This window comes from Alloalcanivorax marinus (assembly GCF_016906305.1).
In the GTDB taxonomy this organism is placed as follows: domain Bacteria; phylum Pseudomonadota; class Gammaproteobacteria; order Pseudomonadales; family Alcanivoracaceae; genus Alloalcanivorax; species Alloalcanivorax marinus.
Window position 1 is genome coordinate 279,501 of the sequence record NZ_JADDOL010000001.1, and the last position, 47,243, is coordinate 326,743.

Here is a 47,243-nt window from a genome sequence, read left to right on the forward strand (position 1 = left end):
CGCCTCCAGGGTGCGCTGGCCGGTCTCGGTGGCACCGTCGATCACCGACCACTTGTCAGCGGCGTCCGCCCAGGGGTCGGCGATGTTCTGAATCTTGAGTTGGGACAGGTCCTGCATGGCACGGGCTCCGCTTATAGCCAGAAAAAGGGGGGTAAAAACCGCCGCTAAGGCGCGATTCAGGCGCTTTTTGCCGCCAGATTGCGCGGCGGGCCCGGGTATCCCGTGGTCCGACCCCCGTCGGGGGTGACGTACCAGGCCATCATCAGCGGCTGGGTCAGGCCCTTGAAGGCGAGGCGGGCGAAGCCGCCGTCGTTGTCGGTCCAGCTCTGAAGCGTGTCGCGCAGCTGCGCCGGTTCCTGGTCGGCGAAGTGCGCCCAGGTGCCGGTGAGCCACCAGCGGGCGGCGCCCAGTTGCAGCAGATCGAGGAGTTGGAAGAGCTGACCGCGGGCGCCGTCGGAGCCGCCGGCCAGCAGCCGGTCGAAGGCCGCCAGGGCCTGGTCCGGCCCGGCGTCGGGCACCGCTTCCAGGCCGCCGGCCAGCAGCGGTGCCATCAGCGGCCGCAGCAGCTCCACGTCTTTCTGGCGCAGGTAGTCGAAGCCGGCGGCCGGGCCCGGGTCGCCGCTGCAGCCGGTGAGCAGGCCGGCGCCGCCGGCGCCCAGGGTCAGGGCGGTGACGCCCCAGAACCCGAGTTTCAGGAAGCCGCGACGGCTGACGCCGTCGTCGGAGGAGAGCTTGGAGGAGAGAGTGCCCTGGTTCATGGCATCACCCTTGGTTTTTGTTTGTTGTTGTGGCGCGGCCGCGGGCGGCCGCTTACTTGAGCATGAATTTATAGATCAGCTTGTGCATGCCACGGCCGTAGGGCGGCAGGATGTGCTTGGTGGCGTTCATCTTGCCCTTCTTGTACACGCCCTTGGCCTTGGAGAAGGTCAGGAACCCTTCCGGCCCGTGGTAGTGGCCCATGCCCGAGGGACCGATGCCGCCGAACGGAATGTCGTCCACCCCCACCTGGGTGATGGTGTCGTTCAGGCAGACGCCGCCGGCATGGGTGTGGCGCAGCACGTGCTCGCCGTTGTCGCTGTTCCAGTCGAAGTAGTACAGCGCCAGCGGTCGCGGCCGGTCGTTCACGTAGTCCAGGGCGTCGTCCAGGGTCTTGTAGGGCACCACCAGCATCAGCGGGCCGAAGATCTCGTCGGCGGCGATCTTCATGTCGTCGTTGACGTCCAGCACCAGGGTGTGGGGAATCTTGCGGCTGCCGGTCAGATCCTCGTTGGCCGGGTTGATCTCGACGATGCGCGCGCCCTTGTCGCGGGCGTCGTCCAGGTAACCGCGCAGGCGCTGGTACTGACGCTCGTTGATGATGCTGGTGTAGTCCGGATTGTCGCGCAGGGTCGGATAGAGCTGGCTGATCTGCGCGGTCCAGGCGGTGACGAATTCGTCCACCCGGTTTTCCGGGCAGAGAATGTAGTCCGGCGCCACGCAGGTCTGGCCGCTGTTGAGGCATTTGCCGAAGGCGATGCGCTCGGCGGCGTCCTTCATCGGAAAGTCCTGACCGATGATGCAGGGGCTCTTGCCGCCCAGTTCCAGGGTCACCGGCGTCAGGTTCTCGGCGGCGGCGCGCATGATGTGCCGGCCCACCGAGGTGGAGCCGGTGAACAGCAGATGGTCGAAGGCCAGGGACGAGAAAGCCGCGCCCACTTCCACCTCGCCATTGATCACCGCCACCTGGTCCTCGTCGAAGGTCTGGCCGATCAGCTCTTCCAGCAGGGCGCCGGTGCGCGGCGTCGATTCGCTCATCTTGATCATGACCCGGTTGCCGGCGGCCAGTGCCGACAGCAGCGGGCCGATGGCCAGATACAGCGGGTAGTTCCAGGGCACAATGATGCCCACCACGCCCAGGGGCTGGTATTCCACCCACACCTTGCCGGGCCACTGGGCGGCGCCCACCTTGCGCTTGGACGGCTTCATCCACTTGCGCAGGTGCTTGGCGTGGTACTTGATGCCTTCCACGCTGGTGAGCAGCTCCGCCAGCTTGGTTTCGTCGGCGGCGCGGTTGCCGAAGTCGGCGTTGAGCGCGGCGATCCAGGCATCCATGTTGTCCAGCAACATGGGCTTGAGCCGCTGGATATGCTCGATGCGCTGCTCGGCGGAGGGGAAGGGGTGATGGCGAAAGGCGGTCTTCTGAACGTCGAAAATCCGCTTCATGCGTTCGATGTGTGCCTGGCCGGTTTGGAATTCTTTGATTTCGGCGACCATAATGCGCCTCCCTGGACGGTGATGAACCTGCTCCGATCTTTAGAGCAATTACTCTAGAGGTCAAGATACGATGCGTTAAAGCGGTTGTCTCCGCCCCGTTTATCCGCCAGATTGGCCTGTTATGACCGACACCAAGACGCGCATCCTGGACACCGCCCTGCGCCTGTTCAACCGGCACGGCGAGCGCAACGTCACCACCAACCACATCGCCGGGGAGCTCGGCATCAGCCCGGGCAATCTGTACTACCACTATTGCAACAAGACGGCCATCGTGGCCGCCCTGTTCGACCGCTATCAGGCGCATCTGCGCACCCTGCTCACGGTGCCGGCCGGGCCGCTCACCTGGGAAGACAAGATGCGCTATTTCGAGGGCATCCTGGAATCCATGTGGGAAGGGCGTTTCCTGCACCGGGATCTGGCCCACTTCCTTCATCAGGACCCGGCCCTGCGCGAGCACTACAAGGCGTTCGTGGAAGACAGCCTGGCCCGCGGCCTGGAAATCTACCGCCGGCTGCGCGACAGCGGTCTGATCGAGGCCGACGACGAAGAGCTGCGCGCGCTGCTGGTCAACACCTGGGTGCTGGCGGCGTCCTGGTCCGGCTTTACCCATGGGCTGAACCCGGACATCGCCGACGACGAAACCCTGGACCGGCGCCTGCTGCGCCAGGGCATTTATCAGATCATCTGCCTGGAAGCGCCGTTCCTGCGCGGCGAGGCCCTGCGGCACCTGGACGCCATGAAGCGCGAATACCGTCTTGATGAAACCGCCCTGGACCGGCTGTTCGGCGCCGCCGGTCGGGTGCGCCCGGAGTGAGTGCCGCCGCCGATAAAAGCCCGGTCTGGGTGCTGCGGTCGCTGTTCGCCTGGGTGGCGCTGGTGGCCGGCGTGCTGCTGCCGTTGCCCGGCGCCGACGCGGTGGCGGCGGTGGCGGTGACCCTCGCCATGCTGCTGGGCTGGCGGGATCTGCGTCCGGTGGCGCGCATGCTGCTGCTGTTGATGCTGGCGGCGGCGCTGGCCGCCGCGCTGCTGGAACCCCAGGCGCTGGCCCGCGGCGTGCGCAATATGGCGATCCTGATCGGCCTGATTATTTCGGTGATTCTGCTGTCGGCGGTGCTGAGCCGGTCCCGGGATCTGGCGCGGTTGTCCGCCAGCCTGTTCGGCGGCCGTTCGCTGACCCGCTACTACAGCCTGACCTTCGGCACCGCCTTTCTGTCGATCCCGCTCAATTTCGGCGCCGTGGGCGTGGTCGCCGCCCTGGTCGCCGACCGCATCAACGGCCGGGGCCACTCGGCGGGCACCCGCAACGCCGCCCGCGCCACCCTGCGCGGCTTCGCCGCCGCGCCGCTGTGCTCGCCTTTATCGATCTCGGTGGCGGTGGTGCTGACCTTTCTGCCCGGCCTGCAGGGCTGGCAGCTGATCGGCATGGGCCTGCCGGTGGCGGTGCTGTTTCTGCTCGCCGGCGCCCTGTTCCGGGAGCCGGAAAACGACGACGCGGCGTCGGTGGAAGCGCGCGACGCCGGGGCCGGACCCTGGCTGCGGTTCACCGCGCTGATCGGCGTGATCTGCGCCGGCACCCTGGCGCTCAGCGCCGGGGCCGGCCTCAGTTACCCCCGGGCGGTGACCCTGAGCTGTCTGACGGTGGTGGTGCTGGGGCTGGCCTGGGGGGCCTGGCGCGGTGAGCGCCCCACCCCGCCGTCCCTGGCGCCGGCCTCCAACGAACTGGTCATCGTAGGCGCCTCCGCCTTTCTCGGCGCCCTGGTCAGCGCCCTGGCGGAGCACCACCTGAGCGCCAGCCTGGCGCTGCCGGGCTGGGGCTACCCGCTGGCGGCGCTGCTGGTGCCCTGGGTGTTCTATGCCGCCGGCATGATGGGCTTCAATCCGATCCTCACCGGCACCCTGGTGGGCGCCCTGCTCGGCCCGATCTGGCCGCCCCAGGCGATCCAGGCCCTGGGCCTGTCGATGGTGTGCGGCTGGGCGATGACCGGGGTAGGCACGCCCTATGCCGCCAATGTGCTGCTGCTGGAACGCTTCACCGGCTACCCGGCCTGGCGCAGCGCGGTACTCTGGAACCGGGCGCTGACCCTGACGGTGATGCTGTCCGGCGGGGTGCTGGCGGCCCTGCTGACACTGTGGCTGGCTTAGCCCGGCGATGGGCCGGCGGCGGAGGCCAGGCCGGCGGCGAAGGTGGTCAGCCGTTTCTCCAGCCAGTACTCCGGATGCCGCGGGCTGCCGGCCACGAACCCCACGTGCCCGCCCCGCCGGCTCAGTTCCAGGGTGACACCTGGGCCCAGATCGTCGCGGCCGGGCAGTACCGCCGGGGTCATGAAGGGATCGTCCCGGGCCTGGATCATCAGCGTGGGCGTGCGAATCGCCTTCAACCGGGGGCCGGCGGAACATTCGGCGTAGTAGTGGGCGGCGTCCCGGAAGCCATACAGGGGCGCGATCACCCGGGCGTCGAACTGCCAGAACGAGCGGATACCGGCCAGGTCCAGGGCCGCCAGCCGGCGGGCCTGATCCGGCGCCACCCGTTCCAGATGGCGCCGCTGGCGGTGCAGGTTGCCGAGCAGCGTGCCGATCAGGTGGCGCCGGTACAGCCGGGACAGGCCCCGGTCCATGCGGTCGGCGCAGATCGCCAGGTCCAGCGGCGTGCACACCGCCACGGCGGCGCTCAGGGTGCCGTCGTCGCGGCGCGCCAGCCAGTTGAGCAGGCGGCTGCCGCCCAGGGACACGCCGATGGCCAGCAACGGCCCCCCGGCGTCCTCGGCACGCAGGTGGCGGAACACCGCGTCCAGGTCGTCGGTCTCGCCGGCATGGTAGGTGAGAGCGGTGTCGTTGACGGCGGCGGCGCCCCGGGAATTGATCGCCACCGAGGCGATGCCCGCCGCCGCCAGCCGCGCCTGGGTGCCGCGGATATAGTGGGAATCGCTGCAGCCGGACAGGCCGTGCAGCAGCACCACGCGCGGATCGCCGGCCTCGGGTTCCGGGCCGGCCCGGTCCAGCAGCAGATGGTCGCCGTCGGCCAGCCTCAGGGTTTCGCGGCGCCGTGGCAGGTCCTCGGCACGCCGCCACAGCGGCCCCCACAGGGTCTGCAGGTGCGGCGAGCGCAGCCATGACGGCGCGCGAAACGGCGCCTCGACGATTTCGGCCATCGACAGGTTTCCTTCCCGGGCAGGATCAGCGAGCGGTTATGGTAGCCTTTAGCGCCGACCGCGTCCGCCTGTCCCGTATAGGGAAGGTCCTGTTTACGGAAGAGACTCCATGAGCCGCCGCTTTTTTGATGATCAGCCGTTCGCCGCCCAGCAGCCCGTGGCGCTGGGTGCGGGCCCCAGCCACCACATCGCCAAGGTCCTGCGCATGGGCGTGGGCGAATCGCTGACCCTGTTCAACGGTCAAGGCGGCGAGTGGTCGGCGGTGCTCGAGGAGGTGGGCAAGAAAGCGGTGATCGCCCGCCCCCTGGCGTTTACCGATGTGGACCGGACCGCGCCGCTGCCGGTGACCCTGGGGCTGCCGCTGATCAAGGGCGACCGCATGGACTTCGCGATCCAGAAAGCGGTGGAAATGGGCGCCGCCGCCATCCGCGTGCTGAACACCGAGCGCACCGAGGTGCGCCTCAAGGGCGACCGCGAGGACAAGAAATTCGACCACTGGCGGCAGGTGATCATCAGCGCCTGTGAACAGTGTGGCCTGAACCGGCCGCCGACCCTGGAAGGGCCGCTGCCGCTGAACGACTTTCTGGCCGGCGCCGGCGGACTGAAGTTGATCGCCCACCCGGGCCGGGAACCGCTGCGCCCGGAGGCGCTGGCCGGCGCCGAGGCGATCACCCTGCTCACCGGCCCGGAAGGCGGCTTTTCCGACCCGGAGCTGGCGGCGGCCGGCGACGCCGGCTTTCTGCCGTTCGCGCTCGGGGAGCGGGTTTTGCGCGCGGAGACCGCGCCGGTGGCGCTGCTCGGCGCGCTCTGGGCGTTGCGCTAGGCGTCGGCCGTCAGGCGGACGCGGCGGCTTGGCTCTGCCGCTCCATCATGTCCGCCTGCAGAATCTCGATCCAGTAACCGTCCGGGTCCTTGATAAAGGCCAGGCCCTTCATGCGGCCGTCGTCCGGTTTCTTCACGAAGGTCACGTCCAGCGATTCGAAGCGCTCGGCGGCGGCGTACACGTCCGGCACGGTGATGCCGATGTGGCCGAAGCCCTGGGGCTCATCGTTGCCGTTGTGATACTGAAAATCCGCGTCGTCCTCGGTGCCCCAGTTATGGGTCAGTTCCAGCATCGCCTGGCGGCCGAAGGTGTAGGTCAGCCGTTTGGCGTCGTCCTCCGGCACCTCGGTGGCCTCGGTGTCGTTCAGGTAGGTCAGGAAGTAGAGAGTGAACTTCGCTTCCGGAAAATCCAGCTTGCGGATCAGCCGCATGCCCAGCACCCGGGTATAGAAATCCAGGCTCACCGCCGGGTCCTTGATGCGCAGCATGGTCTGGTTGAACAGGTAGGACTGGGTATCGCGGTCCGGCTTGTCGCACAGGCCGGGGGCGGACTCGAAATGACGGGGCATTGGGGGCTTCCTTCTTTGGTGGTGCAACGCTTTACATAGGAAAGCCAGCGGCTGGCGATGGGTCTTGCTAACCTTACCTTATACGATGGCCAGAGTGCGCTTGTGAGCACTTGCTCACATTGTGAAAAATGTTTAGATATCTTCGAAAACTAAGCTTTAGACATTCGCCAAACCTTACCTTCGACCTTTATAAGTCCTTGATATTTAAGGCTTTGAAGGAGGTTTCGGACCTTGTTGGCTTTTTGTTGTTCGTCTAAGACATCTGGCAGTTTGTCTAGCAAAAGTCGATCAATATCTGCTCGTTTTGCTTGGCCGAACTTTTCAATATATTCGCAAATCAACCGTCGATAGTGGTTGTCGTCAAAACCGCGGTTACGGATATAGTCCGCCTTGTCCCCGCTTTGTCTGGCGACTCTTGCGGAAATATGAAGATTTGGCCTTCTGCCTTCAATGAGACCGTGCTGTTTCAGATGCTTGATTTGCTCTGCGCTCAACGTCTTACGCTTTTGTACACGATCCAGAAGAATAATATCGTTCAGTGGGAGCTCTGGCAGTTCCGCCAGTTTCCGAGCGTAGCTCAGATCAAGCACACGTCCCGTAATGGTTACTTGTACCGTGCCTGCCTCAAGTTGGTACTCGGGTAGCGGAAAGAACCGGTTTTTCTGGGTGACGAACATTTTTCTAATACCACTACCAATGGTATCGATCATATTCAGATTAACCATGGCCTCGGCAAGAAATCGGTTTCTGTATCGGCTTTCCGGCGCGTCGGATTGTATTACCTTTTCCACAGATCCGGGTATAAAGCTGCCGGGGTTACTGAAGCACAACCGGCTATCTTCGAATTCGATAACGGTCACTTTACCGCCAAGCGGATAGTCTTGATGGGCAATGGCGTTATTGAGAGGTTCTCGGATCACAAAAGGATCGTACTGGTCTACCTCTTCAGGGAAAAGGCTACCTTCTGCAATGTACCTGTACTTCAGGTTACGGATTTTCCGGAACACCCGATCGGCATTCACTAGCAGAGGGCAGGAAAAATGCTAGTAGTCTTTTTCAATGCCGTCTCGATCTTTCAAGATCCATGTGATGGTGGGAGTGGCCGGATTTAAATAATGAGAGGCTTCTTGTTTTCCGAGTAAAAGAATGGCTGTTCGCGTTATCTTTCCTTGAATCGTGATCTTGGCCTTATTGAGAAATGTAGGGTCGTCCCAAGCATTGATCTGATCTGCCAGCTTGGGGTTCTTGGTAGCGAATTCTCTGCGTGCCAGCAAGATCGCTTCGGGGTCCAAGTCATCCATCATCGCGCCTTCACAGATCTCGGCGCTCCAGTCATGAATTCTGTCCTGGTTTCTGATTCGCTCTATCTCGTCCAGGGAGAGAGGCCCCAATGAGGCGCCGTCACGGCCAAAGTAATGGCCTTCCCAGCTGATCGGTATGCCCCGTGGTGCGGCAGGAATCTCCATAAGTAGGACCCTGCCAGAAGGATGGTCAACACAATAAATTTCGGAAAAGGTGTGACGATTGATAGTCTTGTCCGCGACTTCCTTCTTCAGCGATTGCAAGTCTCTGGGGTTGTATCTGAAGCGAGTGCCCACCACTTGATGATCATCCCGTACGCCAAAAATCAGCCAGGCGGAATTCTTGCCTTTCAGGTTTGCTTCATTGCTTAGAGCGGAAAAATATCTCCCGAGTTTCTTGAAATCAAACGTCTGCCGCGCTTCTTTGAACTCGACAATTTCACTCTCACCATCGCCATCGAGTAGAGCATGGAGTCGTTGCTCGGGGGACATCAATGGACCTCCTTAATCCGTTTAGTGACGGTGTTCGATCAGGGCTCCGTGACGTCGATCTTCTTGAGTACTTTTTGCAGGCCGGCCACGGTGCCGCCCACGTCGCTGAGGTTGGAGGGCAGCAGCAGGGTGGTGGATTCCTTGGCCAGCTTCTCGAACGCCGCCACGTACTGTTCGGCGATGCGCAGGCTCACCGCCTCGTCGCCGCCGTCCTGGCGAATCGCGGCGGCCACTTCGCCGAGGCCGGTGGCGGTGGCCTGGGCCAGCAGCTCGATCTGGCGGGCGCGGCCTTCGGCCTCGTTGATCTGCTTGAGCTTTTCACCCTCGGAGATGTTGATCATCTCCTGCTTCTCGCCCTCGGAGCGGTTGATGGCCGCCTGCCGGTCCCCTTCGGAACGATTGATGGCGGCCTGGCGGTCGCCCTCGGATTCGGCCACCACGGCGCGCCGTTCCCGCTCGGCCCGGACCTGCTTCTCCATGGCGTCCTTGATCGAGGCCGGCAGGGTGATGTCGGCCACTTCGTAGCGCAGCACCTTGACGCCCCAGGGCTGGGCCGCTTCGTCCACGGCGCGCACCACTTCCATGTTGATCTCCGAGCGTTCCTCGAAGGTCTTGTCCAGGTCGATCTTGCCGATCACCGAACGCAGGGTGGTCTGGGCCAGCTGCTGGGAGGCCTGCACGTAGTCGTCAACGCCGTAGCTGGCGGCCTTGGCGTCCACCACCTGCAGATACATGACGCCGTCGATGGAGACCTCGATGTTGTCCTTGGTGATGCAGCTCTGGCGCGGCACGTCGCGGACGATTTCCTTGAGCGAATGCTTGTAGGCGACCCGGTCGATGAACGGCACCAGCACATGCAGGCCGGCTTCCAGGGAGGTGCGGTACTTGCCCAGCCGTTCCACCACGAAGACCTGTCGCTGCGGTACGATGCGCACCGTCATGAACAGCAGAATGATCACGCCCAGGGCGAGCAGCGCCGGAATAATGAGTCCCATCATGGATTGGTTCCTTGTTGCGGTTACGGGTTCTGATCGTCGGTGGCGGCGCGCGGGTCGGACCAGGGCGCCACGGTGAGCCAAAGGCCGTCGTGGCGGATGATGCGGACCATCTGGCCGTCGCTCAGCGGCTGGCTGGACTGCGCCTGCCAGCGGGCGCCGCGATAGCGCACCGTGCCGATGCCGTTCTCGAAGACGCCTTCCACGGTGGCGCGGGCGCCCACCAGGCCGGCGCTGTCGTCGCTGTTGACGCCCTGGGTCTCGCGGCCGAACAGGCGGTCGCGCAGGTAACGGCGGGCGAACACCAGCAGCAGCAGGCTGAGGCCGGCGAACAGGGTGATTTCCCAGACCGGGTTATCGAGCACCCCCAGGAACACCAGGGCGCCCACCAGCAGCGCCGCCAGGCCCAGGAAAATGGTCACCAGCCCGGACAGGGCGAATTCGGCGATCACCAGGATCAGACCGAAGATGATCCAATAGCTGTATTCCGGCACGTCTTTGCTCCCCGCTGGTGAACCGTCACCTTACCACCTTCCCGGTGACGGGTCCGTGCACCGTTCAAGGTCAGTGCTGGTGGCCACCGGGCCCGTGCACATGGCCGTGGGCCTTTTCCTCGTCGCTGGCGTCGCGTACTCCCATCACCCGCATCTCGAAGCGCAGGTCGAGGCCGGCCAGGGGATGGTTGGCGTCCACGTCCACGGTTTTCAGGCCCACCTTGAGCACGGTGACCCGGCGCGGGCCCTGCTCGGTGCTCACTTCCACCACCTTACCCGGTTTGAGCTTGCCGGCGTGTTTGAGGTACTTGGCGGAGAGCCGCTGGCGCAGGCTTTCGTCGCGGCGGCCGTAGGCGTCTTCCGGGGCCAGGGTCACGGTCACCGCGTCGCCCTCGTCCTTGCCGGCCAGGGCCTGTTCCAGGCCGCGCAGAATGTTGCCGTGGCCGTGCAGGTAGGCGAGCGGTTGATCGGTGGGGCTGTGCTCCAGTTCCAGGTCGTGTTCGGCGTCGAACAGGGTGTAATGCAGCGTGACCACCTTGTCTTTTTCAATGGGCATGGCTCGATATCCTAAAAACGGCGAAGCCGGGATTCTGCGGCGCCGACGCCGCGCTGGCAAGACGGACGCTTGCACGGCATGCTGCCCGGATATCAACGGTCTGGAGGGACCCATGTCCGGCTCGAAAAAAGTCGTTATCGCCGCCATGTGCGGCAACATTCTGATCGCCATCACCAAGTTCGTGGCGGCGACCATCACCGGCAGTTCGGCGATGCTGTCCGAAGGGATTCATTCGCTGGTGGACACCGGCAACGGCGTACTGCTGCTGCATGGCATGAAGCGGGCAAAAGCACCGCCGAACGAGCGCTTTCCGTTCGGCCACGGCAAGGAGGTGTATTTCTGGGCGTTCGCCGTGGCGATTCTGATTTTCGCCCTGGGCGCGGGCATTTCCCTGTACGAAGGGGTCATGCATCTGCGCCACCCGGAGCCGATCAGCAATCCGCTGATCAACTACATCGTGCTGGGGCTGGCCATGGTGTTCGAAGGCGTGGCCTGGACCATCGCCCTGAAGGAATTCCGCCGCACCAAGGGTGGGCGCGGCTATGTGGAAGCGATCAGCCGGGGCAAGGACCCGACCACTTTCGTGGTGCTGTTCGAGGATTCCGCCGCCATGCTGGGGTTGCTGGTGGCGCTGCTCGGCGTGCTGCTCACCCAGGTCACCGGGCTGCTCTGGTTCGACGGTCTGGCGTCGATTCTGATCGGGCTGATCCTGGCCGGCACCGCCTGCTGGCTGGCCTACGAGACCAAGGGGCTGCTGATCGGCGAGGCCGCCAATCCGAAGGTGGTGGCGGGCATCCGCCGGGCCGCCCTGTCGATGCCCAGCATCGAGGCGGTGAACGAGGTACTGACCATGCACATGGGCCCGGACTTCATTCTGGTGAACATCAGCGTGACCTTTTCGCCGTCCTTGGGCACCCACCGGCTGGAGAGCGTGATCGCCGAACTGGATCGCACTCTCAAGGCCCAGGACCCGCGCATCAAGCGAGTGTTCGTGGAGGCGGAGGCGCCGGCGGCGACGGATTGAGCGGTGGCGGCGCCAGTCCCAGGGCGGCGCGGTCCTCGCCCCGCTCCAGGCGGCGCAGCAGACTCAGCGACTGGCGGTACCAGAGCCGGCGACCGCCGGGCCGCCATTTGAAGCGCTTGTAGGTCCACTGATACTGCGACAGGTTACGGCGGATGCAGTCTTCCAGGCCACGGTTGAGCAGGGTCAGCACACAGGCCTCGTCGACGGCCTGCTCCAGCTGCGGCGCCGGTTCAAAGCGGATGTGCACGTCCCGCACGCTGCCCTCGCCCCGGTAGCAGGAGACCAGGAAAATGCGCGGCCGGTAGCGCCGCACCAGCTTGTCCACCAGCCCGGGCGTGGGCACTTCATGGCCGAAGAACGGCACGAAGGGATTGCTGCGGTTGCCGGGATTGTGGTCCGCCAGCAGCGCCAGGGTGCCGTTGCCGCGTAGCGTGGCCAGCCCTTCCTTGACCCCCTGGCTGTTGGTGGGCACCAGCCGGCAGCCGGTGCGCTCACGGGCTTTTTTGACCAGCGCGTCCACCAGGGTGGCCGGGTGCGGCTGGTACATCACCGTGGTGTTGCCCTGGCGTCCCAGGTAGAGATTGATGGTTTCCCAGCTGCCCTGGTGCAGCGACAGCAGCAGCACCGGGCGCTCCTCGGCGCAGGCATCCAGATACGCCTGCTCGCCCTGGATCTCGGTGATGCGGTCCAGGGTCTGTTCCACCGGCCGCTGCCAGACATGGGCGAATTCGCAGAACGAACGGCCCAGTTCGCGCAGGCTCTGGCGGCCGATGCGACGTGCTTCGTCCAGGCTCAGCTGCGGCTGGGTGGCGATCAGATTGATCAGCACCGTGCGATAGGCGCTGGCATAGCGCAGCGGTACCCGGGTGATCAGGTCCCCCAGCAAGGCGCCCAGGGCGGACGCGATCGGCAGCGGCAGCCAGGCGACCAGACGCATCAACCAGCGCAGCCGTTGCCCGCGGGTGTGGGCACTCATCGGGGCGGTTCCTCCTCGAACCCGTGGTCGTGGAGCGTGAGGGTATCGCCGTGACCGGGGGCCTGAAAAGACCGTGCCGCCACGCCGTGCCGGCGGCGCGCCGCGTCCAGCGCCCGCGGCGGCTCGTCCAGGGGCTCGTCGGTGAGCACGAAAGTGCCCCAGTGCATGGCCAGGGAATGCGTGGCGGCCAGGTCCTGGTGGATGCGCACCGCCTCGTCCGGATTGATGTGCACCGGCGCCATGAACCAGCGCGGCTGGTAGGCGCCGATCGGCAGCAGCGCCACGTCCACCGGGCCGAGCACGTCCTGGATTTCCCGGAACACCGGGGCGTAGCCGGTATCGCCGGCGAAGAACAGGCTGAAATCGTCCCAGTCCAGGCGCCAGCCGCACCACAGGGTGCGGTTGCGGTCGCGGGCGCCGCGGCCGCTGAAGTGCTGGGCGGGCAGACAGAAAGCGTGGAAATCCTGATGGCGCTGATGTTGCCACCAGCCCAGTTCCACCACCCGGGCGACGCCCCGGCGGCGCAACCATTCGCCCACGCCACGGGGGGCGAACCAGCACAGGCGCTCGCCGAAGCGCTCGTTCAGCGCCCGCACCGAGGCCCGGTCCAGGTGATCGTAGTGATTGTGCGACACCAGCACCGCGTGGATTTCGGGCAGGGCGTCGATGCTCAGCGCCGGCGCCACGGTGCGCTTCGGGCCGGCGAACGACACCGGCGAGCAGCGCTCGGAGAACACCGGGTCGGTGAGCAGATTCCAGCCCCGGTACTGCACCAGATAAGTGGCGTGGCCGATCCAGGTAAAGCGCGGACGGTCGGCCGGGGTCGCCAGCAGCGCCGGGTCCGGCTGGCGCAACGGGAAAGGTCGCCGGGGCGGAAAACGGCCCCGGGTTTCCCGCTGCCAGCGCAGGAAGTCGCGCAGGCCGTGATCCGGCGTGGGGTGTCGATTCACATGGCGGGGGCCGGCGCGGTGGTCCTCGGCGGCCAGTCGCTCCAGGCGGGCCCAATCGATCATGCGTTGAGGCCGGCCACCGCCCGTTCGATGGCGTCCAGATCCGGGATCACCGCCAGATCACCGCCCACCTGCACGTACATGGCTTCCGCCGGTCCGGTGTCGCCGGGTTCCTCCACCGGGTCGCCTTTGTTGACCCGCAGCAGGCGCGGGATGCCCTGCACCACGGTGGCATAGAAGCGGGCGCCGCCGGTCACCGTGTTGATCACGGCGATGCGCGCCTCCGGGCCGATCGCTACCTGGCCGGAGTCATTGAGCTTCTCGAAGGAAATCAGGGGCAGGTCCTGGTCCCGCCAGTTGATCCAGCCAAGCAGCCACTCCGGGCCGTGGCCGGGGCGGTCCGGCTGCCGCAGGGGAATCACCTCGGCGACCACGATATTGGGGATCAGCCAGGGGCGCCCCTTCATCGGGATCAGCAGGCTGGGAATGTCGTCGGGGATCGGCGCGTCGGGCGCGCGTTTTTCAGACGTCTGTGATTCGGACATCGTTGCCTCGGGCATGGTTGTATCGAACCTTGTTAGCCAGAACCTCAGGGGGCCGCGACGGCCACCTCCCGGCGCACCCGCTCCACCAGCTGCCGGGCCAGTTGCTCCGGCGTACCACTGTAGCTTACACAACCGGTTTCGCGCACGGCGTCCGGCTGACTGCTCACCGCGCAGCTGTCGGCGGTCTGCGCCCACACCGTGGTGCCGTCGGTGGCCAGCCGTGGGGCGGTGATGGCGCCGTCGTTGCCCATGCCGGAAAACAGGATGGCGCCGGCGCAGCCGCCGAAACCGCCGGCCACATTATGCAGCACCTGGTCGATGCTGGGCGCATAGGGGCCCTCCCAGGGCTGGCCGGTGAGCCGCACGCCCCCGTCCCGGTCGAATTCGATGCTTTCCGACACCGGCGCCACCAGCAGGCGCCCGTGGCTCAGGCGGCTGCCGGTGCCGGCCACCTGGCAGTCCAGGCGGCTGTCCCGGCGCAACACCTGGCACAGGGTATCGAGAAAGCCGGCATCGATGTGCTGGGCCAGCACGAACGCCACCGGCAGGTGTGGCGGCAGGGCGTCGAGAAACTGCTTCACCGCCGCCGGGCCGCCGAGGCTGGCGCCCAGCACCCAGACCCGTTCCGCCACGCCTTCGCCGGTGGCCAGCGGCTGGAATTCCCGGGGCCGGGGAATCGGCGCCGGGGTCGGAACCCGGGGCACGGTATCCAGGCGTTCCACCGCCGGTTTGCCGATGTAGTCCACCAGCTTGGTGACCAGCCGACGCTCCCAGCGCGGGTAGTGGCTGGCGGTGCGCGCCGGCGCCTGACCGTCGCAGAACAGCAACGGCGCCGCCGCCTGTTCCAGCAGCCGATCAAGGAACGGCTGCCAGCGATCTTCGCGGGACAGGTCCACCACCCACAGGTCCAGGGCGCCCTCTTCCAGCCAGCGATCTTCCAGGCTGTCCGGCGCGGTACTGACCAGCACCTGGTAGCCCTGGCGCTTGATGGCGGCGGCCAGCAGGTGCCCTTGCAGGGTGTCGTCGGCGATCACGCCGACCCGGCCCGGGCCGGCCATCAGGCGCGCACCTCCCCGGTTTCGCCGAGCAGTTCACGCAGGGTGGCGAGCAGTTCGTTCTCCTGGAAGGGCTTGCCCATGTAGCAGTCGACGCCGATGTCGAAGGCGCGCTCGCGGTGCTTCTCGCCGGTGCGCGAGGTGATCATGATGATCGGCACCGCCTTGAGCCGGTCGTCGTGGCGCATATGGGTGGCCACCTCGAAGCCGTCCATGCGCGGCATTTCGATGTCCAGCAGCAGCGCGTCCGGGGTCTTCTCCTCCAGGGTGGCGATGGCGTCGATGCCGTCCTTGGCGGTGATCACCTCGTAGCCGCTGCGCTCCAGCAGCCGGCCGGTGACCTTGCGCACGGTCACCGAGTCGTCCACCACCATCACCAGCGGCAGGGTGTGGGTGTCTTCCTCCAGGGCGGGCGCCGCCGGCGCCAGCGGCGCACGGGCATCGCTGAGCGCCTTTTGCTGAGCCTGGGCGGCGCGGATCAGCGAGTGAATGTCGAGAATGATCACCACCGCGCCGTCACCAAGAATGGTGGCGCCGCTGATGCCGGCCACGCTGGCCAGCTGCGGGCCCACGGACTTGACCACCACTTCCCGGGAGCCGATCAGGCTGTCCACCACCAGGGCCACGCTATGGTCGGCGCTGCGGATCAGCAGCACCGGCAGGGGCTGGCTCTGGCTTTCCAGGTTCGGGGCCGCCACGTCGTGCACGAAGCGGCCCAGATAGTTCAGATCGTAGCGTTGCCCGGCATAGTGATAGCCGTCGCCCTGACGGTCCGTGGTCCGGTCACCATCCTGGCCCAGATGATCGCTCAGCTCATAGGGGCTGACGCGCACGATGCCTTCGATCTGGTTCAGCGGGATGGCGTAGGCGTCGTCGCCGACGCGCACCATCAGCGCCCGGTTCATGGCCAGGGTGAACGGCAGGCGCACCAGGAAGCGGGTGCCCTGGCCGGGTCGCGAGTCGATGGTCACCGAGCCGCCCAGCTGTTTGATCTCGCTGGCCACCACGTCCATGCCCACGCCCCGGCCGGACACCTGCGTCACCTGGCTGGCGGTGGAGAAACCGGCATGGAAGATGAACTGCTGAATTTCATGATCCGGCAGCGCCGCGTCCTCGGCCATCAGGCCCCGCTCCACCGCCTTGCGACGCACCGCCTCGGTGTCGATGCCGCGGCCGTCGTCGGCCAGAATCACCACCACTTCGCCGCCCTCCCGGGTCAGCTCCAGGGTGACACGACCGCCCTCCTGCTTGCCCGCCTGGCGACGCCCTTCCGGGGCCTCGATGCCGTGGTCCACGGCGTTGCGCAGCATGTGCTCCAGCGGCGCCACCACCCGTTCCATCAGGGTGCGGTCCAGCTCGCTCTCCGGGTTGAGCACGTCGAAGGTGACGCGCTTGCCCAGCTCGCCGGAAATCTGCCGCACGATGCGCCGCAGCCGCGGCACCAGCCGCGAGAACGGCACCATGCGGGTGCGCATCAGTTTTTCCTGCAGATCGGTGTTGATGCGCTGTTGCTGCAGCAGCAGGGTTTCCGTGTCGCGGGTGCGGTCCAGCAGAGTGTTCTTCAGGTCCAGCAGGTCGGAGGCGGACTCGGACAGCTGCTTGGTGATCTGGTGCAGTTCCGAGTACTGGTCCATTTCCAGCGGGTCGAAGCGGCCGTCGAACTCACCCCGGTCCACGCCCTGCTGATAGTTGGAGAGAATCTGCGCTTCGGTTTCCACGTCCAGGCGCCGCAGCTGCTCGTACAGCCGGGTCACGGTGGCGCCCATTTCCGCCACGTTGAAGCCGAATTCGCTGATGCTCTGTTCCACCCGGCCCCGGTTGATGGAGGTTTCCCCGGCCAGGTTCACCAGGGCCTCCAGCACATCGGCGCCCACCCGCACCATTTCCTGCGGCTGCGCCTGGGGCCGGCGCTCTTCCCGTTGCGGGCGCGTCGCTTGCGGATCCGGGCCGGCCACGGTCGCTGGTGGCCCGGCCGGGGCCGGGCGCGCCGCCACCCGCTCGCGCAGCCCGGCGAGCCGTTGGTTGATGGCATCGAAGTGCGCCAGCATGGCTTCGAAATCGCCGTCTTCCGGGTCCCGGCGCTGGCTTTCCAGCCGGTTGATCAGACCCTCGAAGCCGTGGCTCTGGTCGCCCAGATCTTGCAGGCCGGCGAGGCGGGCGCCGCCCTTGAGGGTGTGCAGAGCGCGCTTCAGGTCGTCGCTGAAGTCACGGCTCTCGGGGTGGTCCCGCCAGGCCATCAGGCAGCCGTCGATGATTTCCGCCAGTTCCTCGGATTCCTCCAGAAAAACGTCCAGGATCTCCGGGTCCAGATCCTCCGGCAGGTCATCGTCAGCGGGGCCGGCCGCCGCCGTGTCCCCGTCGGCTTCGAAGGGCGCCCGCCGTGCCTCGCCCAGGGCGGCGATCAGATCGTCCGCCGCGACCGGCGCGCGACCGGCGGCCACCGCCTCGACCATGTCCGCCAGCCGGTCGTGGCAACCGTGCAGCAGGGCCGAGACCGCCGGTGTCAGCAGGGCGCGTTGCCGGCTCAGGGTGTCGTAGAGCGCTTCCAGCTCGTGGGCGAGGTCGCCCACGGCGCCGGTGTCCGCCATCCGCGCGCTGCCTTTGAGCGTGTGCAGATCGCGCTGCAGGGACTGCAATTCCAGGCCGTTGTCCGGGTCGGCCAGCCAGGCGTCCAGGCTGCGTGCGGCGCTGTCGAGCACGTCGCGGCCCTCTTCCACGAACAGAGCCAGCAGTTCCTGGTCCGGCTCGGAGGGCGTGCCGGTCGGCGCCGGGTCCGCCGCCGCTATCGTCAGGTCGCCGTCCACGGCCTCGCGCAGGGCGGCCAACAGCTCCGGTGCCGGTGCCGGGGTACGGCCCTGGCGCAGGTCGTCGATCATATCGGCGAGCCGGTCATGGCCCCGGTGCAGCAGGTCGAACAACGCCGGCGGCGCCGGGCGGTCCGGGCCGCCGGCCATTTCGTAGAGGTTTTCCAGCTCGTGGGCCAGGTCGCCCACCGGCGTTACCGCGGCCATGCGCGCCCCGCCCTTGAGGGTGTGCAGGTCCCGTTGCAGGGCCGGCAGGCTGGCCTGGCCGCCCTGCTCCCAGGCCGCCAGATGTTCGCTGGAGGACAGCAGCAGATCCTCGGCCTCTTCCAGGAACAGGCGCACCAGCTCCGGATCGGTGTCGTCGTCGTCCACCGGCGTGGTCGGGCCGTCACCGGGATTGTCCGGGCCGGAGGTTTCGGCCAGGTCGCGCAGGGCGTCCACCAGGCCCAGCTCGGCGCGCACGGTCTGGCCGGCGGCCAGACAATCCATCATGTTCATCAACGCTTCGTGGCCTTCCCGGGCCAGCTCCAGCAGGCTCGGGCTGAAGCGCAGCCGGCCCTCGTTGACCGCGGAATACACCAGCGCCAGCGCCTGGGCGAGCCCGTGAATCTCGTCGAGGCGGGCGGTGCGCGCGCTGTTCGCCAGCAGCGCCAGTTCGTCGCGCAGGCGCGCCAGCTCGGCGGTGTGCGCCGGGTCGCTGGCCCACTGCTCCAGCAGCTTGTCGGTGTCGATGATCAGGTCCATGCCCTCGGACAGGAACACGGACAAGATGTGCGGGTCGGTGCCTTCCCGGTGTTCGTTGAGCGTGGCGCGGGCCGCCACCAGGCGCTCGATCAGGTCCGACGCCCCGGGCAGGGTCACCGGCCCCTGGCCCAATTGGGCCAGACCCTCGCGCAGTTTCTCCCGGGTGGCGTCGATCAGGGCGACCAGCTCCCGGTCGGCGCGGTGGCCGCCGTTGATCAGTTCCTTGACCAGCTTCTCCGCCGGCTCCGCCAGTTCCGCCATGGCGTTGATTTCCGCCATGCGGGCGCTGCCCTTGAGGGTGTGCAGGGCGCGGTGAACCTCGTCATCCACCCGGTGTTCGGCGAGATCCGGATCAAGCTGCGCCAGCCAGTCCCCCACCAGCGCCAGATTGCGCCGTGCCTCGCTGCGGAAGATGTCCAGCAGCACCGGGTCCGGGCCGTCGTCGGTGGCCGGCGCGGCGGGAGTGGAGATCGCCGGTGGCTCCCCGGGGGGCAGCTCGAACTCCAGGTCGTCCAGGTCGGCCAGCGGGTCGTCCTGCGGTTCCAGAACCGGTGGCTCGTCGGCGGGTTCCGGGGCCAGGGTGGGGACCGGCGAGTCGTCGCCGTCGACGCGGGGGATCGATTCCAGCCGGCCGCCTTCCGCCAGGGTGAAGGCGGCGCGCTCCAGCGGGGTGACGTCCCAGGGTGGCGGGCGTCGTTGCGCGAAGGCCTCCACCAGGGCCGGGATCAGGCCGTGCACGGTGCGCACCAGCTCGATCAGGGTGGTGTCCGGTTCGACGCTGCCGTCGATGACCCGGTTCATCATGTTCTCGATGGCCCAGGCCAGCTCGCCCACGGTGGTGGCGCCGACCATGCGGCCGGAGCCCTTGAGGGTGTGGAAGGCACGGCGGAATTCCACCAGCGCGGTCTGGTCGCCGGTGTTGGCCGCCCAGCGTGGGAAGTACTGGTTCAACGCCTCCAGCACTTCGCCGGCTTCCTCGACGAAGATTTCGATGATCTCGTCGTCGATCAGATCGTCGTCGTCCTCCTGCTCCGTGGCGGCGTCCGACGGCGTTTCGGCATCGGGCCGGTGGTGTTCTTCCGGCTTCGGGGCCGGCGGTGGTTCGGCGTCGTCGGCGCCGTCGTCCTGCTCTTCCTCTTCCGGTAGCGGGTAACCCAGGTCACTGACGCTGGCGCGGGCCAGCTGCAGGATGTCATCGCGGGTTTCCGGGTCGTCGCTGAGGCGCTCGAGGTAGTACTCCACCGAGGTGATGGCGTCGGCCAGGGTGTCCATGCTGCGCCAGTCCGGGGTAGCGTCGCCTTGCAGCAGACGCTCCTCGATAAAGCGCACGCACTGGCGCAGGATGCCGGCGGGCCGGTTCAGCTGCACCACCTCGAGCCCGCCGCGCACCGCGTTGAGCTTGTCCGGCACCGTGGTCAGGTGGCTCCGGTCCCATTGTGAGGCGATGAACTCGACGATGCCGTCCTTGGCCTCTTCCAGGCCGGCCCGGCATTCGCGCAGCACCGCGTCCATGGCCTGGCCCACGTGCCGGGGCAGCTCGACGCCGGTGGCGGAGGCCGGGCGGCGCTGATCGCCGCCGATGCCGGCCAGGGTGGCTTCCACGTAGAGCAGCGCGCCGGCCACGTCCATCAGGGTATCGCGCTGGGGCGGCCGGCGCCGGTCGACGATGGCTTCCATCACCCGCAGTTGCTCTTCCACCAGCACCCGGGGCTGGCCCAGGCCGAGCATGGCGATGGTGTCGGACACCTGCTTGAGGCCGGTGATCTGGGGTTCCAGGGCGGCCGGGTCGGAGTCGCCCTGGTGCACGAACCGCTCCAGGGCGTCCTTGATCTTGGTGATTTCCTCGGACAGGGCGCTGACCACCGAGCTCATGGCCATGGCGTCCGGGCCGGTCATGCGTTCCCGCTCGGCGTTGATCAGATCGTCGGAGGGCAGCGCCTCGTCCAGGCGGAAGCCGGCGCGCACCTCGCGGATGCGGGGGCTGTCGTGGTCCGCCTTGGCCACGTAGTAGAGCAGGTTCTTGAGCAGCTCCGGCGGAGCCGGCCGCTCCAGGCTTTCGACACCGTCGGCGGCCAGTTCGCGCAGGGTGCGGTCGACCTGACCGAGCATCTGCTTCACCGAGCTGCCCAACTCGATGACGTCCTCGCGCAGGCCTTCCACCAGGGCGTCGGCGATGCGCCACAGGGGCGCCCGGGCGGCGTCGCCGGTGACCTGCTCCAGTTTGGCGAACACCTTGCGCATGTAGCCCAGGTTGCGGTCGATGTCGTCGTTGCGCATGACGCCCACCAGAGCCAGCTGGAACATCTGACGGATCTTGCGCGCCAGCTGCGGGAAGCGCGGGTCGGCGCTCACCGATTCCGGCACCCGCCCCTGCCCTTCGGCGTGGCGCAGGTCCGGCTTGAACAGGGCGGTTTCGGACAGCAGGGACTCGCCCCGGGCGGCGCGCAGATCGTTGAGCAGTGGCAGCAACACCACCGGCAGGTCGCGCCGGTTGCTGGCCACCCGGTCCAGGTAGGGCGGCAGCTGCAGGATGGCGCGCATCAGCGTTTCCTGGCCGTCGCTCACGTTGCCCACGCGCCGTTCCACCAGCGCCCGGGCCAGCTTTTCCATTTCCTCGGCGAGCAGTGCGGCGCCGTAGAACTCCACCATCTGCAGGGTGCCGTACACCTGGTGCAGGTGGGTCTGGCAAAAGCGCATGCGCGTGGCGTCGTCCGGATGCTCGACGAACGCCTCCAGGGCCTGCCGGGCCTGGTTCAATGTTTCCTGGATTTCCCCACGAACCCAATCCAGTGCCAGATAGTCGTGACGGTTGCTCATGACGTCTCCCGCGTTCTTATTGCCGGCGCCGGAAGGCCAGGGTGTCGGCGAACTGGACACGTTCCAGTCGCGGATCCTGCCAATCGGTGATTTCGCCGGGTCCGAGCACCAGTAATCCCCCGGGTGCCAGCCGGCCGGCCAGCCGGTTGACGATCTGCCGTTTCCGCCAGCGGCGGAAATAAATCAGCATGTTCTGGCAAAAGATCAGGTCCATGTTGTCCATCGGCGCCTGATCCAGATTCAGCACGTTCAGGTAGGCGAAACAGACCCGCTCACGCAGCGTCTGGGCGACCTGCTGGTGGCGGCCGTCGGCGTCGCTGAAGTAAGCCTCGCGCAGCGCCGGGTCGATCTGCTCCACCCGGCGCCGTGGAAACAGGCCACGGCGCGCCTTGGCCAGGGTGGGCAAGCTGATGTCGGTGCCGGTGATGCCGTAGAACAGCGGCTTGCCGTTGTCGGCGAAGCGCTCGTTGATCAGCATCGCCAGGGAATAGGCTTCCTCGCCGGTGGAGCAGCCCACGCTCCAGGCATTGAGGGTGGCGCCGCCGGGCCGTTCGGCGGCGAACCGGTCGACGAACTCCTGCACCAGGGCGAACGAGCCCGGGTGGCGGAAGAAGCTGGTTTCCTGAACCGTGAGCCGGTCCACCAGCACCGACCATTCCATGGCCCGCGCCTCGGTGGCACCGGTGACCAGCTGCTCGTAATACAGGTCGTAGCCGGCGATGCCCAGCTCGCGCATGCGGATATTGAGGCTGGTCTCCAGGAACGGCTTGCGCTCCGCCGCCAGCGTCATGCCGGTGCGCTCCTCGAGCAGGGCCTGCCAGAGCTGGAACTGCTCGGCGTCCATGGCGGGGGCGCTCTTGATCGACCAGCGATCTGTCACTGCGTAACCCATGGTTCCGTCTCCGGAACCGGCTCAGGCCGGCTCAGGAATGTTCCGGCAGGCGGAAGCCGGCCACCGAATTGCGCATCTCCTGGGCCATTTCCGCCAGGTCGCCAATGGAGCGGGCGGTGGCGGTGGTACCGGCGGAGGTCTGCGAGGTAATTTCCTGGATCACGTTCATGGTGTTGGAGATGTGACCCGCCGAGGCGGCCTGTTGGCGCGCCGCGTTGGAAATGTTCTGGATCAGGTCGGCCAGGTTCTTGGATACGTTTTCGATTTCTTCCAGGGCGACACCGGCGTCCTGGGCCAGGCGCGCGCCCTTCACCACCTCGGCGGTGGTGGCTTCCATGGAAATCACCGCCTCGTTGGTGTCGGTCTGAATGGTTTTCACCAGGGTTTCGATCTGCTTGGTGGCGGCGGCGGAACGTTCCGCCAGGCGCTGCACCTCATCCGCCACCACCGCGAAGCCACGGCCCGCCTCGCCGGCCATGGACGCCTGAATGGCCGCGTTCAAAGCCAGGATGTTGGTCTGGTCGGCGATGTCGTTGATCAGCGATACGATGTCGCCAATCTCCTGGGAGGATTCACCCAGCCGCTTGATCCGTTTGGAGGTTTCCTGGATCTGCTCGCGGATGGTGTCCATGCCGTGGATGGTGGCCTGCACCACTTCCGCGCCCTTGTTGGCGATCGCCACCGCTTTTTCCGCCACCGCGGCGGACTCGGCGGCGTTGGCGGATACCTGGTCAATGGACACCGCCATTTCGTTCACCGCCGCCGAGGCGCCGGCGATTTCCTGGGCCTGGTGCTCGGAGGCTTCCGCCAGATGCATGGCGGTGGACTGGGTTTCCTGGGCGGCGGAGGCCACCTGCACGGCGGAGTTGTTGATGGTCTGTACCAGGCTGCGCAGCTGGTCGATGGAGTAGTTGATGGAGTCGGCGATGGCGCCGGTGAAGTCCTCGGTCACCGTCGCTTCCACGGTCAGGTCACCGTCCGCCAGGTCGCCCAATTCATCGAGCAGACGCAAAATCGCCGCCTGGTTACGCTGGTTCTCGCTTTCCAGCTCGTTACGGCGGCGGGCTGCTTCACGGTTACGCTGCAGCATGATCAGGAAGAACATCAGCACCGCGATGCCGGCGCACACGGCGCCCAGCCACAGCGAGGGGAACAGCCCGGTGGTGGTGCTCTCGAACTGCTCGTTCAGGTTGGTGGATTCCTGCAGCAGATCCTGGGAGGTACGGAAGATGGTGTCGGCGGCGCTGGCCACCTGGAACAGGTCCGGGGCGGTGTACAGAATCTCGTCGATGGACTGGGTGACGAATTCGTCGAACAGACGGGACACCCTTTGCAGATAGTTGAGCGCCTCGGGGTTGGTGATCTGCTGGATGCCCATGGCCGGGTCGCCCTGCAGCATGCCGTTCAGCACGCGGCCGAACTCGGTGGCGTCGCGGCCGAAGTTGTCGGCGGCGATCACCGCGTTGTCATCGCCTTCCAGTACCCGGGAGATGGAGCGCAGGATCCGTTCGGTGAGCAGAATCTGGCGCTGGGCGAAGGCCACCTGATCCGGAGCGGCGTTGGTCTCCACCAGGATGTCCACCACCGCCTGGTATTCGGATTGCAGCTGGGGAATGGCCTGGGCCAGGGTGTCCGCCACTTCGTGCAGATCCAGCACCGCGTCGCGGCCGTTCAGAATGGTGGCGGTGTCCTCGCTGGCCTGATCCCACAGCGCCTGCAGGCGCTGCTTGACCTGATCGTTGGCCACCGGTTCTTCCTTCAGCCGGTTCCAGGCACCCTGGAAATCGCTGCGCGAATCCTGCAGCAGCACGAAGGCGTCGGCGTTACCGGAGGCCGCCTCCAGCGCGTTCTTGGCGATCTGCTGGGAGACCACGCGCAGTTCCGAGGCGTCGGTGATGTTTTCCTGGGCCAGGTTGGCCCGCGTCGCCGACAACAGAAAGTTGGCCAGCGCCAGGGCGATGAAAATGGCAAGCCCGATATACAGGGCGACATTGAGCGGATTGCCCCCCGCGCTCCCCCGTGCCTTGCTGAACACGTTTCCCGGTTTGAACTTCATAACTGGCTCCTGGCCTGGCTCTGTTCTTATCTCCCCGGCGCGTCTTGCCTCAGCCCGTGCGGGCCGCCTGCATGAAGCGCGGATCCTGTGCCAGCCGCGTCAGGCTGAACACGGACCAGAGTTCCCCGTCCCTCAGATAGCCGCCGCGCAGATAAGGCCCCAGGTCCTCGTCCCCCGCGGTCGGCACCGGCCGGTAGGCATCGAGGGGGAAGTGCTGCATACCCTGCACCTCATCCACGATGACCCCGGTATAAAGATCGTTCTGATCCAACACCAACAATCTGCGCCGTCGTTCCTGCAGCTCCGAAGCCCGGCCCAGGAAACGGCTCAGATCCATGATCGTCATCAGGCGGCCGCGCACGTTGGCCACCCCTTTCATCCAGGGCAGTACCCCGGGCACCCGGGTGTAGGGCGGCACCGAGAGGATTTCCGCCACCTCGTCCATGGGCGCCACCAGCCGGTGACGGTCCAGGGTAAAGCCCACCCCGCTCCAGTAATCGACCGCGTCTTCCTGCATCGGCAGGCTGGCGGCCAGCCGGCGGCAGCGGACCAGATAGTCCGCCAGTTTGACGAAGGCGGCGGAGGCGGCGGTACTCATCGATGCGTCACGCGCCGGTCAGCTGCCGGTCCACGGTCTGCAGCAGCACGTCCTCGTCCACCGGCTTGGTCAGGTAATCGCGGGCGCCCTGACGCTTGCCCCAGACCCGGTCGGTTTCCTGGTCCTTGGTGGTCACGATGATGATCGGTATATGGGCGGTGTCGGCGCCCTTGGTCAGTTGCCGGGTGGCCTGAAAACCGTTCAGGCCGGGCATCACCACGTCCATCAGCACCAGGTCGGGCAGTTCGGAGCGGGCCAGCGCCACGCCGTCGGCGCCGTTGGCGGCTTCCAGAACGTGGTGGCCGTGTTTTTCCAGGATCTCCCGCAGTTTGTAGCACTCGGTGGGAGAATCATCGACGATCAGAATGCGTGCCATCTTTTCCTCTTCGGGTTGAGCGTCGCGGTGGCATTGAAGCGGCATTAGACGTGTTGACGAATGGCGCCCAGCAGTTCGTCCTTGGAGAACGGCTTGGTCAGGTATTCGTCGGACCCCACGATCCGACCCTTGGCCTTGTCGAACAGGCCGTCCTTGGACGACAGCATGATCACCGGCGTCGCCTTGAAGGCGCTGTTGTTCTTGATCAGGGCACAGGTCTGGTAGCCGTCCAGTCGCGGCATCATGATGTCCACGAAAATGATGCTCGGCTTGCTGTCGGCGATCTTGGCCAGGGCATCGAACCCGTCGGTGGCGGTAATCACCTCGCAGCCCGCTTTCTTCAGCAAGGTTTCGGCGGTACGACGAATGGTTTTGGAGTCGTCGATCACCATTACCTTGAGGTCTTGGAAATTGTCAGTCATGGAGAACTGCCTTCAATCGTGAACCGTTACGGGCCGCAACGTCATGTCAGCGGGAGGCGCGGGCACAGCCGCCGTCCCGGCGACGCCGAAAATCATAGTTATTGTGGGTCCAGTGAGCCTCTTCTTTGATCCCCGTTACGACTTTGTTCGGAGGCTCTACTGGGTGAAACAGCCCAAGCCGAGGTTTTAACACAGTTTCTACATTCAATCTATAAGACCCTGTGGGACCTGAGAAAAGCGTCCCGTAGCGGCCCGCGCGAGGCACTGATACCATTGCCCGGCACCCCTGCCGCGACTATTTCCTGGAGCCTCCATGAGCCTGAACATCGGCGTGGTGATGGACCCCATCGACCACATCAAACCCTGGAAAGACACCACCCTGGCCATGCTGCTGGAAGCCCAGCGGCGCGGCTGGTCCATCCATTATATGGAGCCCGCCGATCTGTACGTGCGCGACGGCGAGGTGCGGGCGGTGACCCGTGACCTGACCGTGCGCGACGATAATAACGACTGGTTCACACTGGGCGAGCCGGCACCCCGGCCCCTGGCCGGTCTGGACATGATCCTGATGCGCCAGGACCCGCCGTTCAACGCCGCCTATCTGTACGCCACCTATATGTTGGAGAAGGTGGAGCGCGAAGGGGTGATGGTGGTCAACAAACCGGCCAGTGTCCGCGACAGCAACGAAAAGCTGTTCGCCACCGATTTTCCCCAATGCTGCGTGCCCACCCTGGTGTCCGGCCGCGCGGATCGTCTGCGCGAGTTTGTAAAGGAACAGGGTGACACGGTGATGAAGCCGCTGGACGCCATGGGCGGCACCAATGTGTTCCGCATCGAGCCGGGCAGCGCCAACCTGAGCGTGATCATCGACGTGCTCACCGAGAACGGCAAAACCCCGGTGATGGCCCAGCGCTTCATTCCCGAGATCAAGGACGGCGACAAGCGTATCCTGATGATCAACGGCGAGCCGGTGGACTACGCCCTGGCCCGCATTCCCAAGGAAGGCGAGTTCCGCGGCAATCTGGCCGCCGGTGGCACCGGGCAGGGGCGCGAGCTCACCGACCGGGACCGCTGGATCTGCCAGCAGGTGGGTCCGGTGCTGCGCGAGAAAGGGCTCTACTTCGTGGGCCTGGATGTGATCGGCGATTATCTCACCGAGATCAACGTGACCAGCCCCACCTGCGTGCGCGAGCTGGATCAGATCTACGGCATCAATATCGCCGGCCAGCTGTTCGACGCCCTGCTCGAACTGCGCGGCTGATCGGGGAAATGCGCGCTACGTCCTGGGCGGCGTGGCGCGTTCGGGGGACAATGAGCACGATAATAAAGACGCAAGATCCTTCATGGCTGCTCCTCAGGTAACCGCCGCCGACCGGCTCGGCTTCACATTGTTTCTGGCCCTGGCCGTGCACGGCGTGGTGCTGTTTGGTGTCAGTTTCGCGCCGGAGAAGCCGCGCGCGGCGCCCAACAGCCTGGAGGTGACCCTGGCCTCGCACCGGGCCGACCAGGAACCGGAAGAGGCCGACTTCATCGCCCAGGCCAACCAGGCCGGCGCCGGCGACCAGGCGGAGAAGCGCGAGCTGACCACCACCGAAACCGCGCCGTTCAGCGACCCGGACACCGACACCGTGCAGCTTCAGGCGCCGTCCGCCCGGGAGCCGCGCCCGGTCACCCGCCAGAAGATCATCGTTACCCGGGCGCGCAGTGACCGACCCGAAGAGAGCGAACAGAGCGACCGCCAGGAAAAAACGCCACGCCAGAAAGCCGAGCGGGACAATATGGACGAGCTGAGCCGGGAGATCGCCAGCCTGCAGGCCCGTCTCGACCAGCAGAAGCAGGCCTACGCCAAGCGTCCCCGGATCCGGCGCCTCACCTCGGTGTCCGCCAAGGCCCATTATGAGGCCGCCTACATCGACGCCTTCCGCCGCAAGGTGGAAGCCGCCGGCACCCGTCACTTTCCGCGTCAGGCGCTGGAGAACAATACCTTTGGCGGGGTGCGGTTGATGGTGGCGCTGCGCCGCAACGGCGACATCGAGGAAGTGAAGGTGCTGGCGTCCTCCGGCCACGGCTTCCTGGACCAGGCGGCGATCCAGAGTGTACGGCTGGCGGCGCCGTTCGAGCCGTTCACCGGCGAGATGCGCGAGCGCATGGACGTGCTGGAGATCATTCGCACCTGGCGCTTCGACGCCGGGCGCCGGGTGTCGTCCCAATAGCGCCGGCGGCGCTTGTTCCCTTGCCCTCGCCGGGGCCGCGCCGGATACTGTGGCCATGGACAACGCCAGCCTCAAACATCAGCTTCTGATCGCCATGCCGCAGATGGACGATCCCAACTTCGAACACACCGTCACCTACGTGGTGGAGCACGGTGACGAAGGGGCCATGGGATTGACGCTCAACCGTCCGGTATCGCTGAGCCTCAACGACATCCTGGCGGACATGGACATCGAGGTGGAAGTGCCGCCCTCCGAACACCACCAGGTGGTGGCCGGCGGCCCCATTCAGCAGGACTCCGGCTTCGTGCTGCACCGCAGCACGCCGCGGCTGTGGGATTCCAGTATCCAGCTGGCCGATGGCCTGTGCCTGACCACCTCCCGGGACATCATGGAAGCCATCGCCCTGGGCGAGGGGCCGGCGGCCACCCTGGTGTGCCTCGGTTATGCCGGTTGGGATCGGGGGCAGCTGGAACAGGAACTGGCCGAGAACGTCTGGCTGAGCGCCGCCAGTTCCCCGGAGCTGGTCCTGGACACGCCCTTCAACCAACGCTGGCAGGCCGCCGCCGCCGGGCTCGGCGTGGACATCAGCCTGATCGCTACCCAGGTGGGCCACGGTTGATCCTGCTGGCCTTCGACTACGGCACCAAGAAGATCGGCCTGGCCACCGGCAATGATCTGATTGGCACCGCCTCACCCCTGCTGCCCCTGCCCAGCCATAACGGCCAGCCGGATTGGGACCGGGTGGCGGCGCTGCTCGACGAGTGGCGCCCGGATACCCTGGCGGTGGGCCTGCCGCTCAATATGGACGGCACCGAAAGCCCCTCCAGCGCCCGCGCGCGCAAGTTCGCCCGGCGCTTGCACGGTCGCTTCGGTCTGCCGGTGGTGATGGTGGATGAGCGCCTTTCCACCCGGGAAGCCCGCGAACGGACTGGCCAGCGCGGCCCGGACCCGAAAGTGGACTCCATGGCCGCGGTGGTGATCGCCGAAGGGCTGCTGAACGGCGCCGAGCCGATCCTTCCCTGACGAGCGCTCGGTTCAAGGCACGCCGCCGCCGCTGAGGGCGTCGGCGGCGTCAGGCTCAGGTGGCCGGGGCCCAGAGGTTCTGGAGGGTGCCGATCACCGAACCGGCCACGCCCTGGTTGCCCAGGAATTGAGTGATGATCGGCGTGAACTGGCCGATCATTTCCGGGCTCAGGCCGAGGGCGCTGAACGCCTGCTGCACGCCGGCCAGGGTCTTCACATTGCCGAGCACGCCGCTCAGCAGGCCGCCGCCGTTGCTGTTGCCGGTGCCGCCGAGCAGGGTGCCGAGGCCGGAGACCTGGTCGGTGACGCCGCTGAACTGATCGCCGGACAGCTGGCTTTTGGCCAGGGAGAACAGCGCGGCGGTGCCGCCGGCGGCCTGTTCGGTGGACACGCCGAGCTGGCTGGACAGGTCGTTGACCAGGGTGGCGGTGTCGCCGGCCAGCCGGGCGCCGTCCACGGTGGCCTGGGAGCGGTTGGTGGCGTCGGTGGCTTTTTTCTGAGCCTGATCCACCGCCTTGTTGGCGGAGTCCATGGCGCCTTTAAGGTCAAACGCCTGAACCGGTTGCGCGAACGCGGCCACCAGGGCCACCGCCGCCATGCTTTTGGTCAAAGCCAGTCTCTTGGTCAAGAGTGTCATCCTAATTCCTGTTTCCATATCCATGTTGATGAACCGCCACCCTAACGCCGGCGCGGCGCCGGTGACTGTGGCGCGAGTGTAAACCAAGACGGGCGCCGGCAGCTGGGTGCGGCTCGCAAAAGACGCACGGTGTGCCGGCGATCTGCTACTCTACGCCGGTTCGAACCATCCATCTTCAGGAGACACCCTTGCGCTGGAACGAAGCGGAGATCGAGGCGCGCCTGACCGCCATGGCGGAGCGGGTCGCGGCAGACTATGGCGAGGCGCCGCCGGCGCTGGTGGGCATTCAGTCCGGCGGCGCCTGGGTGGCCGAGGCGCTCAATGCCCGGCTGGCCACCGCTGCGCCCCTGGGCTCCCTGGACGTGAGTTTCTACCGGGACGACTTCGACACCCGCGGGCTGAAACGCACGGTGAAACCGTCGGATCTGCCGTTCGAGGTGGACGGGGCCCACCTGCTGCTGGTGGACGACGTGCTGATGACCGGCCGCACCATCCGCGCCGCCATGAATGAACTGTTCGATTACGGCCGGCCGGCCTCGATCCGGCTGGCGGTGCTGTTCGACATCGGACACCGGGAATTGCCAATTCGTCCCGATATTTGCGGGGAAACTTTGGCATTGCCGCCCCATCAGCGGGTAGAATTACGCGGGCCCGCGCCCCTGGTCGCGGAGGTGATTGAGATCCCCGTAAAGGCTGACGAATGACGCTTGCGCCGCCGCCCTCCTCCCGCGTGCAGCTCACCGATGACGGAAAGCTGCGACACTTTCTTTCCGTCGAACATCTCTCCCGTTCCCTGCTGGAAGACATCCTGGACACCGCCGCCAGTTTCGTCGACGTGGGCGGGCGCGCCATCAAGAAGGTGCCCCTGCTGCGCGGCAAAACGGTGGTGAACCTGTTCTTCGAATCCAGCACGCGCACGCGCAGCACCTTCGAGTTGGCCGCCAAGCGGCTCAGCGCCGACGTGCTCAACCTGGACATCGCCAAGTCCGCGACCAGCAAGGGCGAGACCCTGCTGGACACCCTGCGCAATCTGGAAGCGATGGCCGCCGACATGTTCGTGGTGCGCCACCAGGACTCCGGAGCGCCGTTCTTCATCGCCAACGAGGTGACCCCCGGCGTGGCGGTGATCAACGCCGGCGATGGGCGCCACGCCCACCCCACCCAGGCGATGCTGGATATGTACACCATCCGCCACTACAAAGGCGGCTTCGCCGGCCTGCGGGTGGCGATCGTCGGTGATGTGCTGCATTCCCGGGTGGCCCGCTCCCAGGTGCACGCGCTCAATATCCTGGGCGCCGAGGAAGTGCGCCTGATCGGTCCGCGCACCCTGCTGCCGGTGGCCGCCGCCGAGAGCCTGGGCGTCACCGTCTGCCACGACATGACCCAGGGACTGAAGGACGTGGACGTGGTGATCATGCTGCGCCTGCAGAAGGAACGCATGGACTCCGCCTTCCTGCCCAGTGAGGCGGAATTCTTCCGCCTGTACGGCCTCAACAACGAAAAACTGCGCCACGCCAAGCCGGACGCCATCGTCATGCACCCGGGGCCGATCAACCGGGGCGTGGAAATCGCCTCCGAGGTGGCCGACGGCCCGCGCTCGGTGATTCTCAACCAGGTGACCTTCGGCATCGCGGTGCGCATGGCGGTGATGTCGATGGCGATCAGCGGCCAGGAAAGCAGCCAGAACCCGGAGCAGGGAGACCAGCATGGCCGCTAAGGCGCATCTGTTGATTCGCAAGGGCCGGGTGATCGATCCGGCCTCCGGCCGCGACGAGGTGGCCGACCTGCTGGTGGAGGACGGCCGTCTGGTGCGCATCGGCGCCAGCCTGGACGCCCCCGGCGCGGACATCGTCGACGCCGACGGCCAATGGGTGATCCCCGGCCTGGTGGACGCCTGCGTGCATTTGTCGCTGCCGGACAGCGGCCGCGCCGGCGACGTCACTTCGGAAACCCGCGCCGCCGCCGCCGGCGGCATCACCCACCTGGCGGCGCAGCCGGACTGCGGGCCGGTGGACTCCACCGCGGTGGTGCGGCTGATCCGCGAACAGGCTGGCCAGGCGGGCTTTGCCCGGGTGCTGCCGGTGGCCGCCCTGACCCAGGATCTGGATGGCGTGCAGCTGGCGGAAATGGCCACCCTGGCCCGCGCCGGCTGCATCGCCGTGGGCCAGGCCGGTGCGCCGGTGGCGGACGCCCTGGTGCTCAAGCGGGGCCTGGAATACGCCGCCACCTTCGACCTGCCGGTGATGTTCCGGCCCCAGGACGCGGCCCTGGCCGCCGGCGGCTGTGCCCACGAAGGGCCCGTGGCCACCCGGCTGGGGCTGCCCGGCATTCCGGCGGTGGCGGAGTCCGTGGAGCTGGCCCGGGACCTGCTGCTGGTGGAGGCCACCGGCGTGCGTGCCCACTTCCAGCAGATCTCCAGCCGCGAATCCCTGCCTCTGCTGCGCGCCGCCAAGGCTCGCGGGCTGCCGGTGACCGCCGATGTGAGCGTTCACCATCTGCTGCTGGACGAATCCGCCCTGGAAGGCTTCAACAGCCACTGCCACGTAATCCCGCCCCTGCGCGGGGCCGCCGATCGGGAAGCCCTGCTGGCGGCGGTGGCGGATGGCACCATCGACGCGGTGTGCTCCCAGCACCAGCCCGCCGGCTCGTTCAGCAAGACCGCCCCGTTCCCGGCCACCCGGCCGGGCATCTCCGGCCTGGACACCCTGCTGCCGCTGATGCTCAAGCTGGTGGACGACGGCGCCCTGCCGCTGCACCGGGCGCTGGAAGCGGTGACCGCCGCGCCGGCGCGCTGTCTGGGCATCCAGGCCGGCCATCTGGAAGCGGGCCGGCCGGCCAGCCTGTGCGTGCTGGCGGCGGCGGAAAGCCGCACCCTGTCCAGCCACTGGCTGTCCGCCGGGCGCAACTCACCGTGGCTGCACAGCCGCCTGCCCGGCGCGGTGAAACTCACCGTCTGCCAGGGCAAGGTCAGCTGGCTGAGCGACTGAGGCCGGTCCTCAGTCCAGCTGAAACACCAGCCGGCGCAGGGTGTCCGGCTGCAGCACGCCGGGGGCGAACTGCAGCTTGCCGTCCGGGTCCCGGAAGATCGTCGCCGGCGTACCGCGAATGCCGAACTCCCGCATCAGCGCATTGTTCTCGCGCAACTGGCGGCCCACCGTTTCCGGCACCGGGTCCAGCGGCGTCAATTCGCCCTTCTCGCCGCGCGCCAGCGCCGCCGCCGGATCGTCCGCCGCCAGCACCGCCGCCCCTTCCCCGTAGCTGCCCGGGCGCAGCACCGCGACCACCACATGGCGCACCTGGGTGCGGTTGTCCGGGTCCGCCAGCAGGGGCCGCATGTCCCGCCACTGGCGCTCGCAATAAGGGCACTTCAGGTCGGTGAAGGTATACACCACCCGGTCCGGTTCCTCGGCGCCCTCCGCCACCCAGTGGCTCTGTTCCAGTACGTCGAAAATCTGCTTTTCCAGCGCGGCGCGGTCCTCCGGTGTGTCCTCTCGGGCCTGCACGGCGCCGGCGCTCAGGGCCGCGATCAGCAGCAGGGTCAGGGGGCGGAAGCATCGGAATAACGGCAAGGTTCACTCCTGGTCGGATGGCAAATGGGAACGAATAAAATGGCGCAGGCTGGCCGCCGACAACGGGCCCAGATGGCTGTTCACCACCCGGCCCCGGGCATCCACCAGCAAGGTGGTGGGCAGGCCGCCGCCCAGGGCGCGGCCCAGGTCCCGGTGGGGATCCAGCAAGACCCGTTCCAACCGCAGGCCCTCGGTGCTCAGATACTGGCGCACGGTGCCGGCGTCCTCGCCCTGGTTGGCGTACAGAAAGCGCACCGCCGGGTAATCGGTTTGCCCCTGCTGGAGCACCGGCATTTCCCGCCGGCAGGGTGGGCACCAGCTGGCCCACAGATTGATCAGCGTCAGCCGCCCGCCGACGGCGTCCGGCAGGGCCACCGGGGCACCGCCCAGGTCGTACAGCGTGGCCTCGGGCAAGGGGGCGTCCCCGGCGCGCAGCGGCGCCAGGGCCAGGCCGGTCAGCAGGGCCGCCACCGCGCCGGCCGTGCCGACACGCCCGGCCTCGGCCAGTGCCTTGCGATGACCGCGCCAGCGGGCCAGGGCCAGCCCCGCCAGCGCGCCCAGCACCGCCCCCGGCCACCAGAAACCGCCGTCGCGCACGTCCAGCATGGCCAGCGGTCCGGTGTACTGATCCAGGTAGCGGAGCACGAACGCCAGCCGCGCGCCGATCAGCCCGCTGAACAGCATCCAGCTGAGCACCGGCTCGGCGTCCGGCCGTTTGCGGCGGCGGCGCCAGGCGGTCAGCACCCAGGCGACGGTCACGCCGGCCAGCCAGGGCAGCACGGCCAGCGGCAGGGCCAGGGGGCCCAGATGGAAGGCGGTCATGAAAGCGGCTCTCTCCCGAGCGGTCTCTTGAGCGGTTGTCGACGACAGGCTGGCCGCCGATGATTAACGCCCGGTTAATTCGGCGCGGCCAGGATAGCCGGCACGGTGAGCGGTGGGAGCGATAATGTACATTCTGCTGGTGGAAGACGATGCCTTGTTGGGCGACGGCGTACAGGCGGGCCTGGAAGTGCACGGCTTTTCGGTGGCCTGGGTGCCGAACGCCGGCGCCGCGGCGGCGGCGCTGGCCGGCGCGGCGTTCGACCTGGTGGTGCTGGACCTGGGCCTTCCGGATCGGGATGGTCTGTCGCTGCTGCGCCAATGGCGCCGGCAGGGTCGCGATGAGCCGGTGCTGGTGCTGACCGCCAGGGATGGCGTCGCCCACCGGGTCGCCGGGCTCAATGCCGGCGCCGATGATTACCTGGAAAAGCCCTTCGACCTGGACGAGCTGGTGGCGCGGGTACACGCCCTGTTGCGCCGGGCGGAGGGCCGGGCGGCGCCGCTGGTCGAGTATGGTCGGCTGCGTTTCGACCCGGCCCGCCAACAGGTCTGGCTGGATCAACGGGAAATGGCCCTGACGCGCCGGGAGCGGGCTCTGCTTCAGGCGCTGCTCGGCGCCCGGGGGCGGGTGCTGACCGCTGACGACCTGGCCGACCGGGTCTACGGCTGGACCGAGAGCGTGGAGAGCAATGCCCTGGCGGTGCACATCCACAGCCTGCGCCGCAAGTTCGGTGAGGGGCTGATCGAGACCGTGCGCGGCGAGGGCTATCGTCTGGGGACTCCACCGTGAGGCTGGCGCCCGCCAGTTTGCGCGGCCGCCTATTGCTGGGGCTGGGCCTGGGTCTGTCGGTGCTGTGGCTGGTGCTGGCGGTATGGTTGCACCACGAGGTGCGCGACCGGGTGGCGGCGGTGCTCGACCAGCGGCTGGCGGCGTCGGCGCGGATGGTGGCGTCGCTGGTGGACGCCGGCGCGGCGGTGCCGGCGGCCCTGGCGGAAGGCGGCCGGCTGCCCCTGCGTGGCATCGCCTGCGAAGTGAGCGGCCTGCGCGGGGAGCTGCTGGCCCGCTCCAGCGGGGCCCCGGAGGGCGGTTTGGCACTGGATGGGGATGGCTTTGGCCAGCGCCATCTGGACGGTGAACTCTGGCGGGTGTTCACGGTGACCCAGGGCGATCTGAGAGTGGCATCCGCCGAACGCATGGCCGGACGCACCGGCTTCATGCGTCAGGTGGCCCTGGTGCTGCTGGCGGCCCTGTCCCTTGGCCTGCTGGCCAGCCTGGCCCTGGTCTGGTGGGCGGTGGGCCGGGCTCTGGGTCCGCTGTCCTCGTTGCGCGACCAGCTTGCCGGCCGTGATGCCGGTGACCGGCGAACGGTGGCCACGCCACCGGGGGCGGTGGAACTGAAACCCATGGTGGCCACGCTCAACCAGGTGTTCGGCCGCGAACGGGAAGCCCTGGATCGGGAGCGCCGACTCACCGACGACCTGGCCCATGAACTGCGCACCCCCTTGGCGGCGATCCGCACCCAGCTGCAGGTGGCGCAGCGCACCGAGGGGCCCCGCGCCGAACACGCCCGGGACGCGGCTCAGCAGGCGGCCGAGCGGCTCGGCCACAGCCTGGACCAGTTGCTGGCCCTGGCTCGGGAGCGCAGTGCGCCGGCGGATCGGGCGTCCCTGGCCACGGTGCTGGACGGGGTCTTGGAGGAACTGGCGCCGTCGCTCCGGAAACGGAACCTGAGCGTTCGGCGGGAGGCGGTGGCCGGCGTGCCGGCGGCGCCCGCCGGGCTGGTGCGCATCGTGCTGCGCAACGTGCTGGAGAATGCGGTGCGTCACAGCCCGGAAGGCGGGGTGATTACCCTGGCGCCGCTGGACGATGGGCGCGTGGGGCTGTGCATGGATGATCAGGGGCCCGGCCTCACTCCGGAACAACGCCGCCGGGCCCTGCAGCGGGGTTGGCGCGGCCATGGCGGTGGCCGTGGCCTGGGGCTGGCCATCGTCACCACCATCATGGCGCGTACCGATGGCCGGGTGGCCCTGGGCGGGGCGCCGGACGGCGGCCTGCGGGTGCGGGTCAGCTGGCCCCCGGCGGATAGCGCTTGAGCATCTCCGCCACCATTTTGTCGATGCGCTCGGCGCGTCGCTGGCTGCTCAGTTCCTCGTAGAGGGTGTCGCGGCTGGTGGCTTCCCAGACCACGTCCTTGGTGGCCCGGTCCACCATGGCCACCTGCAGCTTGTATTCCTTGTAGGTTTCGCCTTCCACCGGGGTGCTGGTGGACACGCCGTAGCCGCGGCCGAACCAGCCGAAGCCGAACTGCACGCCGCTGCCCTGGAATTTTTCCACCGGCACGAACCGGTAGCGCACCAGCATATCGGCCTGGTCCTTGCCGGCGCTTTGCAGCGGGTGATTGGCCAGCTCCCGGCGCAGGGCCTGCTGTACGCGCTGGCCGTCCAGGCTCAGGACCTCCTCATCGTCCGGCGGCGGGTCGATGGCGTAGCTGCGGTACTCGGCGAAATCCGTGCCGCTGCGGTGGTCCACCACCACCGGCGATACGCAGCCGGCCAGGGTCACGGCGAGAAACAGGGCAAACCAGCGCATGGTCCTTCTCCAGAACGGAAACGTGGCCTCCAGTATAAGCCGGTGTGGGCGGGGTTACGTCAATGGCCCTCGCCCTGGGCCAGTTGTGCCTTGATGCCCTCGCCGAGAAACCGGGCGGCGCGGCCGGCGTACTGACCGTCGGCGTACACCAGATAGAGATCGTGAAAGCGGTGCACCCCTTCCCGCAGGGGCAGCGGTTTGAGCGCGCCGGCGGCCAGGTCGTCGCGGATCTCCGGTTCCGGCACCCAGGCGAAGCCCAGGCCGCGCAACAGCGCCTGGCGGCGGGTGTGGCCGTGGGAAAAGGTCCAGCGTTTCTCGGCGCCGAGCCAGCCGGAGTCCACCCGCTGGCGGCCGGAGTCGCGCAGCACCAGCTGGCGGTTGGGACGCAGGTCGTCCAGGCCCAGCGGTCCCTGGGCGTGCAGCGGGTGCTCCGCCGCCGCCACCGCCACGAAGCGGATGCGGATCAGGTGGTCGCCCATGAAGCCCGGCGGCACCCGGCCGGTGATCACCAGGTCCGCCTCGTGGCGCAGCAGCGCCTCCTCCGAGCCGGACAGAATGGTCTCCTGGAACTCCACCCGGGTCAGCGGGCTTTCCTCCGCCAGCCGCACCAGAGCGCACAGCACCAGGGTTTGCGGAAACAGGCCGTCGGCGGCCACCCGCACCAGCGGCTCCCAGCCGTGACCGAACTGGATGGCGCTGCTCTCGATGCGGCCGGCCTCCTCCAGCAATACCTTGGCCTGGCGGTAGAGCAGATGGCCGGTTTCGGTCAGTTTGGCCCGCCGGCCTTCCAGGGCGAAGGCGCGCACGCCCAGCTCGGTTTCGATTTTCTGCACCGCGTAGCTGATCGCCGACTGGCTTTTGTCCAGGGCTTCGGCGGCGGCGGCGTAGCCGCCTTCGTCCACCACCGCGATCAGGGCTTGCCATTGGTCCAGGGTAATTTTGGTCGACATATCGAATCAGTTGGCCATATCACACAGATTGATGCCGTTTTATATCGGATGATCAGAAAAGACAATGGGGTCATTCTCATCTTCCACGGAGACGGCCATGACCCGCATCCTCTATCTGCAAAACAGTCTGTTCGGCGCCGACGGCGCCTCCAGTCGTCTGAGCCGCGCCTTTATCGACGGTTACCGCGACGCCCACCCGGATACCGAGGTGGTGACCCGGGACCTGGTCAATGACGGCGTGCCGCACCTGGACCTGGAGCGGGCCGGCGCCCTGCGCGGTTTCAGCGACGGGCTCAACGAGGCACAGCAAGCTGTGCTGGCCCGCTCCGATGCCTTCGTTCAGGAACTGCGCGACGCGGATCTGGTGGTGATCGGCATGCCCATGTACAACTTCGGCGCACCCACCCAGTTCAAGGCATGGATCGACCACATCGCCCGCGCCGGCGTCACTTTCAAGTACACCGACACCGGCCCGGTGGGCCTGCTCGAGGACAAACCGGTGCGCGTGTTCGCGGCTCACGGTGGCGTGCACGCCGGCCAGCCCTACGAGACCACCACCGTGTTCGTAAAACAGATTTTCGGTTTCATGGGTATTCGCGACGTCCGTTTCATTTACGCTGAAGGGCTGAACATGGGCGACGAGGTCAAGCACCAGGCGCTGGCCCGGGCCGAGGCGGAAATCGCCGCCGAACTGGAGGCGCTGACCCCCACCACCGCCTGAGCGCGGGGCGGCCGACCCAGGAAGTCAGACACGGACAGGAGAGCGATATGGGACTGCTGGTCGACGGACAGTGGCAGGACAAGTGGTACGACACCAAGAGCACCGGCGGACGCTTCAAGCGCTCGGAAAGCCAGTTTCGCAACTGGGTCACCGCCGACGGCGCCGCCGGCCCGTCCGGTGACGACGGCTTCAAGGCGCAATCGGGTCGCTACCATCTGTATGTGTCCTTTGCCTGCCCCTGGGCGCACCGGGCACTGGTGATGCGCGCCTGGAAAGGGCTGGAAGAGCAGATCGGTGTGTCGGTGGTGCATCCGCACATGCTGGAGAACGGCTGGGAGCTGCGCGACGACTTCGACGGCGCCACCGGCGACCCGCTGTACGGTCTGGACAAGCTCTATCAGCTCTATCTGAAAGCGGACCCCCACTACACCGGCCGGGTCACGGTGCCGGTGCTGTGGGACAAGGAACGGGAAACCATTGTCAGCAACGAGTCGGCGGACATCATCCGCATGCTCAACAGCGCCTTCGACGGGCTCGGCGCGCGGCCCGGGGACTACTACCCGGAGGACCTGCGCGAGGCCATCGAGGCGATCAACGAGCCGGTCTATCACCATGTGAACAATGGCGTCTACAAGTCCGGCTTCGCCACCGGCCAGGAGGCCTACGACGAGGCGGTGACCGCCCTGTTCGACACCCTGGAGGACCTGGAGCGCCGGCTCGGTGAAAGCCGCTACCTGGTGGGCAATACGCTCACCGAGGCGGACCTGCGCCTGTGGACCACGCTGGTGCGCTTCGACGCGGTCTATGTCACCCACTTCAAGTGCGACCGCAAGCGCATCGTCGACTACCCGAACCTGAACGGGCTGCTCAACGAGCTGTATCAGCTGCCCGGCGTGGCGGACACGGTGCACATGGACCATATCCGCCACCATTATTTCCGGAGCCATCCCACGGTGAACCCGCACGGGATCATCCCGATCGGCCCGGATCTGGATTTCACCGCGCCCCATGGCCGCGAGCGGCTGGGCGAACGGGAAATACGCGGCGCCTGAATCGGCCGGCGCCGCCGTGGATGCCCGCAAGGGCGAGGAGGCCATCATGAAAGATCGTCGTGTACTGCATACCATCCGGGCCCTGGACACCTCCGACGGGGCCGGCGTCCGCCTGAAGCGGGCCCTCGGCCACAATCCCTCGGTGCGGTTGGACCCCTTCCTGATGCTGGACGCGTTCTCCTCGGACAATCCGGACGATTACATTGCCGGGTTCCCGGCGCACCCCCACCGGGGTTTCGAGACCGTGACCTACCTGGTCGAGGGGCACATGAAGCACCGCGACCATCTGGGTAACGAAGGCGACCTGAAGCAGGGCGGCGTGCAGTGGATGACCGCCGGGCGCGGCATCATCCATGAAGAAATGCCCCAGCAGCAGGACGGCCTGCTGCGCGGCTTCCAGCTGTGGATCAACCTGCCGGCCCGGGAAAAAATGAAACCGGCGGGCTACCGGGACGTGGCGGACACGGACATGCCGCGCCGGGATCTGTCCGGCGGCGGTCAGGTCAAGGCGATCGCCGGTGAGGTGGTGCTGGACGGAGAAACCCTCAGCGCGCCGGTCAAAGGCGGCGCCACGGATCCGCTGTATCTGGACGTGAAACTGCGCCCGGGTGAGTCGCTCACGGTGCCCATCAAGGCCGGCTATAACGCCTTTCTGTACCTGTTCGAGGGCGGCCTGAGCGTGGCCGGCGAAACGGTGCCGGCGGAGCACACCGCGGTGCTCGACGACGGCGACCGGGTCACCCTGGAAGCCGGCGACCGGGGCGCGCGGCTGGTGCTGCTGGCGGGCAAGCCCCTCGGTGAGCCCATCGCCCAGTACGGTCCCTTCGTGATGAACACTCAGGAAGAGATCGAGCAGGCCCTGCGCGACTACCGCGCCGGCACCCTCACCGAACCCGCGGCCTGACGCTCAGGCCGCGGTCAGCGGTTTGATGCGTTCGATCTGGTCGCGAATGGCCTGTTCGGCGTCCCACAGATCCACCGCGCGCTGGGCGTTCAGCCAGAAGTCCGGCGTGTTGCCGAACAGGCGGGCCAGGCGCAGCGCCATTTCCGGGCTCAAGGCCCGCCGTTCGCGCAGCAGTTCGTTGATGGACTGGCGCGACACGCCCACCGCCGCGGCCAGGGACGTGACCGTCAGCCGGTAGTCGGGCAAAAAATCCTCGCGCAGCATTTCCCCGGGATGGGTGGGGCGGCGCTGCATGCCGGTGACACTGAAGAGGGTCATGGTGCCTCCCGCCGGCGGCGTTTTATGAATGGTAGTCACAGAACAGCACGTCATGAGCGTCTTCGCCGTCAAAGCGAAAGCAGATGCGCCATTGCTCGTTGACGCGGATGGCGTGCCGCCCTTTCTGATCGCCTTCCAGCCGATGGAGCCGGTTGCCCGGCGGCACCCGCAGGTCATCCAGGCAGGTGGCCAGGTGCACATATTCCAGCTTGCGCGCGGCTCTGCGCTCCACATCCGGCGGTACTCCCAGGCAGCGGCCCGTTGCAAACAGGCGCCGGGTGGTTTTGTCGGCGAAAGACACGATCATTTGTAACTCGTCACGTGATGGTTGTCAATGGTGTTCCGGCGATTACCCGGTGAACACAGGAACGGCAACGGTCAGTGTGACGAGGAACGTCGGGCAGGGGGATCAGCGATCTCTCAAGGATGCCGTGAGAGATCGACCATGATGATTGTCGGCGCCCGCCACGGGACGGGCGCCGGGGACAGTCAGCTTTGCAGCTTGGCGTCCAGGGAGATATCCGCGTTGAGCAGCTTGGAGACCGGGCAGCCTTCCTTCGCCGCCTTGGCGATTTTCTGAAACTCGTCGTCGTCGATGCCGGGGATTTTCGCCGTCATATCCAGGTGCACCTTGGTGATGCTGAAGCCGTCGCCATCCTTCTCCAGCGTGACCTTGGCCTTGGTGTCGATGCTGTCCGGGGTATAACCGGCATTGCCCAACTGCAGGGAGAAGGCCATGGAGAAACAGCCGGCGTGGGCGCCGCCGATCAGCTCCTCCGGGTTGGTGCCCGGCTCGTCCTCGAAGCGGGTGTTGAAGCCGTAGGGCTGATCCTTGAGCGCACCGCTCTGGGTGGAGATGGTGCCCTTGCCCTGCTTGATATCGCCTTGCCAGTGAGCGGAAGCGAACTTGTTCATGGTGGTGCTCTCCTTTTCCACGTTTCCAATGTTCATCGCGCCCTTGAGGGCGGGCCACCGCTCACCGTCGCGCGAACGCCGTGAAGGCGCCGTGGGGGCGGGGCCGCCCGGGGAGCGTTCAGGAATAGCACGGCGGCGCCCGCCGGCCCCAGCGCGGGCCGGCGACAAAAGGTAAAAGAAGGCAAAACGGAGGGCGGCTCAGTCGCCCTCGATGCTCAGGCCACGGGTGGCGTGGTCCAGGCTGGAGGCGTCGGTCTCATTGCCGAGCTTGATCATCAGGCGCAGATCGTTGGGGGAATCGGCGTGGGCGATGGCGTCTTCGTAGGTGATTTCGCCAGTGTCGTAGAGGTCGTAGAGCGCCTGGTCGAAGGTCTGCATGCCCTGCTCCCGGGACTTGCCCATCAGCGCCTTGAGCAGGTGGATCTCGCCCTTGCGGATATGGTCGGACACCAGCGGCGTGTTGAGCAGCACCTCAATGGCGGCGCGGCGGCCCTTGCCGTCCGGGGTGGGGATCAGCTGCTGGGCGACGATGCCGCGCAGGTTCAGCGACAGGTCCATGTACAGCTGGCCGTGCCGGTCGGCGGGGAAGAAGTGAATGATCCGGTCCAGGGCCTGGTTGGCGTTGTTGGCGTGCAGGGTGGCCAGGCAAAGGTGGCCGGTTTCGGCGAAGGCGATGGCGTAGTCCATCACCTCCCGGCTGCGCACCTCGCCGATCAGAATCACATCCGGGGCCTGGCGCAGGGTGTTCTTCAGGGCCACCTCGAAGGATTCCGTGTCGATGCCTACCTCGCGCTGGGTGACGATGCAGCCCTGGTGCTGATGGACGAATTCGATGGGGTCCTCGATGGAAATGATGTGGCCCTTGGAGTTCTTGTTGCGGTGGCCGATCATCGACGCCAGGGAGGTGGATTTACCAGTGCCGGTGGCGCCCACGAACAGCACCAGGCCCCGCTTGGTCATGGCCAGGTCCTTGATCACCGGCGGCAGCCGCAGTTCGTCCACCTGGGGAATCTTGGTCTCGATGCGACGCAGCACCATGCCCACCAGATTGCGCTGGTAAAAGGCACTGACCCGGAAGCGGCCGATGCCCCGGGCGGAAATGGCGAAGTTGCACTCGTGGTGTTCGAGAAATTCCTTGCGCTGTTTCTCGTTCATCACGTTGAGCACGATGTCCCGGGTCATGTCAGGGGTCAGGGCGTTGCGGGTCACCGGCAGCACCTTGCCGTGCACTTTCATGCTGGGTGGCACGCCGGCGGTGATGAACAGGTCCGAGCCGCCTTTTTGCACCATCAGTTTGAGCAGATCATCGAATTCCACGGTATCCCTCCCCTTAGAACGCGTCCGGGCTTTTCGCTTTTTCGCGGGCCGCCTCGCGGGACACCACGCCCTTCTGCACCAGCCCTTGCAGGCACTGATCCAGGGTCTGCATGCCCAGCGCGCCGCCGGTCTGGATCGCGGAATACATCTGCGCCACCTTGTCCTCGCGGATCAGGTTACGGATTGCCGGGGTGCCGATCATGATTTCGTGGGCCGCCACCCGGCCGCCGCCGTTCTTCTTCATCAGGGTCTGGGAAATCACCGCCTGCAGGGACTCGGACAGCATCGAGCGGACCATGGATTTCTCCTCGGCGGGGAACACATCCACCACCCGGTCGATGGTCTTGGCGGCGCTGGTGGTGTGCAGCGTGCCGAACACCAGGTGGCCGGTTTCCGCCGCGGTCAACGCCAGGCGGATGGTTTCCAGGTCGCGCATCTCGCCCACCAGAATGATGTCCGGGTCTTCCCGCAGGGCCGAGCGCAGCGCCTCGGCGAAGCCCAGGGTGTCGCGGTGCACCTCGCGCTGGTTGACCAGACACTTCTTCGATTCGTGCACGAATTCGATGGGGTCCTCGATGGTGAGGATGTGCTCGTAGCGGGACTCATTGATGTAGTTCATCATCGCCGCCAGGGTGGTGGACTTACCGGAGCCGGTGGGGCCGGTGACCAGCACGATGCCGCGCGGAAAATCCGAGATCTTCTGGAACACCTTGCCCATGCCCAGGTCCTCCATGGTCAGCACCTTGGAGGGAATGGTCCGGAACACGGCGCCGGCGCCCCGGTTCTGATTGAAGGCGTTGACCCGGAAGCGCGCCACGCCGGGCACCTCGAAGGAAAAGTCGGTCTCCAGGAACTCCTCGTAGTCCTTGCGCTGCTTGTCGTTCATGATGTCGTAGACCAGCGCGTGCACTTCCTTGTGTTCCATGGGCGGCAGGTTGATCCGGCGTACGTCCCCATCGACGCGGATCATCGGCGGCAGCCCGGCGGACAGATGCAGGTCCGAGGCGCCGTTTTTGGCACTGAAGGCAAGCAGTTCGGTGATATCCATTGGAATGACGTTTCTTCTCAGTAGAATTTCCTAAACTTAACCGCTCCCCGGAAGCCATTCAATGATGCCCGACACCGAGACGCCGCTAACCTCGATTCGCGCACGAATCCAGGCCGCCTGCGCCGCCGCCGGCCGTGATCCCGAGGCGGTCACCCTGCTGGCGGTCAGCAAAACCCGTGGCGCCGACGAGATCGCCGCCCTGGCCGACCAGGGCCAGCGCCATTTCGGCGAGAACTACCTGCAGGAGGCGCTGGACAAGATGCCGGCCCTGGCCGGCCGGGACCTGGTCTGGCACTTCATCGGCCCGCTGCAATCCAACAAGACCCGGGACGTGGCCGCCCGCTTCGACTGGGTGCACTCCGTGGACCGGGCCAAGGTGGCCCGGCGGCTCAACGACCAGCGCCCGGCGGGGCTGCCGCCGCTGAACGTGTGCCTGCAGGTCAATGTGGACGACGAGGAGAGCAAAAGCGGGCTGCCCCTGGCGGAGGTGCCGGCCCTGGCGGCGGCGTTCCAGGAGTGGCCCCGGCTGCGGCTGCGCGGCCTGATGGCGATCCCCCGGGCCGACGCCGAGGACGGTAACCGGTCGGCGTTCCGGCGGCTCGCCATGACACTGTCACATTTGCGCAATACAATGCCGGCCCTCGACACCCTGTCGATGGGCATGAGCGCGGATTACCCCGTGGCCATCGAAGAGGGTGCCACCCTGGTCCGGATCGGCACCGCCCTGTTCGGACCACGCCCGCCGAAGGCGTGACGGACAAGAGGAACGGCGCAGTTATGGCACAGCAACTGATCGGATTCATCGGGGCCGGCAACATGGCCAACAGCCTGGCCGGCGGCATGATCGCCAAGGGCATCCGCCCGGCGCGCATCTGGATGAGCGACCCGTCCCGGGACCGCCTGGACGAGGTGGCCCAGCTGCACCGGGTGCACGTCACCGAGGACAACCTGGAGGTGGCCCGCCGGGTGGATGTGCTGGTGCTGGCGGTGAAGCCCCAGGTGATGGGCGATGCCTGCGCCGTCCTGCGTGAGGTGATCGAGGAGCGCCAGCCGCTGATCATCTCCATCGCCGCCGGCGTCACCGTGGACAACCTGCGTCAGTGGCTGGGCGAGGCGCCCATCGTGCGCTGCATGCCCAACACCCCGGCCCTGGTGCAGGCCGGCGCCACCGGTCTGTACGCCGCCGACGGCGTGAGCGCCGCCCAGAAGGACATGGCCGGCCAGATCCTCGGCGCCGTGGGCCTGACCTTCTGGTTCGAGGAAGAGAAGGAGCTGGACGCGGTGACCGCGGTGTCCGGCTCCGGGCCGGCCTACTTTTTCCTGCTGATGGAATCCCTGATCGACGCCGCCGTGTCCCAGGGCCTGCCCCAGGCCACCGCCCGCCAACTGGTGCTGCAGACCGCCTGGGGCGCCGCCCAGCTGGCAATCACCAGCGAGGTGGGTCCGGACGTGCTGCGCCAGCGGGTCACCAGCCCCGGCGGCACCACCGCCGCCGCCCTCGGCGTGTTCGAGGAAGCCGGTTTCCGTGAGCAGGTGCAGGCCGCCGTGGCGGCCGCTCGGGAGCGCTCCGAAGAACTGGCTGGGTAAATCACGACCGAAGCATGCTTCGCAGCGTGATTTACGACTGGCCACGGATGGCCAGGCCGGACTTTCCGGCCGGCGCCGTGGACCCGGTGGCGGTGAGCACGATGGCGGTGCATTGTGTTACCTGATGGTGCGGCGCCGCCCTCAAGGGGTGTACCTTTTCGATTTGGTGGTGCTAGTATTTCCAGCGGTGGCCGCTGTGCAGAAGCGCGCGCGACCCACTGGCACCTTGGATGGTGCGAAAATTGCTTAAGCCTGGTATCGCATCGCTGGCCTCCGTGCCGGCACAGGCAACGAGGTCTGTCGCGGTACTCAACAGAAGGCGCTGAACAGCAGCGCCATTGATAAAGACAATCGAAGGCGAAGAAGCCCCATCGACTCCCGGAGTCGGTGGGGCTTTTTTTTGGAGAAAAAATATGGGAAAGCTGAAAGAGTGGTTTCAAGGTCCCCAGGACATCACTGAAGCGGAAGCGGTGGAAGACTACGCCGTCGGACGCGTGCCCCATCACTATCGATGGCCGATCCCGGCCATCATCCTGGTGCTTCTCGGTAACTCCACCGCCATGTTCTGGTTCAGCCTGGGCGCCGATATGACCTACCAGGTGGGCTGGCCAAAAGTCTGGATACCGATTCTTTATATGGTGGTGCTGGCCACGGTGATTGGCGCCGTGATCATGAAGCTGGCCAGCAAGGAGGGGTTGTCGCTGAATCTGATGACCCGGGGTCTGGGCTTCGGCTATATGGGCTCGGCGGTGACCTCGCTGATCTACGCGATCAATTTTATTTTCTATTTCTTGTTCGAAGGCACCATCGTTTCCCATGCCATCGCCAACCAGCTGGGCATCGCGGTGGACTCGCCCATGGGCATCGCCATCTTCGCCACCATGGGGCTGGCGGCCATCTGGTTCGTATGGAAAGGCATGTCCTCCATGCAGTTTCTGCAGACCTGGGGCGTGCCGATCTTCGTGGTGTTGTTCGCGTTCTGTATGTGGCAACTGGCCAATGACTACACGCCGGTGGGCTTCGCCGGCTGGCAACCGAAAGGCGACGGTGGCAGCAACGCCATGTGGATGGTGCTGAACATGGCCAACGGCCAGATCGTGTTCCAGGGTCTGCTGGCCACCGATTACGGACGTTTCGCCAAGCCGGGCATCACCCATAAGGGCACCGCCACCATCATGCTCGGCATGCTGATCCCCATCGTCGCGGTGATGCTGTTTGGCGCCTACCTGGCCTACACCCTGATGCCGCACATCAAGAGCGGCGACGTCTGGAGCCATGCGCTGGACCCGGGTTTTGTGTTCCCCATGGTAATCGGCGTGGTCGGGGTGATCTTCACCATCATCACGCAAATCCGCATCAACGTGATGAATCTGTACTCCGGCTCCATCGCGCTCTCCAACACCATGGACATGGCCTTTAACTACCGGCCCGGTCGGCAGTGGTGGATGGTTTTGGTGTGGGCGTTCGGGGTGCTGTTCTATGTGTGCAACATCCTCCAGTACACCGGCACCTTCCTGGCCATCACCGGCATTCTCACCAACACCTGGGTATTCATCATCCTCACCGACTACTTCGTGTGCCGGAAGATGCTCGGCCTGGCGCCCACCGACTTCGTGGAATACCGCAAGGAATACCGGGTATCCGGATTATCTGGTTGGTATGCGAGAGAGAAAGGTGGCCGACAAACTCA

The 47,243-nt window shown here is 66.6% G+C and carries 49 protein-coding genes (1 of these 49 only partly in view); 19 read left to right on the forward strand and 30 right to left on the reverse strand.

The features are described from left to right. The 3 genes in view from IM760_RS01320 to IM760_RS01330 are tightly spaced (at most 59 nt apart) and all read right to left on the reverse strand, a layout consistent with a single transcriptional unit that may run on beyond the window. Window positions 1–117, reverse strand: partial view of a GMC family oxidoreductase gene (locus IM760_RS01320; protein WP_204426743.1) — the start only. Its footprint begins 1,497 nt before the window's first position; the window shows 117 of its 1,614 coding nt (coding positions 1–117); its start codon is at window positions 115–117; its stop codon lies off the left edge, out of view. Window positions 118–176: 59 nt separating this feature from the next. Continuing rightward, the gene (locus tag IM760_RS01325; RefSeq protein ID WP_204426744.1) at window positions 177–758 is read right to left on the reverse strand and encodes a twin-arginine translocation signal domain-containing protein; all 582 of its coding nucleotides are present in this window, start codon (window positions 756–758) and stop codon (window positions 177–179) included. A 52-nt stretch (window positions 759–810) separates the two neighbouring features. Next, window positions 811–2,253 carry a coniferyl aldehyde dehydrogenase gene (locus tag IM760_RS01330; RefSeq protein WP_204426745.1) on the reverse strand — a complete coding sequence of 481 codons (1,443 nt, stop codon included), beginning with the start codon at window positions 2,251–2,253 and terminating at the stop codon, window positions 811–813. A 121-nt stretch (window positions 2,254–2,374) separates the two neighbouring features. Between IM760_RS01330 and IM760_RS01335 the strand changes: the two genes are divergently transcribed. Together IM760_RS01335 and IM760_RS01340 are read left to right on the forward strand one after the other, a co-directional pair. Continuing rightward, entirely contained in the window at window positions 2,375–3,067 is a 693-nt protein-coding gene (locus IM760_RS01335; protein WP_204426746.1) for a TetR/AcrR family transcriptional regulator, read from the forward strand. Then, on the forward strand, window positions 3,064–4,395 hold the full coding sequence (locus tag IM760_RS01340) for a hypothetical protein (RefSeq protein ID WP_204426747.1): 1,332 nt from the start codon (window positions 3,064–3,066) through the stop codon (window positions 4,393–4,395). Before IM760_RS01335 ends, IM760_RS01340 begins: the two co-directional genes overlap by 4 nt. On the opposite strand, the gene IM760_RS01345 is transcribed toward IM760_RS01340, so the two are convergent. After that, window positions 4,392–5,402 (reverse strand): YheT family hydrolase, encoded by a 1,011-nt coding sequence (locus IM760_RS01345; RefSeq protein WP_204426748.1) that lies wholly within the window; start codon window positions 5,400–5,402, stop codon window positions 4,392–4,394. The two genes, IM760_RS01340 and IM760_RS01345, sit on opposite strands and share 4 nt — an antisense overlap. 109 nt (window positions 5,403–5,511) lie before the next feature. Between IM760_RS01345 and IM760_RS01350 the strand changes: the two genes are divergently transcribed. Further along, window positions 5,512–6,225: a 16S rRNA (uracil(1498)-N(3))-methyltransferase gene (locus IM760_RS01350; protein WP_204426749.1), complete on the forward strand. Its 714-nt coding sequence runs from the start codon at window positions 5,512–5,514 to the stop codon at window positions 6,223–6,225. 10 nt (window positions 6,226–6,235) lie between these two features. Here the strand turns inward: IM760_RS01350 and gloA are convergent, their stop codons facing one another. From gloA to IM760_RS01380, 6 genes are all read right to left on the reverse strand, one after another. Further along, a complete protein-coding gene (gloA, locus tag IM760_RS01355; protein ID WP_204426750.1) occupies window positions 6,236–6,793 on the reverse strand; it encodes a lactoylglutathione lyase in 558 nt (185 codons plus the stop codon). Window positions 6,794–6,942: 149 nt separating this feature from the next. Further along, window positions 6,943–7,713 carry an ATP-binding protein gene (locus tag IM760_RS01360; RefSeq protein ID WP_204426751.1) on the reverse strand — a complete coding sequence of 257 codons (771 nt, stop codon included), beginning with the start codon at window positions 7,711–7,713 and terminating at the stop codon, window positions 6,943–6,945. Between the two features lie 123 nt (window positions 7,714–7,836). Beyond that, window positions 7,837–8,586, reverse strand: a complete 750-nt coding sequence (locus tag IM760_RS01365) for an ATP-binding protein (RefSeq protein ID WP_204426752.1) — start codon at window positions 8,584–8,586, stop codon at window positions 7,837–7,839. Window positions 8,587–8,624: 38 nt separating this feature from the next. Next, on the reverse strand, window positions 8,625–9,584 hold the full coding sequence (locus tag IM760_RS01370; RefSeq protein WP_204426753.1) for an SPFH domain-containing protein: 960 nt from the start codon (window positions 9,582–9,584) through the stop codon (window positions 8,625–8,627). Window positions 9,585–9,604: 20 nt separating this feature from the next. After that, on the reverse strand, window positions 9,605–10,075 hold the full coding sequence (locus IM760_RS01375; protein ID WP_204426754.1) for an NfeD family protein: 471 nt from the start codon (window positions 10,073–10,075) through the stop codon (window positions 9,605–9,607). 70 nt (window positions 10,076–10,145) lie between these two features. Further along, window positions 10,146–10,631 carry an FKBP-type peptidyl-prolyl cis-trans isomerase gene (locus IM760_RS01380; protein ID WP_204426755.1) on the reverse strand — a complete coding sequence of 162 codons (486 nt, stop codon included), beginning with the start codon at window positions 10,629–10,631 and terminating at the stop codon, window positions 10,146–10,148. Between the two features lie 112 nt (window positions 10,632–10,743). On the opposite strand from IM760_RS01380, the gene IM760_RS01385 reads away from it, so the two are divergent. Continuing rightward, entirely contained in the window at window positions 10,744–11,655 is a 912-nt protein-coding gene (locus IM760_RS01385) for a cation diffusion facilitator family transporter (protein WP_204426756.1), read from the forward strand. On the opposite strand, the gene IM760_RS01390 is transcribed toward IM760_RS01385, so the two are convergent. Genes IM760_RS01390 through pilG form a run of 10 tightly spaced genes read right to left on the reverse strand, consistent with a single transcriptional unit; the run spans window position 11,609 to window position 25,890 of the window. Next, window positions 11,609–12,631, reverse strand: coding sequence for a lysophospholipid acyltransferase family protein (locus IM760_RS01390; RefSeq protein ID WP_204426757.1), 1,023 nt, complete (start codon window positions 12,629–12,631; stop codon window positions 11,609–11,611). The two genes, IM760_RS01385 and IM760_RS01390, sit on opposite strands and share 47 nt — an antisense overlap. Beyond that, window positions 12,628–13,644, reverse strand: coding sequence for an MBL fold metallo-hydrolase (locus tag IM760_RS01395; protein ID WP_204426758.1), 1,017 nt, complete (start codon window positions 13,642–13,644; stop codon window positions 12,628–12,630). The genes IM760_RS01390 and IM760_RS01395 overlap by 4 nt, the downstream gene beginning before the upstream one ends. Next, a complete protein-coding gene (locus IM760_RS01400; RefSeq protein ID WP_204426759.1) occupies window positions 13,641–14,126 on the reverse strand; it encodes a chemotaxis protein CheW in 486 nt (161 codons plus the stop codon). The genes IM760_RS01395 and IM760_RS01400 overlap by 4 nt, the downstream gene beginning before the upstream one ends. Before the next feature lie 44 nt (window positions 14,127–14,170). Next, a complete protein-coding gene (locus tag IM760_RS18975; protein ID WP_204426760.1) occupies window positions 14,171–15,184 on the reverse strand; it encodes a chemotaxis protein CheB in 1,014 nt (337 codons plus the stop codon). Next, window positions 15,184–21,546 (reverse strand): Hpt domain-containing protein, encoded by a 6,363-nt coding sequence (locus tag IM760_RS01410; RefSeq protein WP_204426761.1) that lies wholly within the window; start codon window positions 21,544–21,546, stop codon window positions 15,184–15,186. The genes IM760_RS18975 and IM760_RS01410 overlap by 1 nt, the downstream gene beginning before the upstream one ends. 16 nt (window positions 21,547–21,562) lie before the next feature. Further along, on the reverse strand, window positions 21,563–22,438 hold the full coding sequence (locus IM760_RS01415; protein WP_204426762.1) for a CheR family methyltransferase: 876 nt from the start codon (window positions 22,436–22,438) through the stop codon (window positions 21,563–21,565). A 31-nt stretch (window positions 22,439–22,469) separates the two neighbouring features. Then, on the reverse strand, window positions 22,470–24,494 hold the full coding sequence (locus tag IM760_RS01420) for a methyl-accepting chemotaxis protein (protein WP_204426763.1): 2,025 nt from the start codon (window positions 24,492–24,494) through the stop codon (window positions 22,470–22,472). A 49-nt stretch (window positions 24,495–24,543) separates the two neighbouring features. Then, window positions 24,544–25,092 (reverse strand): chemotaxis protein CheW, encoded by a 549-nt coding sequence (locus IM760_RS01425; protein WP_204426764.1) that lies wholly within the window; start codon window positions 25,090–25,092, stop codon window positions 24,544–24,546. Between the two features lie 7 nt (window positions 25,093–25,099). Continuing rightward, entirely contained in the window at window positions 25,100–25,468 is a 369-nt protein-coding gene (gene pilH, locus IM760_RS01430) for a twitching motility response regulator PilH (RefSeq protein WP_204426765.1), read from the reverse strand. A gap of 44 nt (window positions 25,469–25,512) precedes the next feature. Then, the gene (gene pilG / locus IM760_RS01435) at window positions 25,513–25,890 is read right to left on the reverse strand and encodes a twitching motility response regulator PilG (protein WP_067606169.1); all 378 of its coding nucleotides are present in this window, start codon (window positions 25,888–25,890) and stop codon (window positions 25,513–25,515) included. Window positions 25,891–26,203: 313 nt separating this feature from the next. Here pilG and gshB point away from each other — a divergent pair, with 313 nt between their 5' ends. The 4 genes from gshB to ruvX all read left to right on the forward strand — a co-directional run bounded on the left by gshB (window position 26,204) and on the right by ruvX (window position 29,126). Then, a complete protein-coding gene (gshB, locus tag IM760_RS01440; RefSeq protein WP_204426766.1) occupies window positions 26,204–27,151 on the forward strand; it encodes a glutathione synthase in 948 nt (315 codons plus the stop codon). Between the two features lie 82 nt (window positions 27,152–27,233). Continuing rightward, window positions 27,234–28,103, forward strand: a complete 870-nt coding sequence (locus IM760_RS01445) for an energy transducer TonB (RefSeq protein ID WP_204426767.1) — start codon at window positions 27,234–27,236, stop codon at window positions 28,101–28,103. Between the two features lie 55 nt (window positions 28,104–28,158). Beyond that, entirely contained in the window at window positions 28,159–28,722 is a 564-nt protein-coding gene (locus IM760_RS01450) for a YqgE/AlgH family protein (protein ID WP_204426768.1), read from the forward strand. Further along, complete coding sequence (gene ruvX / locus IM760_RS01455) at window positions 28,722–29,126, forward strand: Holliday junction resolvase RuvX (protein WP_204426807.1); 405 nt, start codon at window positions 28,722–28,724, stop codon at window positions 29,124–29,126. The genes IM760_RS01450 and ruvX overlap by 1 nt, the downstream gene beginning before the upstream one ends. A 55-nt stretch (window positions 29,127–29,181) precedes the next feature. Here the strand turns inward: ruvX and IM760_RS01460 are convergent, their stop codons facing one another. Next, window positions 29,182–29,736 carry a DUF2780 domain-containing protein gene (locus tag IM760_RS01460; protein ID WP_239549533.1) on the reverse strand — a complete coding sequence of 185 codons (555 nt, stop codon included), beginning with the start codon at window positions 29,734–29,736 and terminating at the stop codon, window positions 29,182–29,184. A gap of 215 nt (window positions 29,737–29,951) precedes the next feature. Between IM760_RS01460 and pyrR the strand changes: the two genes are divergently transcribed. Genes pyrR through IM760_RS01475 form a run of 3 tightly spaced genes read left to right on the forward strand, consistent with a single transcriptional unit; the run spans window position 29,952 to window position 32,750 of the window. After that, window positions 29,952–30,467 (forward strand): bifunctional pyr operon transcriptional regulator/uracil phosphoribosyltransferase PyrR, encoded by a 516-nt coding sequence (gene pyrR, locus IM760_RS01465; RefSeq protein WP_204426769.1) that lies wholly within the window; start codon window positions 29,952–29,954, stop codon window positions 30,465–30,467. Beyond that, window positions 30,464–31,480: an aspartate carbamoyltransferase catalytic subunit gene (locus tag IM760_RS01470; protein ID WP_204426770.1), complete on the forward strand. Its 1,017-nt coding sequence runs from the start codon at window positions 30,464–30,466 to the stop codon at window positions 31,478–31,480. The genes pyrR and IM760_RS01470 overlap by 4 nt, the downstream gene beginning before the upstream one ends. Continuing rightward, window positions 31,470–32,750 carry a dihydroorotase gene (locus tag IM760_RS01475; protein ID WP_204426771.1) on the forward strand — a complete coding sequence of 427 codons (1,281 nt, stop codon included), beginning with the start codon at window positions 31,470–31,472 and terminating at the stop codon, window positions 32,748–32,750. The genes IM760_RS01470 and IM760_RS01475 overlap by 11 nt, the downstream gene beginning before the upstream one ends. A 9-nt stretch (window positions 32,751–32,759) precedes the next feature. Here IM760_RS01475 and dsbG read toward each other — a convergent pair whose 3' ends face one another. Together dsbG and IM760_RS01485 are read right to left on the reverse strand one after the other, a co-directional pair. Further along, window positions 32,760–33,332, reverse strand: coding sequence for a thiol:disulfide interchange protein DsbG (gene dsbG, locus IM760_RS01480; protein WP_204426772.1), 573 nt, complete (start codon window positions 33,330–33,332; stop codon window positions 32,760–32,762). Between the two features lie 3 nt (window positions 33,333–33,335). Continuing rightward, window positions 33,336–34,154, reverse strand: a complete 819-nt coding sequence (locus IM760_RS01485; protein ID WP_204426773.1) for a TlpA disulfide reductase family protein — start codon at window positions 34,152–34,154, stop codon at window positions 33,336–33,338. A gap of 124 nt (window positions 34,155–34,278) precedes the next feature. Here IM760_RS01485 and IM760_RS01490 point away from each other — a divergent pair, with 124 nt between their 5' ends. Both IM760_RS01490 and IM760_RS01495 read left to right on the forward strand, forming a co-directional pair. Continuing rightward, window positions 34,279–34,941 carry a response regulator gene (locus tag IM760_RS01490; protein WP_204426774.1) on the forward strand — a complete coding sequence of 221 codons (663 nt, stop codon included), beginning with the start codon at window positions 34,279–34,281 and terminating at the stop codon, window positions 34,939–34,941. Continuing rightward, window positions 34,938–36,245 carry an ATP-binding protein gene (locus IM760_RS01495; protein WP_204426775.1) on the forward strand — a complete coding sequence of 436 codons (1,308 nt, stop codon included), beginning with the start codon at window positions 34,938–34,940 and terminating at the stop codon, window positions 36,243–36,245. Before IM760_RS01490 ends, IM760_RS01495 begins: the two co-directional genes overlap by 4 nt. Here the strand turns inward: IM760_RS01495 and IM760_RS01500 are convergent. Both IM760_RS01500 and IM760_RS01505 read right to left on the reverse strand, forming a co-directional pair. Beyond that, window positions 36,217–36,741 carry a DUF4136 domain-containing protein gene (locus tag IM760_RS01500; protein WP_204426776.1) on the reverse strand — a complete coding sequence of 175 codons (525 nt, stop codon included), beginning with the start codon at window positions 36,739–36,741 and terminating at the stop codon, window positions 36,217–36,219. The two genes, IM760_RS01495 and IM760_RS01500, sit on opposite strands and share 29 nt — an antisense overlap. 59 nt (window positions 36,742–36,800) lie before the next feature. Then, on the reverse strand, window positions 36,801–37,691 hold the full coding sequence (locus tag IM760_RS01505) for a LysR family transcriptional regulator (RefSeq protein WP_204426777.1): 891 nt from the start codon (window positions 37,689–37,691) through the stop codon (window positions 36,801–36,803). 97 nt (window positions 37,692–37,788) lie between these two features. Here IM760_RS01505 and IM760_RS01510 point away from each other — a divergent pair, with 97 nt between their 5' ends. The 3 genes from IM760_RS01510 to IM760_RS01520 are packed head-to-tail and all read left to right on the forward strand — an operon-like array spanning window position 37,789 to window position 40,368. Next, a complete protein-coding gene (locus IM760_RS01510) occupies window positions 37,789–38,412 on the forward strand; it encodes an FMN-dependent NADH-azoreductase (protein ID WP_204426778.1) in 624 nt (207 codons plus the stop codon). Window positions 38,413–38,459: 47 nt separating this feature from the next. Further along, window positions 38,460–39,464, forward strand: coding sequence for a glutathione S-transferase family protein (locus tag IM760_RS01515; protein ID WP_204426779.1), 1,005 nt, complete (start codon window positions 38,460–38,462; stop codon window positions 39,462–39,464). 46 nt (window positions 39,465–39,510) lie between these two features. Next, the gene (locus IM760_RS01520) at window positions 39,511–40,368 is read left to right on the forward strand and encodes a pirin family protein (RefSeq protein WP_204426780.1); all 858 of its coding nucleotides are present in this window, start codon (window positions 39,511–39,513) and stop codon (window positions 40,366–40,368) included. 3 nt (window positions 40,369–40,371) lie between these two features. On the opposite strand, the gene IM760_RS01525 is transcribed toward IM760_RS01520, so the two are convergent. The 5 genes from IM760_RS01525 to IM760_RS01545 form a co-directional block, all read right to left on the reverse strand. Next, entirely contained in the window at window positions 40,372–40,686 is a 315-nt protein-coding gene (locus IM760_RS01525; RefSeq protein WP_204426781.1) for a HigA family addiction module antitoxin, read from the reverse strand. Window positions 40,687–40,708: 22 nt separating this feature from the next. Continuing rightward, window positions 40,709–40,993, reverse strand: a complete 285-nt coding sequence (locus IM760_RS01530) for a type II toxin-antitoxin system RelE/ParE family toxin (RefSeq protein WP_204426782.1) — start codon at window positions 40,991–40,993, stop codon at window positions 40,709–40,711. Between the two features lie 182 nt (window positions 40,994–41,175). Next, on the reverse strand, window positions 41,176–41,601 hold the full coding sequence (locus IM760_RS01535; protein ID WP_204426783.1) for an OsmC family protein: 426 nt from the start codon (window positions 41,599–41,601) through the stop codon (window positions 41,176–41,178). Window positions 41,602–41,799: 198 nt separating this feature from the next. After that, the gene (locus IM760_RS01540; RefSeq protein WP_204426784.1) at window positions 41,800–42,918 is read right to left on the reverse strand and encodes a PilT/PilU family type 4a pilus ATPase; all 1,119 of its coding nucleotides are present in this window, start codon (window positions 42,916–42,918) and stop codon (window positions 41,800–41,802) included. A 13-nt stretch (window positions 42,919–42,931) separates the two neighbouring features. Then, on the reverse strand, window positions 42,932–43,966 hold the full coding sequence (locus IM760_RS01545; RefSeq protein WP_204426785.1) for a type IV pilus twitching motility protein PilT: 1,035 nt from the start codon (window positions 43,964–43,966) through the stop codon (window positions 42,932–42,934). Between the two features lie 61 nt (window positions 43,967–44,027). On the opposite strand from IM760_RS01545, the gene IM760_RS01550 reads away from it, so the two are divergent. The 3 genes from IM760_RS01550 to IM760_RS01560 all read left to right on the forward strand — a co-directional run. Further along, the gene (locus IM760_RS01550; RefSeq protein WP_420838120.1) at window positions 44,028–44,720 is read left to right on the forward strand and encodes a YggS family pyridoxal phosphate-dependent enzyme; all 693 of its coding nucleotides are present in this window, start codon (window positions 44,028–44,030) and stop codon (window positions 44,718–44,720) included. Between the two features lie 23 nt (window positions 44,721–44,743). After that, on the forward strand, window positions 44,744–45,553 hold the full coding sequence (gene proC, locus IM760_RS01555) for a pyrroline-5-carboxylate reductase (protein WP_204426786.1): 810 nt from the start codon (window positions 44,744–44,746) through the stop codon (window positions 45,551–45,553). 413 nt (window positions 45,554–45,966) lie between these two features. Beyond that, on the forward strand, window positions 45,967–47,243 hold a 1,277-nt coding region (locus IM760_RS01560), incomplete at its 3' end, for a purine-cytosine permease family protein (RefSeq protein WP_204426787.1).

Coding starts and splice junctions, on each gene's coding strand:
- IM760_RS01325 (WP_204426744.1), bottom strand. CDS start 758: ATGAACCAGGGCACTCTCTCCTCCAAGCTCTCCTCCGACGACGGCGTC.
- IM760_RS01330 (WP_204426745.1), bottom strand. CDS start 2,253: ATGGTCGCCGAAATCAAAGAATTCCAAACCGGCCAGGCACACATCGAA.
- IM760_RS01335 (WP_204426746.1), top strand. CDS start 2,375: ATGACCGACACCAAGACGCGCATCCTGGACACCGCCCTGCGCCTGTTC.
- IM760_RS01345 (WP_204426748.1), bottom strand. CDS start 5,402: ATGGCCGAAATCGTCGAGGCGCCGTTTCGCGCGCCGTCATGGCTGCGC.
- IM760_RS01350 (WP_204426749.1), top strand. CDS start 5,512: ATGAGCCGCCGCTTTTTTGATGATCAGCCGTTCGCCGCCCAGCAGCCC.
- gloA (WP_204426750.1), bottom strand. CDS start 6,793: ATGCCCCGTCATTTCGAGTCCGCCCCCGGCCTGTGCGACAAGCCGGAC.
- IM760_RS01365 (WP_204426752.1), bottom strand. CDS start 8,586: ATGTCCCCCGAGCAACGACTCCATGCTCTACTCGATGGCGATGGTGAG.
- IM760_RS01370 (WP_204426753.1), bottom strand. CDS start 9,584: ATGATGGGACTCATTATTCCGGCGCTGCTCGCCCTGGGCGTGATCATT.
- IM760_RS01380 (WP_204426755.1), bottom strand. CDS start 10,631: ATGCCCATTGAAAAAGACAAGGTGGTCACGCTGCATTACACCCTGTTC.
- IM760_RS01385 (WP_204426756.1), top strand. CDS start 10,744: ATGTCCGGCTCGAAAAAAGTCGTTATCGCCGCCATGTGCGGCAACATT.
- IM760_RS01390 (WP_204426757.1), bottom strand. CDS start 12,631: ATGAGTGCCCACACCCGCGGGCAACGGCTGCGCTGGTTGATGCGTCTG.
- IM760_RS01395 (WP_204426758.1), bottom strand. CDS start 13,644: ATGATCGATTGGGCCCGCCTGGAGCGACTGGCCGCCGAGGACCACCGC.
- IM760_RS01400 (WP_204426759.1), bottom strand. CDS start 14,126: ATGTCCGAATCACAGACGTCTGAAAAACGCGCGCCCGACGCGCCGATC.
- IM760_RS18975 (WP_204426760.1), bottom strand. CDS start 15,184: ATGGCCGGCCCGGGCCGGGTCGGCGTGATCGCCGACGACACCCTGCAA.
- IM760_RS01410 (WP_204426761.1), bottom strand. CDS start 21,546: ATGAGCAACCGTCACGACTATCTGGCACTGGATTGGGTTCGTGGGGAA.
- IM760_RS01415 (WP_204426762.1), bottom strand. CDS start 22,438: ATGGGTTACGCAGTGACAGATCGCTGGTCGATCAAGAGCGCCCCCGCC.
- IM760_RS01420 (WP_204426763.1), bottom strand. CDS start 24,494: ATGAAGTTCAAACCGGGAAACGTGTTCAGCAAGGCACGGGGGAGCGCG.
- IM760_RS01425 (WP_204426764.1), bottom strand. CDS start 25,092: ATGAGTACCGCCGCCTCCGCCGCCTTCGTCAAACTGGCGGACTATCTG.
- pilH (WP_204426765.1), bottom strand. CDS start 25,468: ATGGCACGCATTCTGATCGTCGATGATTCTCCCACCGAGTGCTACAAA.
- pilG (WP_067606169.1), bottom strand. CDS start 25,890: ATGACTGACAATTTCCAAGACCTCAAGGTAATGGTGATCGACGACTCC.
- gshB (WP_204426766.1), top strand. CDS start 26,204: ATGAGCCTGAACATCGGCGTGGTGATGGACCCCATCGACCACATCAAA.
- IM760_RS01445 (WP_204426767.1), top strand. CDS start 27,234: ATGGCTGCTCCTCAGGTAACCGCCGCCGACCGGCTCGGCTTCACATTG.
- IM760_RS01450 (WP_204426768.1), top strand. CDS start 28,159: ATGGACAACGCCAGCCTCAAACATCAGCTTCTGATCGCCATGCCGCAG.
- IM760_RS01470 (WP_204426770.1), top strand. CDS start 30,464: ATGACGCTTGCGCCGCCGCCCTCCTCCCGCGTGCAGCTCACCGATGAC.
- IM760_RS01475 (WP_204426771.1), top strand. CDS start 31,470: ATGGCCGCTAAGGCGCATCTGTTGATTCGCAAGGGCCGGGTGATCGAT.
- IM760_RS01485 (WP_204426773.1), bottom strand. CDS start 34,154: ATGACCGCCTTCCATCTGGGCCCCCTGGCCCTGCCGCTGGCCGTGCTG.
- IM760_RS01490 (WP_204426774.1), top strand. CDS start 34,279: ATGTACATTCTGCTGGTGGAAGACGATGCCTTGTTGGGCGACGGCGTA.
- IM760_RS01500 (WP_204426776.1), bottom strand. CDS start 36,741: ATGCGCTGGTTTGCCCTGTTTCTCGCCGTGACCCTGGCCGGCTGCGTA.
- IM760_RS01505 (WP_204426777.1), bottom strand. CDS start 37,691: ATGTCGACCAAAATTACCCTGGACCAATGGCAAGCCCTGATCGCGGTG.
- IM760_RS01510 (WP_204426778.1), top strand. CDS start 37,789: ATGACCCGCATCCTCTATCTGCAAAACAGTCTGTTCGGCGCCGACGGC.
- IM760_RS01515 (WP_204426779.1), top strand. CDS start 38,460: ATGGGACTGCTGGTCGACGGACAGTGGCAGGACAAGTGGTACGACACC.
- IM760_RS01520 (WP_204426780.1), top strand. CDS start 39,511: ATGAAAGATCGTCGTGTACTGCATACCATCCGGGCCCTGGACACCTCC.
- IM760_RS01525 (WP_204426781.1), bottom strand. CDS start 40,686: ATGACCCTCTTCAGTGTCACCGGCATGCAGCGCCGCCCCACCCATCCC.
- IM760_RS01530 (WP_204426782.1), bottom strand. CDS start 40,993: ATGATCGTGTCTTTCGCCGACAAAACCACCCGGCGCCTGTTTGCAACG.
- IM760_RS01535 (WP_204426783.1), bottom strand. CDS start 41,601: ATGAACAAGTTCGCTTCCGCTCACTGGCAAGGCGATATCAAGCAGGGC.
- IM760_RS01545 (WP_204426785.1), bottom strand. CDS start 43,966: ATGGATATCACCGAACTGCTTGCCTTCAGTGCCAAAAACGGCGCCTCG.
- IM760_RS01550 (WP_420838120.1), top strand. CDS start 44,028: ATGATGCCCGACACCGAGACGCCGCTAACCTCGATTCGCGCACGAATC.
- proC (WP_204426786.1), top strand. CDS start 44,744: ATGGCACAGCAACTGATCGGATTCATCGGGGCCGGCAACATGGCCAAC.